Source organism: Methylobacterium mesophilicum (assembly GCF_036441335.1).
Classification (GTDB): Bacteria; Pseudomonadota; Alphaproteobacteria; order Rhizobiales; family Beijerinckiaceae; genus Methylobacterium; species Methylobacterium mesophilicum_B.
Map to the genome: position 1 here is coordinate 1 of NZ_MLBW01000021.1, position 53,204 is coordinate 53,204.

General features: G+C 70.8%; 58 protein-coding genes, 1 tRNA gene and 6 pseudogenes (1 of these 65 running past the window's edge). 34 read left to right on the forward strand and 31 right to left on the reverse strand.

Annotated features, from left to right (window positions below; all coding sequences use genetic code 11):
* The 4 genes and pseudogenes from MMR14E_RS13740 to MMR14E_RS13755 form a co-directional block, all read left to right on the forward strand.
* Positions 1–98: pseudogene (locus tag MMR14E_RS13740) on the forward strand (pilus assembly protein); the annotation flags it as partial.
* A 174-nt stretch (positions 99–272) separates the two neighbouring features.
* A complete protein-coding gene (locus MMR14E_RS13745; protein ID WP_331315053.1) occupies positions 273–1,511 on the forward strand; it encodes a DNA repair exonuclease in 1,239 nt (412 codons plus the stop codon).
* A 22-nt stretch (positions 1,512–1,533) separates the two neighbouring features.
* Positions 1,534–2,091, forward strand: a pseudogene (locus MMR14E_RS13750) (ATP-binding protein); the annotation flags it as partial.
* Between the two features lie 694 nt (positions 2,092–2,785).
* Complete coding sequence (locus tag MMR14E_RS13755) at positions 2,786–3,253, forward strand: hypothetical protein (protein ID WP_331315267.1); 468 nt, start codon at positions 2,786–2,788, stop codon at positions 3,251–3,253.
* 42 nt (positions 3,254–3,295) lie between these two features.
* Here the strand turns inward: MMR14E_RS13755 and MMR14E_RS13760 are convergent, their stop codons facing one another.
* From MMR14E_RS13760 to MMR14E_RS13780, 5 genes are all read right to left on the reverse strand, one after another.
* A complete protein-coding gene (locus tag MMR14E_RS13760; protein ID WP_331315055.1) occupies positions 3,296–4,795 on the reverse strand; it encodes a carboxypeptidase M32 in 1,500 nt (499 codons plus the stop codon).
* A gap of 44 nt (positions 4,796–4,839) precedes the next feature.
* Positions 4,840–6,642 (reverse strand): ATP-binding cassette domain-containing protein, encoded by a 1,803-nt coding sequence (locus tag MMR14E_RS13765; protein ID WP_331315057.1) that lies wholly within the window; start codon positions 6,640–6,642, stop codon positions 4,840–4,842.
* A gap of 66 nt (positions 6,643–6,708) precedes the next feature.
* Entirely contained in the window at positions 6,709–6,945 is a 237-nt protein-coding gene (locus MMR14E_RS13770; protein WP_331315058.1) for a hypothetical protein, read from the reverse strand.
* Positions 6,946–7,025: 80 nt separating this feature from the next.
* On the reverse strand, positions 7,026–7,340 hold the full coding sequence (locus tag MMR14E_RS13775; RefSeq protein ID WP_012317725.1) for a polyhydroxyalkanoic acid system family protein: 315 nt from the start codon (positions 7,338–7,340) through the stop codon (positions 7,026–7,028).
* Between the two features lie 124 nt (positions 7,341–7,464).
* Positions 7,465–7,815, reverse strand: coding sequence for a septal ring lytic transglycosylase RlpA family protein (locus tag MMR14E_RS13780; protein WP_012317724.1), 351 nt, complete (start codon positions 7,813–7,815; stop codon positions 7,465–7,467).
* 585 nt (positions 7,816–8,400) lie between these two features.
* On the opposite strand from MMR14E_RS13780, the gene MMR14E_RS13785 reads away from it, so the two are divergent.
* Entirely contained in the window at positions 8,401–9,591 is a 1,191-nt protein-coding gene (locus tag MMR14E_RS13785; protein WP_331315060.1) for a site-specific DNA-methyltransferase, read from the forward strand.
* 104 nt (positions 9,592–9,695) lie between these two features.
* Here the strand turns inward: MMR14E_RS13785 and mutY are convergent, their stop codons facing one another.
* Positions 9,696–11,039, reverse strand: a complete 1,344-nt coding sequence (mutY, locus tag MMR14E_RS13790; protein ID WP_331315061.1) for an A/G-specific adenine glycosylase — start codon at positions 11,037–11,039, stop codon at positions 9,696–9,698.
* A gap of 133 nt (positions 11,040–11,172) precedes the next feature.
* On the opposite strand from mutY, the gene MMR14E_RS13795 reads away from it, so the two are divergent.
* From MMR14E_RS13795 to MMR14E_RS13830, 8 genes are all read left to right on the forward strand, one after another.
* Positions 11,173–11,655 (forward strand): DUF721 domain-containing protein, encoded by a 483-nt coding sequence (locus tag MMR14E_RS13795; RefSeq protein ID WP_331315063.1) that lies wholly within the window; start codon positions 11,173–11,175, stop codon positions 11,653–11,655.
* Positions 11,656–11,744: 89 nt separating this feature from the next.
* Positions 11,745–12,389 carry a DsbA family protein gene (locus MMR14E_RS13800; protein ID WP_331315065.1) on the forward strand — a complete coding sequence of 215 codons (645 nt, stop codon included), beginning with the start codon at positions 11,745–11,747 and terminating at the stop codon, positions 12,387–12,389.
* A 191-nt stretch (positions 12,390–12,580) separates the two neighbouring features.
* Positions 12,581–12,955, forward strand: coding sequence for an AtpZ/AtpI family protein (locus tag MMR14E_RS13805; protein ID WP_331315066.1), 375 nt, complete (start codon positions 12,581–12,583; stop codon positions 12,953–12,955).
* A gap of 74 nt (positions 12,956–13,029) precedes the next feature.
* Positions 13,030–13,785, forward strand: coding sequence for a F0F1 ATP synthase subunit A (locus tag MMR14E_RS13810; protein ID WP_331315067.1), 756 nt, complete (start codon positions 13,030–13,032; stop codon positions 13,783–13,785).
* 66 nt (positions 13,786–13,851) lie between these two features.
* On the forward strand, positions 13,852–14,079 hold the full coding sequence (locus MMR14E_RS13815; protein WP_007566773.1) for a F0F1 ATP synthase subunit C: 228 nt from the start codon (positions 13,852–13,854) through the stop codon (positions 14,077–14,079).
* A gap of 144 nt (positions 14,080–14,223) precedes the next feature.
* The gene (locus MMR14E_RS13820) at positions 14,224–14,802 is read left to right on the forward strand and encodes a F0F1 ATP synthase subunit B' (RefSeq protein WP_331315069.1); all 579 of its coding nucleotides are present in this window, start codon (positions 14,224–14,226) and stop codon (positions 14,800–14,802) included.
* A 15-nt stretch (positions 14,803–14,817) separates the two neighbouring features.
* Entirely contained in the window at positions 14,818–15,303 is a 486-nt protein-coding gene (locus MMR14E_RS13825; RefSeq protein ID WP_331315249.1) for an ATP F0F1 synthase subunit B, read from the forward strand.
* Between the two features lie 222 nt (positions 15,304–15,525).
* Complete coding sequence (locus MMR14E_RS13830; protein ID WP_331315071.1) at positions 15,526–16,806, forward strand: NAD(P)/FAD-dependent oxidoreductase; 1,281 nt, start codon at positions 15,526–15,528, stop codon at positions 16,804–16,806.
* A 31-nt stretch (positions 16,807–16,837) separates the two neighbouring features.
* Here MMR14E_RS13830 and MMR14E_RS13835 read toward each other — a convergent pair whose 3' ends face one another.
* Together MMR14E_RS13835 and MMR14E_RS13840 are read right to left on the reverse strand one after the other, a co-directional pair.
* Positions 16,838–17,707 (reverse strand): formate/nitrite transporter family protein, encoded by an 870-nt coding sequence (locus MMR14E_RS13835; protein ID WP_331315072.1) that lies wholly within the window; start codon positions 17,705–17,707, stop codon positions 16,838–16,840.
* A gap of 43 nt (positions 17,708–17,750) precedes the next feature.
* Positions 17,751–18,491 carry a competence/damage-inducible protein A gene (locus tag MMR14E_RS13840; protein WP_331315073.1) on the reverse strand — a complete coding sequence of 247 codons (741 nt, stop codon included), beginning with the start codon at positions 18,489–18,491 and terminating at the stop codon, positions 17,751–17,753.
* A gap of 77 nt (positions 18,492–18,568) precedes the next feature.
* Here MMR14E_RS13840 and sfsA point away from each other — a divergent pair, with 77 nt between their 5' ends.
* Positions 18,569–19,282, forward strand: coding sequence for a DNA/RNA nuclease SfsA (gene sfsA / locus MMR14E_RS13845; RefSeq protein ID WP_331315075.1), 714 nt, complete (start codon positions 18,569–18,571; stop codon positions 19,280–19,282).
* Here the strand turns inward: sfsA and MMR14E_RS13850 are convergent.
* The gene (locus tag MMR14E_RS13850) at positions 19,269–20,111 is read right to left on the reverse strand and encodes an FkbM family methyltransferase (RefSeq protein WP_331315077.1); all 843 of its coding nucleotides are present in this window, start codon (positions 20,109–20,111) and stop codon (positions 19,269–19,271) included. The genes sfsA and MMR14E_RS13850 overlap by 14 nt on opposite strands.
* A 116-nt stretch (positions 20,112–20,227) precedes the next feature.
* Here MMR14E_RS13850 and MMR14E_RS13855 point away from each other — a divergent pair, with 116 nt between their 5' ends.
* On the forward strand, positions 20,228–20,992 hold the full coding sequence (locus MMR14E_RS13855) for an alpha/beta fold hydrolase (RefSeq protein ID WP_331315078.1): 765 nt from the start codon (positions 20,228–20,230) through the stop codon (positions 20,990–20,992).
* Between the two features lie 3 nt (positions 20,993–20,995).
* Here MMR14E_RS13855 and MMR14E_RS13860 read toward each other — a convergent pair whose 3' ends face one another.
* The 12 genes from MMR14E_RS13860 to MMR14E_RS13915 form a co-directional block, all read right to left on the reverse strand.
* Complete coding sequence (locus MMR14E_RS13860; RefSeq protein WP_331315251.1) at positions 20,996–21,757, reverse strand: ABC transporter permease; 762 nt, start codon at positions 21,755–21,757, stop codon at positions 20,996–20,998.
* A 14-nt stretch (positions 21,758–21,771) separates the two neighbouring features.
* Positions 21,772–22,707, reverse strand: coding sequence for an ABC transporter ATP-binding protein (locus MMR14E_RS13865; protein WP_331315253.1), 936 nt, complete (start codon positions 22,705–22,707; stop codon positions 21,772–21,774).
* Between the two features lie 170 nt (positions 22,708–22,877).
* A complete protein-coding gene (locus MMR14E_RS13870; RefSeq protein ID WP_331315079.1) occupies positions 22,878–23,129 on the reverse strand; it encodes a hypothetical protein in 252 nt (83 codons plus the stop codon).
* Between the two features lie 274 nt (positions 23,130–23,403).
* Positions 23,404–23,685 carry a hypothetical protein gene (locus MMR14E_RS13875; RefSeq protein ID WP_331315081.1) on the reverse strand — a complete coding sequence of 94 codons (282 nt, stop codon included), beginning with the start codon at positions 23,683–23,685 and terminating at the stop codon, positions 23,404–23,406.
* A 345-nt stretch (positions 23,686–24,030) separates the two neighbouring features.
* Entirely contained in the window at positions 24,031–24,363 is a 333-nt protein-coding gene (locus MMR14E_RS13880) for a hypothetical protein (RefSeq protein ID WP_331315083.1), read from the reverse strand.
* A gap of 239 nt (positions 24,364–24,602) precedes the next feature.
* The gene (locus MMR14E_RS13885; RefSeq protein ID WP_331290046.1) at positions 24,603–24,986 is read right to left on the reverse strand and encodes an SUF system Fe-S cluster assembly protein; all 384 of its coding nucleotides are present in this window, start codon (positions 24,984–24,986) and stop codon (positions 24,603–24,605) included.
* Between the two features lie 50 nt (positions 24,987–25,036).
* Positions 25,037–26,281, reverse strand: coding sequence for a cysteine desulfurase (locus MMR14E_RS13890; RefSeq protein WP_331315084.1), 1,245 nt, complete (start codon positions 26,279–26,281; stop codon positions 25,037–25,039).
* 163 nt (positions 26,282–26,444) lie between these two features.
* The gene (locus tag MMR14E_RS13895; RefSeq protein ID WP_331315086.1) at positions 26,445–27,767 is read right to left on the reverse strand and encodes a SufD family Fe-S cluster assembly protein; all 1,323 of its coding nucleotides are present in this window, start codon (positions 27,765–27,767) and stop codon (positions 26,445–26,447) included.
* 3 nt (positions 27,768–27,770) lie between these two features.
* On the reverse strand, positions 27,771–28,523 hold the full coding sequence (sufC, locus tag MMR14E_RS13900) for a Fe-S cluster assembly ATPase SufC (RefSeq protein ID WP_020093412.1): 753 nt from the start codon (positions 28,521–28,523) through the stop codon (positions 27,771–27,773).
* Positions 28,524–28,538: 15 nt separating this feature from the next.
* The gene (locus tag MMR14E_RS13905) at positions 28,539–28,778 is read right to left on the reverse strand and encodes a cytoplasmic protein (RefSeq protein WP_331315088.1); all 240 of its coding nucleotides are present in this window, start codon (positions 28,776–28,778) and stop codon (positions 28,539–28,541) included.
* 25 nt (positions 28,779–28,803) lie between these two features.
* On the reverse strand, positions 28,804–30,273 hold the full coding sequence (sufB, locus tag MMR14E_RS13910) for a Fe-S cluster assembly protein SufB (protein ID WP_331315090.1): 1,470 nt from the start codon (positions 30,271–30,273) through the stop codon (positions 28,804–28,806).
* Positions 30,274–30,341: 68 nt separating this feature from the next.
* On the reverse strand, positions 30,342–31,511 hold the full coding sequence (locus MMR14E_RS13915) for a cysteine desulfurase family protein (RefSeq protein ID WP_331315091.1): 1,170 nt from the start codon (positions 31,509–31,511) through the stop codon (positions 30,342–30,344).
* A gap of 273 nt (positions 31,512–31,784) precedes the next feature.
* Here MMR14E_RS13915 and MMR14E_RS13920 point away from each other — a divergent pair, with 273 nt between their 5' ends.
* The 3 genes from MMR14E_RS13920 (at position 31,785) to MMR14E_RS13930 (ending at position 34,261) form a co-directional block, all read left to right on the forward strand.
* On the forward strand, positions 31,785–32,441 hold the full coding sequence (locus MMR14E_RS13920; protein ID WP_243908665.1) for an alpha/beta hydrolase: 657 nt from the start codon (positions 31,785–31,787) through the stop codon (positions 32,439–32,441).
* An 85-nt stretch (positions 32,442–32,526) separates the two neighbouring features.
* Positions 32,527–32,913, forward strand: a complete 387-nt coding sequence (locus MMR14E_RS13925) for a response regulator (RefSeq protein WP_331315092.1) — start codon at positions 32,527–32,529, stop codon at positions 32,911–32,913.
* Between the two features lie 58 nt (positions 32,914–32,971).
* Complete coding sequence (locus MMR14E_RS13930; RefSeq protein ID WP_331315093.1) at positions 32,972–34,261, forward strand: O-acetylhomoserine aminocarboxypropyltransferase/cysteine synthase family protein; 1,290 nt, start codon at positions 32,972–32,974, stop codon at positions 34,259–34,261.
* 129 nt (positions 34,262–34,390) lie between these two features.
* On the opposite strand, the gene MMR14E_RS13935 is transcribed toward MMR14E_RS13930, so the two are convergent.
* The 3 genes and pseudogenes from MMR14E_RS13935 to MMR14E_RS13945 all read right to left on the reverse strand — a co-directional run.
* Positions 34,391–35,560, reverse strand: a complete 1,170-nt coding sequence (locus MMR14E_RS13935; RefSeq protein ID WP_331315094.1) for an acetyl-CoA acetyltransferase — start codon at positions 35,558–35,560, stop codon at positions 34,391–34,393.
* 199 nt (positions 35,561–35,759) lie between these two features.
* Positions 35,760–36,329, reverse strand: coding sequence for an NUDIX hydrolase (locus MMR14E_RS13940; protein ID WP_331315095.1), 570 nt, complete (start codon positions 36,327–36,329; stop codon positions 35,760–35,762).
* Between the two features lie 233 nt (positions 36,330–36,562).
* Positions 36,563–36,766: pseudogene (locus tag MMR14E_RS13945) on the reverse strand (squalene/phytoene synthase family protein); the annotation flags it as partial.
* A 20-nt stretch (positions 36,767–36,786) separates the two neighbouring features.
* Here MMR14E_RS13945 and MMR14E_RS13950 point away from each other — a divergent pair.
* The 8 genes and pseudogenes from MMR14E_RS13950 to MMR14E_RS13985 all read left to right on the forward strand — a co-directional run bounded on the left by MMR14E_RS13950 (position 36,787) and on the right by MMR14E_RS13985 (position 41,557).
* Positions 36,787–37,074 carry a hypothetical protein gene (locus MMR14E_RS13950; RefSeq protein ID WP_331315097.1) on the forward strand — a complete coding sequence of 96 codons (288 nt, stop codon included), beginning with the start codon at positions 36,787–36,789 and terminating at the stop codon, positions 37,072–37,074.
* Positions 37,071–37,355, forward strand: a complete 285-nt coding sequence (locus MMR14E_RS13955; protein WP_331315098.1) for a monovalent cation/H(+) antiporter subunit G — start codon at positions 37,071–37,073, stop codon at positions 37,353–37,355. Before MMR14E_RS13950 ends, MMR14E_RS13955 begins: the two co-directional genes overlap by 4 nt.
* Complete coding sequence (locus MMR14E_RS13960) at positions 37,352–37,603, forward strand: DUF4040 domain-containing protein (protein ID WP_331315099.1); 252 nt, start codon at positions 37,352–37,354, stop codon at positions 37,601–37,603. Before MMR14E_RS13955 ends, MMR14E_RS13960 begins: the two co-directional genes overlap by 4 nt.
* Entirely contained in the window at positions 37,600–38,376 is a 777-nt protein-coding gene (locus MMR14E_RS13965) for an MnhB domain-containing protein (protein WP_331315100.1), read from the forward strand. Before MMR14E_RS13960 ends, MMR14E_RS13965 begins: the two co-directional genes overlap by 4 nt.
* On the forward strand, positions 38,373–38,792 hold the full coding sequence (locus MMR14E_RS13970) for a cation:proton antiporter subunit C (protein ID WP_331315102.1): 420 nt from the start codon (positions 38,373–38,375) through the stop codon (positions 38,790–38,792). The genes MMR14E_RS13965 and MMR14E_RS13970 overlap by 4 nt, the downstream gene beginning before the upstream one ends.
* Before the next feature lie 431 nt (positions 38,793–39,223).
* A complete protein-coding gene (locus MMR14E_RS13975; RefSeq protein ID WP_331315255.1) occupies positions 39,224–40,114 on the forward strand; it encodes a complex I subunit 5 family protein in 891 nt (296 codons plus the stop codon).
* A pseudogene (locus MMR14E_RS13980) lies at positions 40,057–40,278 on the forward strand (tRNA-dihydrouridine synthase); the annotation flags it as partial. The gene MMR14E_RS13975 and the pseudogene MMR14E_RS13980, both read left to right, overlap by 58 nt.
* A gap of 1,003 nt (positions 40,279–41,281) precedes the next feature.
* Positions 41,282–41,557 carry a PilZ domain-containing protein gene (locus MMR14E_RS13985; RefSeq protein WP_331315257.1) on the forward strand — a complete coding sequence of 92 codons (276 nt, stop codon included), beginning with the start codon at positions 41,282–41,284 and terminating at the stop codon, positions 41,555–41,557.
* Here MMR14E_RS13985 and MMR14E_RS29265 read toward each other — a convergent pair.
* Both MMR14E_RS29265 and MMR14E_RS13995 read right to left on the reverse strand, forming a co-directional pair.
* Positions 41,531–41,871: pseudogene (locus tag MMR14E_RS29265) on the reverse strand (IS630 family transposase); the annotation flags it as partial. The gene MMR14E_RS13985 and the pseudogene MMR14E_RS29265 sit on opposite strands and share 27 nt — an antisense overlap.
* A gap of 548 nt (positions 41,872–42,419) precedes the next feature.
* Positions 42,420–43,883: a diguanylate cyclase domain-containing protein gene (locus MMR14E_RS13995; RefSeq protein ID WP_331315258.1), complete on the reverse strand. Its 1,464-nt coding sequence runs from the start codon at positions 43,881–43,883 to the stop codon at positions 42,420–42,422.
* Between the two features lie 516 nt (positions 43,884–44,399).
* Here MMR14E_RS13995 and MMR14E_RS14000 point away from each other — a divergent pair.
* On the forward strand, positions 44,400–45,941 hold the full coding sequence (locus tag MMR14E_RS14000; RefSeq protein WP_331315104.1) for a diguanylate cyclase: 1,542 nt from the start codon (positions 44,400–44,402) through the stop codon (positions 45,939–45,941).
* Between the two features lie 94 nt (positions 45,942–46,035).
* Positions 46,036–46,424, forward strand: a pseudogene (locus MMR14E_RS14005) (IS3 family transposase); the annotation flags it as partial.
* Between the two features lie 89 nt (positions 46,425–46,513).
* Here the strand turns inward: MMR14E_RS14005 and MMR14E_RS14010 are convergent.
* From MMR14E_RS14010 to MMR14E_RS14020, 3 genes are all read right to left on the reverse strand, one after another.
* Positions 46,514–46,589 (reverse strand) — tRNA-Thr (locus tag MMR14E_RS14010).
* A gap of 107 nt (positions 46,590–46,696) precedes the next feature.
* A complete protein-coding gene (gene aroB / locus MMR14E_RS14015) occupies positions 46,697–47,836 on the reverse strand; it encodes a 3-dehydroquinate synthase (protein ID WP_331315105.1) in 1,140 nt (379 codons plus the stop codon).
* 19 nt (positions 47,837–47,855) lie between these two features.
* Positions 47,856–48,479 (reverse strand): shikimate kinase, encoded by a 624-nt coding sequence (locus MMR14E_RS14020; protein WP_020093428.1) that lies wholly within the window; start codon positions 48,477–48,479, stop codon positions 47,856–47,858.
* A 244-nt stretch (positions 48,480–48,723) separates the two neighbouring features.
* Here MMR14E_RS14020 and MMR14E_RS14025 point away from each other — a divergent pair, with 244 nt between their 5' ends.
* The 3 genes from MMR14E_RS14025 to MMR14E_RS14035 all read left to right on the forward strand — a co-directional run bounded on the left by MMR14E_RS14025 (position 48,724) and on the right by MMR14E_RS14035 (position 50,464).
* Positions 48,724–48,876 carry a histidine kinase gene (locus tag MMR14E_RS14025; RefSeq protein ID WP_331290066.1) on the forward strand — a complete coding sequence of 51 codons (153 nt, stop codon included), beginning with the start codon at positions 48,724–48,726 and terminating at the stop codon, positions 48,874–48,876.
* Positions 48,873–49,817: a tyrosine recombinase gene (locus MMR14E_RS14030; protein WP_331315106.1), complete on the forward strand. Its 945-nt coding sequence runs from the start codon at positions 48,873–48,875 to the stop codon at positions 49,815–49,817. Before MMR14E_RS14025 ends, MMR14E_RS14030 begins: the two co-directional genes overlap by 4 nt.
* Before the next feature lie 128 nt (positions 49,818–49,945).
* A complete protein-coding gene (locus MMR14E_RS14035) occupies positions 49,946–50,464 on the forward strand; it encodes a MarR family winged helix-turn-helix transcriptional regulator (protein WP_331315107.1) in 519 nt (172 codons plus the stop codon).
* A 65-nt stretch (positions 50,465–50,529) separates the two neighbouring features.
* On the opposite strand, the gene MMR14E_RS14040 is transcribed toward MMR14E_RS14035, so the two are convergent.
* Positions 50,530–50,895: a c-type cytochrome gene (locus MMR14E_RS14040; protein ID WP_024831013.1), complete on the reverse strand. Its 366-nt coding sequence runs from the start codon at positions 50,893–50,895 to the stop codon at positions 50,530–50,532.
* Positions 50,896–51,105: 210 nt separating this feature from the next.
* A complete protein-coding gene (locus tag MMR14E_RS14045) occupies positions 51,106–52,122 on the reverse strand; it encodes an NAD-dependent epimerase (RefSeq protein ID WP_331315109.1) in 1,017 nt (338 codons plus the stop codon).
* A 163-nt stretch (positions 52,123–52,285) separates the two neighbouring features.
* On the opposite strand from MMR14E_RS14045, the gene MMR14E_RS14050 reads away from it, so the two are divergent.
* The 3 genes from MMR14E_RS14050 to MMR14E_RS14060 all read left to right on the forward strand — a co-directional run.
* Positions 52,286–52,522 (forward strand): hypothetical protein, encoded by a 237-nt coding sequence (locus MMR14E_RS14050; protein ID WP_331315111.1) that lies wholly within the window; start codon positions 52,286–52,288, stop codon positions 52,520–52,522.
* 137 nt (positions 52,523–52,659) lie between these two features.
* Entirely contained in the window at positions 52,660–52,923 is a 264-nt protein-coding gene (locus tag MMR14E_RS14055; RefSeq protein ID WP_331315112.1) for a hypothetical protein, read from the forward strand.
* Between the two features lie 111 nt (positions 52,924–53,034).
* Positions 53,035–53,204, forward strand: the 5' portion of a protein-coding gene (locus MMR14E_RS14060; RefSeq protein WP_331315113.1) for a DUF6894 family protein. Its footprint extends 88 nt past the window's final position; the window shows 170 of its 258 coding nt (coding positions 1–170); it begins with the start codon at positions 53,035–53,037; its stop codon lies beyond the right edge, outside the window.

Below are 53,204 nucleotides of genomic sequence, written 5' to 3' on the forward strand. Positions count from 1 at the left end.
CCTGCACGCCGGGTTGCCAACCTTCGGTGCAGCTGGGCGACTCGGCCAGCTATTTCGGCGCGACGAGCGGTCAGGCCGATGCCCGTCGCAAGCTCGCGCCGGACCCGGGCGTGCCGCGGCCGGCCGGGTCGCGGTCCGACCCGCCCGCCCCACAGCCCATCGCCGGGCGCCGCTTGAGGCCGACCCGGTCGGCGGCCTAAGAGCCCGCAAGGCGATGCCGGCCGCTCCGCGGATGGCGCCCACCGCGATCCCACCGATCCCGTCCGGAGGCCATGACGGCGTTCAGCTTCATCCATGCCGCCGACCTGCACCTCGGCAGCCCGCTTTCGGGGCTCGCCGCGCGCGACGCGGATCTGGCCCGGCGCCTCGCCGCGGCGAGCCGGCAGGCCTTCGAGGATCTGGTGAGCCACGCGATCGAGCGGTCGGTCGCGTTCGTGGTGGTGGCGGGCGACGTCTACGACGGCGACTGGGCCGACACCACGATCGGCCTGTTCTTCGCCCGGCAGGTGGCGCGCCTCGACCGCGCCGGCATCCCGACGATCCTCGTGCGCGGCAACCACGACGCCGAGAGCGTCATCACGCGCTCGATCACGCTGCCGGCCTCCGTGCACGTCTTCCCGACCGCCCGCGCCGGCACCCTGCGCCTCGACGCGCTCCGCGTCGCGGTCCACGGGCGCAGCTTCCAGGGCCGGGCGGTGGAGGAGAACCTCTCGCTGACCTATCCGGCCGCCGTGCCGGGCTGGTTCAACCTCGGCGTCCTGCACACCTCCTGCACCGGCCACGCCGCCCACGAGACCTACGCCCCCTGCTCGGTCGCCGACCTCGCGGCCCGGGGCTACGAGTACTGGGCGCTCGGCCACATCCACGAGTACGCGGAGCTGTCCCGGGATCCCTGGATCGTGTTCCCGGGGAATCTCCAGGGCCGGAGCGTGCGCGAGTGCGGCGAGAAGGGCGCCGTCGTGGTCGATGTCGCCGACGGGCGGGTGACCGGCGTCAGCCGCCTGCCCCTTGACCGGGCGCGGTTCGAGCAGGTCACGGTCGACCTCGCGGCGGTGACCGACGCGCGCGGCGCCGTCGAGGCCGTCGAGGCGGCGCTGAGGCCCCTGGCCGCGACCGCGGCGCGCCGGCTGCTCCTGGTTCGCGTCCACCTATCCGGGACCACCCGGGCCCACGACGCCCTCGCGGCCGATCGCGAGACCCTGACGGCCGAGATCCAGGCGGCCGCGCACCGGCTGCACGAGGACATCTGGCTGGAGCGCCTGAAGATCGAGACCCGCCGCCCGCGCGCCGCGGCGGAGCCGACCGGCGCCGCCATCGACCCCGCGGCCCTGCTCGCCGACCTCGACCGCGACCCGGAGTTCCGCGCCCGGGCGAAGGCGGCGCTGGCCGAGATCGGCGGCCGGATGCCGGGGACGGCGGCCGCCGAGGCCGACCTCGACGCCGAGTTCGACGCGCTCTGCGCCGAGGCCGAGGCCCTCGTCCTCGGGCGCCTCGGCGGCCGGCACTGCTGAGTCGCGCGCTAATGGACCCCCGATGCGCCTGATCCGCCTCGCCCTGGAGCGCTACGGCGCCTTCACGGACCGCACCGTCGCGTTCCGGCCGGACGCGCGCCTCCACGTGGTGCTGGGCGCCAACGAGGCCGGCAAGAGCACCGCACTGGCGGCGGTCACCGACCTGCTGTTCGGCTTCGGGAAGACCACGCCCTACGCCTTCCTGCACGACATGCCGCAGCTGCGCCTCGGCGCGGAGATCGCCGCCGCCGACGGCCGCCGGCTGACGTTCCGCCGCCGGAAGGGCAACAGCCGCACCCTCATCGACGCCGCCGACGCGCCGATCGCCGACGACGCGCTCGCCCCGTTCCTCGGCGGCCTGTCCCGGACGGTGTTCTGCCGAGCCTTCGGCCTCGACGCGTCGAGCCTCCGGGCCGGGGGCCGCGAGATGGTCGACGTGGAGGGCGAGGTCGGCGCGAGCCTGTTCGCGGCGGGTTCGGGCCTGCGCGGGCTCACGGAGCTGCAGGCGACGCTCGACGCGGAGGCCGACGCCATCTTCGCCCCGCGCCAGGCGAAGCACCGGACCTTCTACCAGGCGCTGGAGCGCCACGAGACGGCCCGGCGGGCGATCCGCGAGCGCGGCCTGCGCGCCGGCGACTGGCGCGCCCTGAACGACGAGATCGCCGCGGCGGCCGCCCAGCTCGAGGCGCTCCGGGCCGAGCAGAAGGCCGGCGCGGTCGCGCGCGCCCGGCTGGAGCGGTTCAAGCGCGTCCGCCCGATCATCGCCGAGATCGACGCGCTGGAGCGGCGCATCGCCGGCGCGACCGACCTCGTCGACGCGGATCCCGCCTCGATCGCCCGCCTCGGGGCCGCCCTGGACGCGTGCCGCGCCGCGGATTCCGAGGCCGAGCGGGCGGCGGCCGCGCTCGAGCGGGCCCGCGGCGAGGCCGAAGCCGTCGCGGTCGAGCCGGGCCTGACCCAACGGGCCGACGAGATCCTGGCGGCGTTCAGCGGGACCCGGGAATTCGAGAAGGGCGGCACCGACCTGCCCCGCATCGAGGGCGACGCCCACAAGGTCGGGCTGGAGCTGGAGCGGCTGCGCGCGCGCATCGGCGTGCCCGATCTCGCCGCGCTGGAGGACCGCCAGCCCCCGGACGCCGCGCGGGCGCGGACCGAGCGGCTGATCCGCGNGCCTTGCGCTCCGCGAGGGCCAGCTCGGCACCGGCGCCGAGCTGGCCCTCGCGGAGCGCAAGGCCGCGGAGGCGGATCTGCAGGCGGCGGCGCGCTCCTGGGCCGTGCTGCGGCTCGCCGGGCTGATGCTCGGGCAGGCCGTCGCCCGCCACCGCGCCGGGCAGCAGGACCCGCTCGTCGCCCGGGCGGGCGCGCTGTTCTCGGCCCTGACCGGCGGCGCGTTCTCCGGCCTGACGCAGGTCTACGACGAGGCCGACACGCCGAAGCTCGCCGGGCAGCGTGCCGGCGGCGGCACGGTCGCGATCGAGGGCATGAGCGAGGGCACCCGCGACCAGCTCTATCTCGCCCTGCGGCTGGCCTATCTGGAGGATTACGCCGGCCGCGCCGAGCCGGCCCCCTTCATCGGCGACGACCTGTTCTCGACCTTCGACGAGACCCGGACGGGCTACGGCCTGGATGCGCTGGCGGCGATCGGCACCCGGGTCCAGCCGATCCTGTTCACGCACCACCGCCACGTCGCGGACATCGCCCGCGACCGGCTCGGCGAGTCCGTCGACGTGGTGACGCTGTAGGCGACGGAGGGGGCCGGTCCGTCCCCTCCCCGCCGCCGCGCATCAGGCGCCCGCGCCCCCGAGGTAGCGCGCCTCCAAATGGGCCCGGAACGCCGCGGTGCCGAGCCTCGACCCGGTGGCGCGGGTGAGGAGGTCGTCGGTGTCGAGCAGGCTCCCCACCGCGTGGACATGCGTGCGGAGCCAGTCCCGCAGGGGTCCGAAATCGCCCTGCGCGAGGCAGCCCGGCAGCGCCGGCTCGGCCGCGCGGGCCGCCCGGAACAGCTGCGCGGCCGCCAGGGCACCGAGCGTGTAGGTCGGGAAATAGCCGAAGGCGCCGCTCGGCCAGTGGATGTCCTGGAGGCAGCCGACCCGGTCGTCGGGCACCGTGAGCCCGAGGAGGTCGCGCAGGCCGTCGTTGAAGGCCCCCGGCAGGTCGCGCACGGCGAGGTCGCCCGCGATCATCGCGGTCTCCAGCCGGTAGCGCAGGAGGATGTGGGCCGGGTAGGTCGCCTCGTCGGCATCCACGCGGATGAAGCCCGGCGCGACCCGGGTGTTGAGCGCGTGCAGGTTCTCCGGCGACCATTCCGGCCCGGAGCGCCCGAACGCCGCCTGCAGGAGCGGCGCCAGGAAGGTGAAGAACTCGCGGCTCCGGCAGGCCTGCATCTCGACGATGAGCGACTGGCTCTCGTGCAGGCTCATCCCCCGCGCCGCACCGACCGGCTGGTTCCGCCACGCCGCCGGCCGGCCCTGCTCGTAGAGGGCGTGCCCGGTCTCGTGGAGAACGCCCATCAGCGCCCGGCCGAAATCGGCCGCGTCGTAGCGGGTGGTGATCCGCACGTCGTCGGTGGCGCCGCCGCAGAACGGGTGCAGGCTGATGTCGAGCCGGCCGCGGGTGAAGTCGAAGCCCACCGCCTCCATCAGCGTCAGGCCGAGGTCGCGCTGCACCGCCACGTCGAACGGCCCGGCGAGCGGGAGCGGCGCCGGCCGGGACGCCTGGATCTCCCGGGCGCGGGCGATCAGGGCCGGCAGCCAGCCGGTCAGGTCCGCGAAGAGCGGGTCGATCGTTGCCCGGCGCATGCCGGGATCGTAGCTGTCGAGCAGCGCGTCGTAGGGATCGAGGCCGAGGGCCGCGCCCTTCGCCTGGCCGATCTCCCGCTGGAGCCGCAGCACCTCGGCGAGGTGGGGTTCGAGGCGGGCGAAATCGGCGTCGCGCCGCGCCTCGCGCCAGACCATCTCCGAGCGGGACACCGCGCGGGAGCTGGCCTCGACGAGGTCGCGGGGCACCGCGGTGGCGTGGGCCTGGGCGCGGCGCATCTCGCGCAGGTTGGCGGCGGCCCAGGGTTCGAGATCCCCGCCCCGCTCGGCCGCCGCCAGCTCCTCGGCGGCCTCGGGGGCGGTGAGCATCCCGTGGGCGAGCCCGCGCAGGATCGCGAGCTGGTCGCCGCGGGCCTCGGCGGCGCCGTCCGGCATCAGCGTCTGCGCGTCCCATCCGAGGATCCCGGCCGCGCCCTCCAGGGCGGCGAGCCGGGCGAAGCGCTGCTCGAGGGTCTGATAGGCGGTCATGCGGTCTCCGATGCGGTACGTCTCGCGGCGCGGTGCTGCGGCTCTCACCCCGCCTGAAGCATCTCCAGTTCCAGCCAGCGGTCCTCCGCCTGCGACAGCTCCGTCTCGGCCTGGGCCAGCATGGTCGAGGCCTTGTCGAACCGGGCCGGGTCGCGGGCGTAGAGCTCGGGGTCGGCGAGGATCGTCCGGAGCTGGGCGATCGCCGCCTCCAGCTTCTCGATGCGGGCCGGCAGCGTCTTCAATTCGTGCTGGTCCTTGAAGCCGAGCTTGGGCTTGCCCGCCGGCTGGGCGGCCGGGGCGGCGGCGCGCTCGCGCGGCTCCTTCGCCTTCGGCGCGACGGTCCGCGCCTCGACGCCCTGCCCGCGCTGGACCAGCATGTCGCTGTAGCCGCCGGCATACTCGACCCACCGGCCCGCCCCCTCGGAGACCAGCACGCTGCCGACCACGCGGTCGAGGAAGTCGCGGTCGTGGCTGACCAGGATCAGCGTGCCCTGGTAGTCGCCCAGCATCTCCTGGAGCAGGTCGAGGGTCTCGAGGTCGAGGTCGTTGGTCGGCTCGTCGAGGACGAGGAGGTTGGCCGGCTGGGCCAGGGCCCGGGCGATCAGCAGCCGGTTGCGCTCGCCGCCGGACAGCACCGAGACCGGCGTGCGCGCCTGCTCGGGCGTGAACAGGAAGTCCTTGAGGTAGCCGATCACGTGGCGGCTCTGGCCGTTCACCGTGACGCTGTCGCCGCGGCCGCCGGTCAGCACGTCGGTGACGGTCATCCCGGGCTCCAGCACGGCGCGGGCCTGATCGAGCACGACCGGCAGAAGGTTGGTGCCGAGCACCACCTGCCCGGAATCCGGCGCGAGCCGGCCCATCAGCAGGTTGATCAGCGTGCTCTTGCCCGCGCCGTTCGCCCCGACGATGCCGAGCCGGTCGCCCCGCATCACCCGCAGGGACAGGCCGTCGACGATCTTGCGCTCGCCGTAGCTCTTCGCGATGTCGCGGGCCTCGACGACGAGGCTCCCGGAGGATTCGGCGTCCGAGGCCTGCATGCTGACGCTGCCCACCGGACGGCGCACCTCGCGGCGGTTCTGCCGGAGTTCGTGCAGGTTGCCGAGGCGGCGGACGTTGCGCTTGCGCCGCGCGGTGACGCCGTAGCGCAGCCAGTGCTCCTCGGCGGCGATCTTGCGGTCGAGCTTGTGCTGGTCCCGCTCCTCCTCGTCGAAGAAGGCGTCGCGCCACGCCTCGAAGCTGGAGAAGCCCTGGTCGATCCGGCGGGTCTCGCCGCGGTCGAGCCAGATCGTGGCCCGCGACAGGGCCGAGAGGAACCGCCGGTCGTGGCTGATGAGAACGAGGGCCGCGCGGGTGCCCTTCAGCTCGGTCTCGAGCCACTCGATCGCCGGCAGGTCGAGATGGTTGGTCGGCTCGTCGAGGAGCAGCACGTCGGGCTCCGGCGCGAGCGCCTGGGCGAGCGCGGTGCGGCGCCCCTCGCCGCCGGAGAGCTTGCTCGGATCCTCCGCGCCGGTCAGGCCGAGGCTCTCCAGCAGGTAGCGGGCGCGGTGGGTCGATTCGCCCGGCGGCAGGCCGGCCTCGACGAAATCCAGGGTGGTGGCGAAGCCGGTGAAATCGGGCTCCTGCGCGAGGTAGCGGATCGTCGTCCCGGGCTGGACGAATCGCCGGCCCCGGTCGGGCTCCGCGAGGCCCGCGGCGATCTTCATGAGCGTCGACTTGCCCGACCCGTTCCGGCCGACGAGGCAGGTGCGCTCGCCCGGAGCGATGGCGAGGCTCGCGCTCGTGATCAGCGGCGTGCCGCCGAAGGTGAGCGCGACGTCCTGGAGGGTGAGGAGCGGGGGAGCGGCCATGGGCCGGCTTATGGCAGCGTGGGGCGGCCTGTTCAAACGGAGCCGCCCCCGTCGGTCGGCGCGCTGTCAGGCGATCGGGTTGGCCGGTCCCGTCGGCGGGCTGATCTCCGGCACGCCCGGATCGTTGACGGGGATCTCGGGCGGCTGGATGCCCGGCGCCTCCGCCGGGGTGTTCCCGGGGATCTCCGGTCCGGGCGGCTGCGTCGGGGCCTGCGGCGGATCGTAGGGGCGGTCCGGCACCGGCGTCGGCTGCGGCGGCACCTCGGGGACCTGCCCCGGGTCGGCGAGGGTGTAGTCGGGCACCGTTATCCTCCGCGAGACCGACGGTGCTCAGCGGCACCGGTCCGGCGGAAACAGAGTGCGGCCGATCCGGTTCCGGAGCGCTACTTCTTCGTCAGCAGGAGGTTCCCCTCCTTGCTCGCCACCTTCTGGATCTTCTCGGCGAACAGGGCGAGGAGGAACGGCAGCTTCACCTCGAGGCGGACGCTCTCCGCGCCCACGTCGATCGTGCCGGCGATCTTCTGTGCCACCGCCGAGACGCCGAAATCGAGGCGGTCCCCCGTCCAGGCCAGCTGGTCCACCGTGATGCCGCTCTTGGCCAGGAAGGCGCGCGCCTGATCCGTGCCGTGCTCCAGGCGCCGCTTGGCCTCGTCGCGGCCGAGGTCGTGCGGGATGTCGACGATGAGGGGCTTGGGCATGGGCGGGTGATCCGAGCTGAACCCGGCAGCAGATGGTGCGTCCGGGCCCGGCAGACAACGCCCCGGAGGCCGCTCCGCCCGCGCGGGGCGGGAGCGGACCGGGACGTGCGAGGCCCGGGTGGGCTCAGTGAACGACCTGCAGCGACACGTAGGTCGTGCCGCCCATGCCGAGGGCGCGGGCGGAGCCGCGCGACAGATCGATGATCCGGCCGCGCACGAAGGGGCCGCGGTCGTTGATGCGAACGACGACCGAGCGGCCGGTCCGCTTGTTCTCGACGCGGACCCGGGTCCCGAACGGCAGGCTGCGATGGGCGGCGGTCAGTCCGTTGGGGTTGAAACGCTCGCCGTTGGCGGTGCGATGGCCGCTCCCGTACCAGGAGGCCGCTCCGCTCTGCGCGGCGGCCGGGAGGCTTGTTCCGACGACGGTGGACAGCATTCCGAGTGAGACAACGAGCTTACCGAAACCAAACGACATTCTCGACGCATTCCCTTTGTTGTTGTCGGGGCGGCGCCAGTCGTGTCGGAAATCGGCCGGAATATGGCAGGCATTTTCCGGATGTTCGCGTCACATTTTAGCCGATTTCGTGCTGGTCATTCCGATTACATAAGGGCTTATTTCAGTTTGTTTCCGCTCTTGTTGCGGGTGATGCATTGGTGTGTTGTTCCGCGTATTCGCGAAGAACTGTCCATGTCGGCCGGCATCCGCCAGAATTAGGATTACTTTCTCAAGTCCTGCGCCGGGTGTGACCCTGCGTCCCGCTGAGGGGGAAGCGGGCCCGGTCGGACCCCCGCTCGCCGCGATGATTGTCGTGTGCGGCCGGTTCCGAAGGACAGGCCGACGCGGCCGCGCCGGAACCGCGCAGTTAGAGTATTGTCGCACCGTTCCGGGGACGCGGCGATGCCGCGTAACGGTCGCTTAATCTGTCGGTGAATTGTCCGAGAGCCCGGTCGGAAAAATCTGCAGCCCCAGAACGGGACGCGCCGGACGCGAAAACGACAACGTGACCTTTACCGTACCCGGCGCATGGTCTGCCGGTCAGTCGCGTAACCGGTGTTTGCCATGGCTTCCCCGCGTACCGTGGCTGCCGACGCCGTCGCCCGGAAACAGGTCTCGCGTGCCGGGCGGCCCGCGTCGGCGCCACGGATGGGTCTCGTACCCGCCCAGCGTTCCCTACCCCTCGACCAGGTTCTCGTCGGGGACTGCATCGCGGCCATGAACGCCCTGCCGGCGTCGAGCGTCGACTGCGTGTTCGCCGATCCGCCCTACAATCTTCAGCTCGGCGACGCCGGCCTCCTGCGCCCGGACCAGAGTCGCGTCGACGCGGTCGACGACGACTGGGATAAGTTCGCGACCTTCGAGGCCTACGACACCTTCACCCGGGACTGGCTCGCCGCCTGCCGCCGCGTGATGAAGCCGAACGCGACCCTCTGGGTGATCGGTTCGTACCACAACATCTTCCGGGTCGGGAGCGCGTTGCAGGATCTCGGTTACTGGATCCTCAACGACATCGTCTGGCGCAAGGCCAACCCGATGCCGAACTTCCGCGGCAAGCGCTTCACCAACGCCCACGAGACCCTGATCTGGGCCTCGCGCTCGGCCGATGCGAAGGGCTACACCTTCCATTACGAGGCGCTGAAGGGGGGCAACGAGGACCTCCAGATGCGCTCGGACTGGTTCATCCCCCTCTGCACCGGCGAGGAGAGGCTGAAGGACGCGGAGGGCCGCAAGGTCCACCCGACCCAGAAGCCCGAGGCCCTGCTCGCCCGGACGCTGCTCGCCGCGACCAATCCCGGCGACGTCGTGCTCGACCCGTTCTTCGGCACCGGCACGACGGGCGCCGTCGCCAAGCGCCTCGGCCGCCGCTTCATCGGCATCGAGCGCGAGGCGACCTACGCCGAGGCGGCCCGGGACCGAATCGCCGCCGTGGAGCCGCTGTCGAAGGCCGCCCTGATGGTGGCGCCGACCAAGCGCGCCGAGCCGCGGGTGCCGTTCCTGTTGGTGATCGAGGCGGGCCACATCCGCCCCGGCGAGACCGTGACCGACGAGCGCCGCCGGTTCCGCGCCACGGTGCGCCCGGACGGCCAGCTCGACAACGGCCTCGTGATCGGCTCGATCCACAAGATCGGCGCGCTGGTGCAGGGCCTCCCGGCCTGCAACGGCTGGACCTTCTGGCACGTCGAGCGCGGCGGCAAACCGGTGGTGATCGACACATACCGGGCGGGCCTGCGGCAGGCGATGGCCAACGGCTGACACGCCGCAGTCCTCGCGAGTGCAGCGAAGCGATTCAGTCGGCGCGACGATCTCGGATGTCGCGCTGCCCTGGGTCGCCTCGCTGCGCTCGCGATGACGGTCGGCTACCGCTTCCGGGCCGGCCCCGACCGCCGGGCCGACGATCGGGCACGCACCGAAGCCACGGGTTGCTCGACCTCGCCTTCGAACAGTTCGTCCGTCTCCTGCGGCGGCGCCGGCGGCGCCTTCGGCTGGGGCTTCGGGACGGCGCGCACGCGCGGGCGCGGCTCGGGATCCGGCATCGAGACCGGCGCCTCCATCGCCGCCAGCAGCGGCATCGGCGGGGGTTCCTTCCTGGGGCGCCCGCGCGGCTTCTTCTCCGGCTCCGGCTTCGGGTCGAAGGCGTGGGCCAGGACCTTGCGCATGAGGCCGGGCAGCGGCTCGTCGTCGAGGGCGCTGCGCGGCGTGAAGCGCGTGCCGGCGGGGGCCGGCGTCGCCAGCGCGACGCGGGCCACGAAGACCGTCAGCTCCAGGGGGAAATGCGTGAAGCCGTGGCGGACGAGCCCCGGGAGGCGCTTCCACCGCGCGTCGAGGGGCGCGTCCAGCAGGGCGGCGGCGACGTCGTAATCCGGCTCCCAGGCGCTCCCCGGCGGCTCGGCCATGTTGCCGAGCAGACCCTCGGGCGGGCGCGTCCGCAGCAGAACCGCCTCGTCGCCGCTGCGGATCGCCACGAAGGCGGCGCCGCGGCGGAGGGCCCCCTTGGCGACCCTGACCTTGCGCGGGAAGGTCTCCTGCGTGCCGAGCGACCGGGCACGGCAGGGCGCCATCCACGGGCAGAGCGCGCAGGCGGGGCGCTTCGGCGTGCAGATCGTCGCGCCGAGATCCATGAGCGCCTGGGCGAAGTCGCCCGGCCTGTCCTGCGGCACGAGCGCCTGCGTGAGGCGCCGGATCTCCGGCCGGCTGCCCGGGAGCGGGGCCTCCACCGCGTAGGCCCGGCTCAGGACCCGCTCGACATTGCCGTCGACGGCGGCCTCTGGCCGGTCGAACGCGATCGCGGCGATCGCGCCGGCCGTGTAGGCGCCGATTCCCGGGAGCTTGCGCAGGCCCTCGGCGGTGTCGGGGAACCGGCCGCCGGCCGCCGCCACCGCCTTCGCGCAGGCGTGGAGATTGCGGGCGCGGGAGTAGTAGCCGAGGCCGGCCCAGGCCGCCATCACCGCCTCCTCGGGGGCGTCGGCCAGGGCGAAGATGTCGGGGAAGCGCGTCAGGAAGCGCTCGAAATACGGCCGCACCGCCGCGATGGTGGTCTGCTGCAGCATCACCTCGGACAGCCAGACCCGGTAGGGATCTGGCACCGCGCCGGCGAGCGCGCGCCAGGGCAGCACCCGCCGATGCCGGTCGTACCAGGCGAGCAGGTCGTCGGCGCGCGGTCCGGGACCGGCTTCGGGATCCGTGGATGTGCGAGGCGGCATGGGCAGGTCGGGAGGGGTCGCGCTGCATAGCCGGAGCGCCGCGGCGATCATAGGGCGGCGAAAGCGCCGGCGCGTGCTCCCTTCGTCAACCATCCTGCGCTAACCTCCGCGGATCCACGGGGCCGGAACCACCATGGCGCGCGTCAAACCGCTGGCCGAACTGATCGAGAGTTGCATCGGGCCGGCCTTCGCGGCGCAGGGGTTCGCCTCGACCGACATCCTGGCCGCCTGGCCGGAGATCGTCGGCGAGCGGCTGGCCCGCTACTGCCGCCCGTCAAAGCTGGAATGGCCGAAGCGCCGCCGGAGCGAGTCCGCTACGCCCGAATCCGGCACGCTGGTCGTGCGCGTCGAGGGCGTCTTCGCGCTCGAGTTGCAGCATCTCGCGCCGGTGGTGATCCAGCGGATCAACGCCCATTACGGTTGGGCCTGCGTCTCCCGGATCGTCCTCCAGCAGGACCGGGTCGGGCGCGGCGGCCGGGCGCCCGCGCGTGCCCGCGTCGATCCCGCGGCCGCCGTCGAGGTGCAGCGCGCCGTGGCGGGGATCGCCGATGACGGCCTGCGCGCCGCCCTCGACCGCCTCGGCACCGCCGCGGTGGCGACCCGCCCGGAGCGGTGAACGGTCGATTCGGTCACCTTGCCAGGACGGTCGCGCCCGAGTACCGGCATCCGGACGCCACGACTGATCAATCCGGCGGAGCCTGCCCGATGACGACGCGACGCGACGCTCTCAAGTTCTCCGGCCTCGCCCTCGGCGCCGGCCTCGCCCTGCCGTATCTCGGGCGGCCCGCCCGGGCGCAGAATGCCGAGATGGCGGCCCTGCTGCAGCCGGGCCCCCTCGGCGACGTCTGGCTCGGCCCGGCGGACGCCAAGTGCACGATCATCGAGTACGCCTCGATGACCTGCTCGCACTGCGCGGCCTTCCACCGGACCACGTGGCCGACCCTCAAGGAGCGCTACATCGACACCGGCAAGGTGCGGTTCACGCTGCGCGAATTCCCCCTCGACCCGCTGGCCACCGCGGCCTTCATGCTCGCGCGCTGCCAGGGCGACTCCAAGTACTACCCGATCACCGATCTGCTGTTCGACCAGCAGCCGGCCTGGGCCTTCACGCCGAAGCCCGTGGACGCCCTGGAGCAGATGCTCCGGCAGGCGGGCTACAACAAACAGACCTTCGAGGCCTGCCTGAAGGACCAGAAGATCTACAGCGCGGTCAACGCCGTGAAGCAGCGCGGCCTCGACGTCTTCAAAGTGGATTCGACCCCGACCTTCTTCATCAACGGCGAGCGCTACACCGGCGAGATGACGGTCGAGGGCATGGAGAAGGTGATCAAGCCGATCATCGGCGCCTGATCGAGCGGCCGGAGCCTCGCGCGCGGTGCGGCTCCGGCACCGCGCTCCAAGTTGGAATACCAAATCAAAATCAATTACTTACGGCGTATGGGGTTCGCCTTGACACTCAAGATAGGCGAAACTATGGTGCGCCCCGCTTGCTGGGGGTGTCCAGCCGGTTCCACAGCCTCCCGCCCGATGAGTTTTGAGCCGTGAACGGCGACGATCCGAGGGACGGGAAAGGGGCCGAGCAGACGCCGACGGACAGCGAACTCTCCGCGAGGCTCAGACGTCTCGAGACGCAGATCGAACGGAAGCGGCCGCAGGCTGCTCCCGGTCATTCCACGCGCCCTCGGGACGGCGGGCCATCCTCGCTGGGCCAGGCCATGACGCTCTCCACGGAGTTCGTCGCGGGCGTGATCGCGGGGGGCATACTCGGCTGGATCGTCGATCATGTCTTCGGGACGAAGCCCTGGGGCCTGATCGTCCTCCTGATGCTGGGGTTCGTCGCGGGGGTCTACAACGTGATGCGGGTGTCGGGTTTCGCCGGCGCGCGTCCGGGACGGCGCGATCGGCAGGAGCCATAAGGCGCGCCGGTCAGTGGGGAATGTGGGGCGGCCGACACCCGTCGGCGCGCCGGACAAGAAGGGCGGAAGCGGGAATGGCGGTCACGATCGACCCGATCCATCAGTTCGAGCTGAAGCCGCTCGTTTCGCTGGGCCATATCGGCCACCAGCAGCTCGCGTTCACGCAGTCGGCCCTCTACATGTTCGCCGCCGTCGGTGTGATCGCGCTCATCACGATCGTGGCGACCGCGTCCCGCTCGGTCGTCCCGGGCCGCATGCAGTCGCTGGCCGAGATCTTCTACGAATTCATCGCCGACACCGTGCACCAGGCTACGGGCGACGGCGGCAAGCGGTTCATGCCGCTCGTGTTCTCGCTGTTCATGTTCGTGCTCATCCTGAACCTGTTCGGGATGATCCCCTACGCCTTCGCGGTGACCAGCCACCTGATCATCACCTTCGGCCTCGCTGCGCTCGTGATCTCCACCGTGGTGATCTTCGGCGTGATGAAGCACGGCACCCACTTCTTCGGCCTGTTCGTGCCGTCGGGCGTGCCGAAGCCGCTCCTCGCGATCCTGGTGCCGATCGAGGTGATCTCGTTCATCTCGCGCCCGATCAGCCTGTCGGTCCGTCTGTTCGCCAACATGCTGGCCGGCCACATCGCGATGAAGATCTTCGCGTTCTTCGTGGTCCAGCTTCTTCTCGCGGGCGCCTGGAGCGTGCTATCGCCGCTCCCGCTGTTCCTGACGATCGCGCTGACCGCTCTCGAGTTCCTCGTTGCGGCGCTTCAGGCCTACGTCTTCGCGACGCTGACGGCGATCTACCTCAACGACGCCCTTCACCCCGGCCACTGATCGGCCGGCTCCACCCGCCGCAAACGTCACTGCACGTTTCGATCTGTAGAGACCTCAGGAGTTACCATGGATCCCGTCGCTGCGAAGTACATCGGCGCCGGCCTCGCCTGCCTCGGCATGGCGGGTGCGGGCATCGGCCTCGGCAACCTGTTCGGTCAGTTCCTCGCCGGCGCCCTTCGCAACCCGTCCGCGGCCGACGGCCAGCGCGCCACCCTGCTCCTGGGCTTCGCCCTCACCGAGGCGCTCGGCATCTTCTCGCTGCTGATCGCGCTGCTGCTGCTCTTCGCCGTCTGATCGGCGCCGGAGCCCGCGGTCCCCGCGGTCTCCTCCCGGGCTCCGGCCCGATGAACGGGTGGACGCTCCCGCGACGGGGCGTCCGCCTTCGTCCGTCACCGCGCCGGCGGTGGCCTCAGCGAACGGTGTCAGTGTAGCGGTCTCATGGCGCAGCCCAATCCCCTCACCACGCCGCCCCCGGGCGCCGACACGCAGGTCGTGCCGGGCCATGTCGAGCATACGGAAGCGCATTCCGGCGCCTTCCCGCCCTTCGAGACCTCGGGCTTCCTGGCGCAGCTGATCTGGCTCGCCCTGGCCTTCGGGCTCCTCTACTACCTGATGGACAAGATCGCGCTGCCGCGGATCCAGTCGATCCTGCACGCCCGCGCCGAGCGCCTGCGTGCCGACTTGGATCAGGCGCAGGCGATGAAGGCCGAGGCGGACGCCGCCGGCGTGGCCTTCGAGACCGCCCTCCGGGACGCCCAGGGCAAGGCGCGCGACATCGCGCAGACCACCCGGAACGAGCTGGCCGCCGAGGCTGAGACCAAGCGCAAGGCGCTGGAGGACGAGCTGAACGCCAAGCTCGCAGCCTCCGAGGCCACGATCCGCACGCGGACCGAGGCCGCCATGGGCAACGTCCGCTCGATCGCGGGCGAGGCCGCGTCGGCCATCGTCGAGCGTCTGACCGGGCAGGCCCCGGACCGGACGAGCCTCGACCGCGCCCTCGACGCCACCGCACACTGACGGGATCCCACGATGCTGCTCGAAGCCGAATTCTGGGTCGCCGTCGCGTTCGTCATCTTCATGGGCATCGCCTGGAAGGCCGGCGCCTTCTCGACGATGCTCAAGGGCCTGGACGGCCGCGCCAACCGCGTCCGCCACGAGCTCGACGAGGCCAAGCGCCTGCGCGAGGAGGCCGCCGCCGTCCTGGCCGACTACAAGCGCCGCCGCGCCGAGGCCGAGAAGGAGGCCGAGTCGATCGTCGCCGGTGCCCGCGAGGAGGCTAAGCGCGCCGCCGAGGAGGGTCACCGCAAGCTGGACGACTTCCTGGCCCGCCGGACCAAGGCCGCCGAGACCAAGATCGCCCAGGCCGAGGCCCAGGCCGAGGCTCAGGTCCGCGCCGCCGCCGCGGAGGCCGCCGTGAAGGTCTCGGAGACGATCCTGCGCGAGCGGATGCAGGGCGACGCCGCCCAGAACCTGATCCGCGCAAGCCTCGGCGAGGTCCGGACCCGCATGCGCTCCTGATCCGGACGCAGCGGCGCGCCGTTCGAGAAAGCCGCCCCCGGGCGGCTTTTTTCATGGTCGACGGCCCCCTGTCGGCGCGCGCGCGGCGACGCGATCCCGGCGGGCGCTGGATCGGGGACGGGCCGCGCACGGAGCGCGTCCGACGCCGGGCGGAATCGGCGCTCCGCCGCGAACATCGAGGCCGCGACCGGCGTTCCCGACCCGTGCGGATGCGGAGACGTCATGGCGGGAAGACCACGGATCGTGATCGTCGGCGGTGGCGTCGCCGGGATCGAGGTGGCGACCAGCCTCGGACGCGGCGGTCGGGCCGACGTGACCCTCGCCGATCGCAGCCTCTCGCACGTCTGGAAGCCGATGCTGCACACCTTCGCGGCCGGCACCGCGCGGGCCGACCGGCAGAAGCTGGACTTCTTCGCCCAGGCGCGCCGCAACGGCTTCCGCTTCCAGCCCGGCGCCCTCGTGGGCATCGACCGGCGGGCCGGGCGCGTGCGGCTCGCGGTCGAGGCCGCCGCGGGTCTCCCTGAGGTGGAGCGCGCCTACGACCTGCTGGTGCTCGCCATCGGCAGCCGCGCCAACGATTTCGGCACGCCCGGCGTGGCCGAGCATTGCCTGACCATCGACGACCTCACCGAGGCCGAGCACTTCCACGAGCAACTGCGGTGCCATCTCCTGGCCCGGCTCGACGGTGGCGGCCCGCTGCAGATCGCGATCGTGGGCGGTGGCGCGACCGGCGTCGAGCTGGCCGCCGAGCTCAAGCACGCCATCAACCTCCTCGCGGCCTACGGCTCGCCCGACCTGCCGGGTCGCCTGCGCCTGACGCTGATCGAGAGCGGGCCGCGCCTGCTGCCGGCCTTTCCGGACAGGGTGTCCCGTGCCGCCGCCCGCACGCTGTCGGACCTCGCCGTGGAGGTCCGGACCGGCGCGACGGTGACGGCGGCGGACGCGGACGGCTTCGCTTTGAAGGACGGCAGCCGCGTCCCGGCCGCGCTGAAGGTCTGGGCGGCCGGCGTGAAGGCGCCGGACGTGCTCGCCGGCCTCGACGGCCTGGAGCGCTCGCGGACCGGGCAGCTCGTGGTCCGCCCGGACCTGCGCACCACCGGGGATCCGGCCATCATCGCCCTCGGCGACTGCGCCAGCCTCACCGATCCCCGGACCGGCCGACCCGTTCCCGCGACCGCGCAGGCCGCCCGCCAGGAGGCGCAGCACCTCGCGCGCCATCTCGGCCGGGCGCTGGCCCGCGGGGATGCGCGGGCCGCGGACCTGCCGCCGTTCCACTATGTCGAGAAGGGCGCGATCGTCTCGCTGGCCGACTTCAACGGCTGGGGCACCCTCGGCCGCTACACGTTCGGCGGCGGGCGCCTGAACGGGCTCTCGGCGCGGCTGACGCACGACCTGCTGTACCGGCAGCACCAGATCGGGCTCTACGGCCCGCTGCGCGGGACCCTGACCTGGGTGCTCGACGATCTCGACCACCTGATCAGCCCGCCGGTGCGGCTCGACTGAGGCGGCAAGCGCGGATCCCACGTCCGCGCCGTCAGTCCGGGCGCTCGCCCTCCACCGCCTTGGTCTCCTCGACCTCGGGCGCGACCTGCCCGTAGTTCAGCACCGCCACCAGCGTCACGCCGCCGAAGGTGTTGCCGAGGAGGGTCGGCAGGAAGAACCTCACCGCGTAGTCGTGCAGCGACGCCGCGCCCGTGACCACGAGGTAGAAGGCCTCGACGGAGCCGGCCACGATGTGGGCGAGGCTGCAGAGCGCCACCAGCCACGTCATCAGGAGAATCACGAACGGCGCCGCGCTGGCGGTCGCCGGCAGGAACCAGACCATCAGGGCGATCATCCACCCGGCGAAGACGGCCTTGACGAACGTCGCCCAGAAGCCGTGCGCGACGGCGTCGTGGCTGATCTCCGCGAAGGCCTTGAGGACCGGCGGCTCGAAGGCACCCGAATAGGCCAGCAGCGCCGCGATCGCGAGCGTGCCCAGGATGTTGCCCGACAGCACGATCATCCAGAGCCTGACGACGCGGAGCGCCGTCTTCACGGAGCGGTCGTGCAGGAGCGGCAGGATCGGCGTGATGGTGTTCTCGGTGAAGAGCTGCTGGCGCCCGAGGACGACGACCAGGAACCCGACCGCGTAACCCATCGAGCTGACGATCTTGGCCCAGTCGGTTTCCGGCAGGTGGCTCCGCAGGACGCCCGGCACGATCAGCGACAGGGCGATGCTGAGCCCGGCCGCGAAGGCCGAGAGGAACAGCGCGAGGCCGTGGCGGCGCAGCTCCTCGTCGCCCTCCAGCCGGATGACCTCGTGGAGGACGTAGGCGTCGGGCCGGCCGATCTCGGACACTTCCTTCAGCAGCTCGTCGCGGCGCGCCTCGGGATCCGCCCGCTTGTCCTTGTCCCGCACCATCCGACAGCTCCGCTACGCAACACGATCGATCGGATAGGGCCGGTCAGGCCGAGAGCCGCGCCAGCAGGGCCTCGACGGCGCCGCGCGCCTCGGCGAGGGCGTCGGCGTCCCGACTTCGCACGACGATCCGGTTGCGGAAGCCCTCCGGCGTGATCGCCGGGTACGAGCCGATCGAGACGGCGGGCCGCGCCTTCGCGATCTCGCCGAGGCCGCCCGCGTAGGTGCCTTCCGGCAGGCCGGCCGCCTCGATCGTCTCGGACAGCATCGCGGCGCCGCCCGTCAGCGTGGGGGCGACCGAGTCCAGCATGGCCTGCATGATGCTGGGCACGCCGGCCATCACGTGGACGTTGCCGATGCGGAAGCCCGGTGCCTTCGAGACGGGATTGGCGATCAGGTCGGCGCCGAACGGGATCCGCGCCATGCGCAGGCGGGCCTCGTTGAGATCCTCGGGCTTGTGCCGCTCCAGCAGCATCGCCCGGGCGCGCTCGTCGACGTCGATGCCGACCCCGAAGGCCTCGGCCACGCAATCGGCGGTGATGTCGTCGTGGGTCGGGCCGATCCCGCCCGTGGTGAACAGGTAGGTGTAGCGGGTGCGCAGGGCGTTGACCGCCTCGACGATCATGGCGGCCTCGTCGGGCACGATCCGCACCTCGCGCAGGTCGATCCCGGCGGCGGTGAGGAAGTCGGCGATGGTGCCGATGTTCTTGTCCTTGGTGCGACCCGAGAGGATCTCATCGCCGATGACGAGGATCGCGGCGGTGACGGATTCGGAAGGCTGGCTCATGGAACTCTGGCGTCGGGCGGGTCCTGCAGGCAGATAGCGCGACCGCGGCTCCCGACTACGTGAACCCCGAGGACCCCATGCAGTTCGCCGCGCCGCTGGTGCCGGGACGGCTCGTGCAGCGCTACAAGCGCTTCCTCGCCGATATCGACACCGACGACGGCCGCGTCACCGTCCACTGCCCCAACCCCGGAGCCATGCTCGGGCTGAGCACGCCGGGCGCCCGCGTGCTGCTGTCGCGCTCGTCCAACCCGGCGCGCAAGCTGCCGCTCACCTGGGAGCTGGTGGAGGCCGACCTCCCCGGCGGGGCGCAGTGGGTCGGCATCAACACGATGCGGCCGAACGCGCTCGTCGCCGAGGCCTTCCGGGCCGGCGCGATCGCCGCGCTCCGCGGCCACGACGCGCTGAGGCCCGAGGTGCGCTACGCCGCGGCCAGCCGGGTCGATTTCCTCGCGAGCGGCGCGGGGGCCGGGCCGTGCCACGTCGAGGTCAAGAACTGCCACCTGATGCGGCGGCCGGGTCTGGCCGAGTTCCCGGACTGCACGGCGGCCCGCAGCGCCCGGCACATGCGGGACCTCGCCCAGGTCGTGGCCGAGGGTGGAAGCGCGCTGGTGGTCATCGTCGTGCAGATGCGGGCCGAGCCCTTCGACGTCGCCCGGGACATCGATCCCGCCTTCGACCGGGCGTTCCGGGAGGCGCGCGCGGCGGGCGTGGCGGTCCGCGCCTATCGCTGTGCCGTGGGGCCGGAGGGCGTCGCCATCGCCGCGGAGATCCCGGTGATCACGCCGCCCTGACGGCGTCGCGCTCGAACATCAGGTTCAGCCGCGAGCGCGCGATCTCGCGGTAACCGTGGCCGGCCAGGTGCTGGAGCAGGTCGAGCTGCCACTGGCCGGTGCCGTTCTCGAGAAGCAGGATCCGCGGCAGCAGGGCGTCGGGCGCCTCGCGGAGGAACGGCTCCAGGATCAGGTCCTCGGCGCCCTCGACGTCGAGCTTGATGGCATCGACCCGGGTCAGGCCCTCGCTGCGCAGCAGGTCGAGCAGCGTCACCGCCGGCACGGTGATCCGCGCGCCCTCGTTGGTGCCGACGATCCGCAGGCTCGACTCGCCGCGGTTGCGCGGGTCGATGAACAGGGTCAGCTCGCCGGCCTTGTCGGCCACCGCGCAGGCGACCGCCTTGACGGTGTGGAAGGGGTTCTGGGCGATGTTGTAGGTCAGGCGGTCGAACACGTCGGGCTGCGGCTCGACCGCGACGATCCGCGCGCCCGGGCCCGAGAAGGCGGCCACGCAGAGCGCGTAGGCGCCGACATTGGCGCCGATGTCGAGGAACACGCAGTCCCGCGGCAGGCGCGCCTGCAGCAGCGCCCGCTCCTCCGGGTCGAAGAACTGCGGGGTGAACAGCACCTTCTTCTCGCAGTTGTTGTTGTACGGGTGCAGCCGCATCCGCGCGCCGTAGCGGGTCACGTCGAGGGGCTTGCCCCCGAGGCGCGCGATGGCGATCCGGCGCAGGAACAGCGCGAGGCGCCGCCCGTACCACGACTCGGCCGGGATCCGGTTCGTGCGGCGGGTGATCGCCGCCACGAGACCGGACGGTGCATAGGTGCCGTAGGGCTGCGTGTCCGTCATGACCGGGGCGGTTTGCCAGCCGGCGTCGCCGCCCGCAAGCGGATCGATCCGCGTTGCTCCGGCGCGCCCGGGTGTTCTAAGCCGTGGCCGAGCTTGATGAACACAGGTTGCGCGGCATGGAGACCTTCAATTCCGACGGCGTGCGGATCGCCTATATCGACGTCCCGCCGGCGGACGGTTCGGGCAAGCCGATCCTGCTGATCCACGGTTTCGCGTCGAACCACGCGGTCAACTGGGTCAACACCCAGTGGGTGAAGGCCCTGACCCAGGCCGGCTACCGGGCGATCGCGCTGGACAATCGCGGCCACGGCGAGAGCGAGAAGCTCTACGACCCGGCCGCCTACAGCTCCGAGGCGATGGCCGGCGACGCGATCCGGCTCCTCGACCATCTCGGCATCGCGCGGGCCCATATCATGGGCTACTCGATGGGCGGGCGGATCACCGCCCACATCGCGCTGGACCACGCGGACCGGGTGCGCTCGGCCCTGATCGGCGGTCTCGGGATGCACCTGATCGAGGGCAAGGGCCTGCCGTCCGGCATCGCCGAGGCGCTGGAGGCGCCGGCCGGGACGCCCGCGCCCAACCCCACGGCGGCGGCCTTCCGGATGTTCGCCGAGCAGACCCGGAGCGACCTGCGGGCGCTGGCCGCCTGCATGCGCGGCTCCCGTCAGACGCTCAGCCGGGGCGAGCTCGCGCAGATCGAGGTGCCGGTCCTGGTCTCGGTCGGGACCCTCGACACGGTCGCGGGCTCGGGCCCCGGTCTCGCCGCCCTGATCCCGGACGCCCGGGCCCTCGAGATCGAGGGCAAGGACCACTCCACCGCGGTCGGCGCCAAGCCGCACCGGGACGGCGTGCTGGCCTTCCTGGCCGCGCAGCCCTAGCCCTCAGCTCTTCAGCCGGTAGCCCGTGCGGAAGATGTAGGTCACGAGGCCGAGGCAGATCACCAGGAACAGCGCGGTCATGCCCAGGCTGATCGCGATGTTCACGTCGGCCTTGCCGAAGAACGCCCAGCGGAAGCCGCTGATCAGGTACACGACCGGGTTCAGCAGGCTCACGGCGTGCCAGAACGGCGGCAGCATGCCGATCGCGTAGAAGCTGCCGCCCAGGAAGGTGAGCGGGGTCACCACGAGGAGCGGGACCAGCTGCAGCTTCTCAAACCCGTCCGCCCACAGCCCGATGACGAAGCCGAACAGGCTGAACGTCACCGCGGTGAGCAGCAGGAAGGCGATCATCCAGAGCGGATGGTCGATCCGCAGCGGCACGAACAGGGCCGAGGTCGCCAGGATGATCAGCCCGATCAGGATCGACTTGGAGGCCGCCGCGCCGACGAAGCCCAGCACCACCTCCAGCGGCGAGATCGGCGCCGACAGGATCTCGTAGATCGTGCCGGCGAAGCGCGGGAAGTAGATGCCGAACGAGGCGTTCGAGATGCTCTGCGTCAGCAGCGAGAGCATGATCAGGCCGGGCACGATGAACAGCCCGTAGGGCACGTCGTCGACCGCCGAGACCCGGGAGCCGATCGCCGCGCCGAAGACCACGAAGTACAGGGTCGTCGAGATGACCGGGGCCAGGATGCTCTGCCCGGCGGTGCGCCAGAAGCGGCCCATCTCGAACAGGTAGATGGCCCGGACCGCAGGCCAGTTCATGCTGAACGCCGCGCTCATGCCTGTGCCCTCTCCTCGCGCACGAGGCCCACGAAGATGTCCTCCAGGGAGCTCTGCTCGGTGTGGAGGTCCTTGAAGCGGATGCCCGCCGCCGCCAGACCGGTCAGGAGCCCGGTGATCCCGGTGCGCTCGGCGCGGGTGTCGTAGGTGTAGACCAGCTCGGTCCCCTCCCCGCCGAGCGCGAGGCCGTAATCGGCGAGTTCCGGCGGCACCGCGGCGATCGGCTGCTGGAGGTGCAGCGTCAGCTGCTTCCGGCCGAGCTTGCGCATCAGCGCGGCCTTCTCCTCCACCAGGATGATCTCGCCCCGGCGGATCACGCCGATGCGGTCGGCCATCTCCTCGGCCTCCTCGATGTAGTGGGTGGTGAGGATGACGGTGACGCCCTGCTGGCGCAGGTCGCGCACGAGACGCCACATGTCCTGCCGCAGCTCGACGTCGACGCCCGCGGTGGGCTCGTCGAGGAACAGCACCCGGGGCTCGTGCGACAGCGCCTTGGCGATGAGCACCCGCCGCTTCATGCCGCCCGACAGGGTCATCAGCCGGCTGTCGCGCTTGTCCCAGAGGGACAGCGCCCGGAGGATCCGCTCGATATGCCCGGGATCCGGCCGCAGCCCGAACAGGCCGCGGGAGAAGCTCACGGTGTTCAGCACCGTCTCGAACGCGTCGGTGGTGAGTTCCTGCGGGACCAGACCGATCGCGCGGCGCGCGGCGCGGTAATCCGCCGCGATATCGTAGCCGTCGACCAGAACGGTCCCCGAACTCGCGGTGACGATGCCGCAGACGATGTTGATGAGTGTCGACTTCCCCGCCCCGTTCGGTCCGAGCAGGGCGAAGATCTCGCCGCGCTCGATGGCGAGGTCGATGTCGCGCAGGGCGGTGAAGCCGGACGTGTAGGTCTTCGAGAGTTTCGAGATGGAGATGATCGGCATCAGGGCCTAGCGCGAGCGGGGCATGCACGGGGCCGGCAGCCAGGGTTCCGGCACCGGACACGCGGTGGGCCGGCCGAGCGAGACGCCTCCGGCGGCGGCCGCCCTATAGCACGGTGCCCGTGCGGCGCTGACCGAACCCGTGTGCGCCACCGCACCGCGAGGACGCCCGCGGCTCAGGTCCGGCTGTAGCGCTCCGCCAGAGCCAGGCATTCCCTTCGCAGATCCGGATCGTCGATGCGCGAGAAGGCGGTCAGCAGGGCAGCGCATTCCGCGGCGCTCGGGCCGCGGGCCGCCGAAGTCCCCGTCGGTCTGCGGAAGATCGAGACCGGGATGCTCAGCGCGTCGGCGATCTGGCGAAGCAGCACGTCCCGCTCGTGAGCAGATTTCGCCCTGCCGTCGAGATCGAAGCCGCCCGCGTCCGTCATGATCTCTTCGAAACCAGTTCTTCAGCCGAGCTCGGATGCACGGGATGCCCAACAGACGCCGTTCGTGCGGCGCGCGGCACGACCATCCACACTTTCCCGGCGGGTGCAACCTACCGTTATGGTTTCATCGCGGTGACGCCGTCCCACGCTGAACCCTCGGGCCGCCCCCTTGAAGTGAGATGTTGTGCCGATCGACTGCAATCGGCGACGTCGGTACGGCCTCCGTGCCGGTTTTCCTCGTAGGAATACAATTGCCGGTGGCAGGGTTCCGGCTCTAGCCCGCTCGCCGAAGCGTGATCAGCGCGGCGAGCCCGACGAGGGTCGCGGCGCCGAGGATTCGGCGCCAGGGATTCACGCCGCGCAGGAGTTCGTCGGCCGCCCACCAAGCCAGCGCGAGGTCGGCTCCGACGGACAGCCAGGCGGCCGGCAACCAGGGGGAGAGCGGCCCGCTGTCCTGGGCCAGCCACGCCGCGAGGCTGAGGCCCGCGAACAGCCAGAGCGGCAGGTTCGGCCACTGCGCGACGGTGATCGCGCCAGTGGTCCGGTCGCGAAACATCCAGTCGACGGCTCGATGGACGGTTGTGCGCGGACGTGGAGACATGCCTCGAACCTTCGTGCGCTCCGGCCGGCCCCTGACGTGCCGCCTCGCCGGGTCGGAATGGGCCGACGGCCCCGGACGGGGCCTTAACACATCGGTAACGTTAGCAAAGGGAAACCGTCGGTAAATCCCTAACGGATCCTGAAAGGACTCGCGAAAGATTCGTTAATCTGGTGATCATCGATCATCGGAACGGCGGCTAACCCGCCGAACATCGAGGATCGATCATGAGCGCCCGTCTCGAAGACCTGAAGTTCATGCTGACGCTCAGCGCCGTGGTCCTGTTCGGCAGCGGCCTCGACATCATCCTGCGCTGATCGCGTCGGCCAGCCCGGCCCGCGGGGCCGCGCCGCCGGGCATGAAGGCGCGTCCGAGCGCCGCGCGGGCGGCCGACGGCTTGGCCGCCGAAGCGTCGCCGCGGGTGGCCGTGTACGGAACGGCGATCGCCCGCGCGGCGGCGTCCGCGGGTCGGCGCGTCCCGGCGAGGTCGAATGTCGGGATCTGTCCGGAGCGAAGGAAGCTCCGCAACTCCGCGACCCGCGCCCGGCGCTCCGTCCGCATCCTGAGCAGGGCGATCGCGAGGCCGACCAGCCCGGCTGCCTCCAGAAACGCCGCGACCACGTAGCCCGCCGCCATCCGCGTCCACCAACCGTATCGAGGGATCGGCCGCTCTCGCGGCGGCCGCCCCCGCTCTGCGGTGTCATGGTTAGCGGGATCTTAACAGCTACGTAGATCGCCGCAGATCGCACGGCGCTCGACCGCCGCATTGCGCATGCGGCGCGAGTCTTTCCCACGCAACGACGATCGGGCGCCGCACCGAGAGGTGCGCCGCGCCCGGGACAGGCTTCGGGAGATCGTGAGGCTGCGCCGGGTCGCTACCACATGTCGAGGGCGACGCGGGCCTCGTCCGACATGCGGCTCTGATCCCACGGCGGATCGAACACCATCGTCACCGCGCAGGACTGCACCCCCGGCACCGCCGACACGGCGTTCTCGACCCAGCCCGGCATCTCGCCCGCCACCGGGCAGCCGGGCGCGGTGAGAGTCATGTCGATCGCGACGTTCCGATCGTCGCCGATGTCGACCTTGTAGATCAGGCCGAGCTCGTAGATGTCGGCCGGGATCTCGGGATCGTAGACCGTCTTCAGCGCCGCGACGATGTCGTCGGTCAGGCGATCGAGCTCCGCCTGCGGGATCGTCGAGTCGCCGGCGACGTCGGGGGCGTTCTTGCCGCCCGTGATGGTGGCGTCGGTGCTCATCGCTTCACTCTCCCCGGGCCCGCGCGGGCGGGACCAGCCTCATCCCAGTATCAGGTGAACAGCATTTCTGCTCTGCCGAGCGCCTCGGCAAGGGCATCGATCTCGGTGGTCGTGTTGTAAAGCCCGAACGAGGCGCGGCAGGTCGAGGTGACGCCGAAGCGGTTGAGCAGCGGCATCGCGCAGTGGGTCCCGGCCCGCACCGCGACGCCCTGCCGGTCGATCACCGTGGCGATGTCGTGGGCATGCGCGCCCTTCATCTCGAAGGCGATCACGCCGCCCTTGCCCGGCGCGGTGCCGATCAGGCGCAGGGCATTCATCGCGCCGAGGCGCTCCTGTGCGTAGGCCGTGAGCTTCGCCTCGTGGGCTGCGATCGCGTCGCGCCCGAGATTCATCATGTACTCAAGCGCGGCGCCGAGACCGACCGCCTCGACGATGGCCGGGGTGCCGGCCTCGAACCGGTGGGGCGGATCGTTGTAGGTGATCGCGTCCTCGCTCACCGTCCGGATCATCTCGCCGCCGCCCTGGTAGGGCGGCAGGCGCTCCAGCCATTCCTTCTTGCCGTAGAGCACGCCGATCCCGGTGGGCCCGTAGACCTTGTGGCCGGTGAAGACGAAGAAGTCGCAATCGAGCGCCCGGACGTCGACGGGCTGGTGCACCGCGCTCTGCGCACCGTCGAGCAGGACCGGCACGCCGTGGGCGTGGGCGATCCGGACGATCTCGGCGGCGGGCGTCACCGTGCCGAGCACGTTCGACATGTGGGTGATCGCCACCATCTTGGTCCGCGGCGAGAACAGCTTCTCGTAGTCCTCGACCAGGAAATTGCCCTGGTCGTCCACCGGCGCCCACTTGATCACGGCGCCGCGGCGCTCGCGCAGGAAGTGCCACGGCACGATGTTGGAGTGGTGCTCCATGATCGAGAGGATGATCTCGTCCCCCTCCCCGATCAGCCCGCCCCAGCCCATCGACGAGGCCACGAGGTTGTAGGCCTCGGTGGCGTTGCGGGTGAAGATGATCTCGTCCGTCGAGGCGGCGTTGAGGAACTGGCGCGTGGTCTCGCGGGCGCCCTCGAAGCCTTCAGTCGCGGCGTTCGCCATGTAGTGCAGGCCGCGGTGGACGTTCGCGTAGCCGGTCTCCATGCACGAGACCATCGCGTCGATCACCTGCCGGGGCTTCTGCGCCGAGGCGGCGTTGTCGAGGTAGACGAGCGGCTTGCCGTAGACCTGCTGGCCGAGGATCGGGAAATCCTTGCGGATCGCCGCGACGTCGTAGGTGGGGGTGAGGACGGGTGCGTTCATCGCTTCTCACTCACGGGACGCCCTCCTTGCGGAAGGACGGAGTCCCCTCCCCCTGGCGGGGAGGGGCTAGGGGTGGGGGTGGTGCAGGATCGAGCGTTCCGGTGCCGACTGCACCACCCCCACCTCTGGCTCCTCCCCGCAAGGGGGAGGAGGGTGCGTCGCGCTAGCCGCGCGCCTTCAGCCACGCCTCGATCTCGCAAATCAACGCATCGCGGGCGCCCTCGTGCGTGACCGTTTCCACGGCTTCGCCCACGAAGGCCTGGACGAGCAGGCTCTCGGCGGTCGCGCGCGGCAGGCCGCGGGCCATCAGGTAGAACAGCAGGTCCTCGTCCGGCGCGCCGCAGGTGGCCCCGTGGCCGCAGGCGACGTCGTCGGCGAAGATCTCCAACTCCGGCTTGTTCATCATCTGCCCCTCGTCGGTGAGGAGGAGGCAGTCGGACTTCATCTTGCCGTCCGTCTGCTGGGCGGCCTGACGGACGATGATCTTGCCCTGGAACACGCCGGTGGCGTCGCCGTCGATGATCCACTTGAACTGCTCGCGGCCGACGCCGCCGACAGCGGCGTGATCGGCGAGCAGCGTCGAGTCGGCGAGCTGGCCTTTGCGCAGCATGGCGGCGCCGTTGACGACGACGTTGGTGTCCTCGCCCGCGACGTGGACGAAGATCTGGTGACGCGACAGCACCGCTCCGGTCACGAGGTTGACGGTCTCGACCTGACCCTCGGCCTCGACCTTCAGCGACAGCGTCGAGAGCGCGATGGCGGCGTCGCCCTGCTTGTTCAGGCGGGTGTGCCGGAAGGCGGCCTTGGGGCCGACCACCACGTCGAGGGCGTCGTTCGGCTGGCAGGTGAGCCCGTCCGGACCCTCGTGGCTCTCCAGCAGGCCGAATTCCGCGCCCTCGCCGATCTGGACGAGCACGCGGGTGGCCGTCGAGAACGGCGTGGCGCCGGCGCCGACGAAGCGCAGGTGCAGCGGCCGCGCCGGCTTCGCGCCGGGCGCCACCGTGATCAGCGCGCCGTCCGCCAGGAAGGCGGTGTTGAGCTGGTAGACCGGGTTCTCCCGGGCCTGCGCCACGGGGGCGAGCTGCTTCAGGTCGACATGCGCCTTCGTCAGCGCCTCGGACATCGGGACGACCGTGACGCCCTCGGGGATCCGGTCGAGATCCGACAGCTCGCGGACGAGATGGCCGTTCACGAAGGTCAGGCGCGCGGCCTCGATACCGGAGAAGCCCTTGGCCCCGGCGACGGCCGCCCGGGCGGCGTCGAGGCTCGGCGCCTCGGCCGGGGGCGCGGCCTCGGTGATGGCGGCGCGCAGGTCCGTGTACTTGAAGGCCTCGACCCGCCGGCTCGGCAGGCCGGTCGCCTCGAAGAAGCGGAAGGCCTCCTCGCGAGCGATCGCCTTCTCGCTGGCGAAGCTCTGGCGGGCCGACTCGAACAGCTTCGACAGGCCGGCCTCGGCGGGGGAGCGGAGGTTCGTGACGTCGGCCATGGCTCAGGCCGCCTCCCCGGTACGGTACTCGGCGTAGCCCGAGGCCTCGAGCTCCAGGGCGAGCTCCTTCCCGCCGGTCTTCACGATCTGACCCTTCGACATGACGTGCACGGTGTCCGGCACGATGTGGTTGAGCAGGCGCTGGTAATGGGTGATCACCAGGAACGAGCGGCCCTGGTCCCGCAGCGCGTTCACGCCCTCGGAGACGATGCGCAGCGCGTCGATGTCGAGGCCGGAATCGGTCTCGTCAAGCACGCAGAACTTCGGCTGCAGCAGCGCCATCTGGAGGATCTCCATGCGCTTCTTCTCGCCGCCGGAGAAGCCGACATTGAGCGCGCGCTTGAGCATCTCCTTGTTGATCTCGAGCTTGTCGGCGGCGCCGTTCACCGCGCGGATGAAGTCCGGGGTCGAGAGCTCGGCCTCGCCGCGCGCCTTGCGCTGCGCGTTCAGGCAGGCCTTGAGGAAGGTCATGGTGCCGACGCCGGGGATCTCCAGCGGGTACTGGAAGGCCAGGAAGATGCCGGCCGCGGCGCGCTCGTCGGCGGCCATCTCCAGCACGTTCTGCCCGTCGAGCAGGATCTCGCCGTCGAGGACCTCGTAGTCCTCCTTGCCGGCGATGACGTAGGAGAGGGTCGACTTGCCCGAGCCGTTCGGGCCCATGATCGCCGCGACCTCGCCGTCGTTCACGGTCAGGTTGAGGCCGTTCAGGATGCGGTTGTCCTCGATCTGCACGACGAGGTTCTTGATTTCCAGCATGTCAGTCCAAGTCCTTCAAAACCATTCGTCCCGCATCGCCCGCAGGAAGGCGGCGCTCCCGGCCGGGTAGCCGGAGAGGTCGCCGATCACCGCGTCGATGCCGCACCGGGGACAGAGGGCGGTGCCGTCATCGGCGATCCAGCCCGCGATCTCGTCCGACGCGAAAACCGCGAGGCAGAAGAAGCATCCGCACAGGACGCTGCTCCTGACCTCGTCGGCGTGCCGCGCGCTGTGCCGATGGGCCGCGCGCAGCACGCCGTCGTCGTAGCCGCCCAGGCGGTCAGCCCACCGAGCCTTCCAGGCTGATCGAGATCAGCTTCTGGGCCTCGACGGCGAACTCCATGGGCAGCTGCTGCAGCACGTCCCGGACGAAGCCGTTGACGATGAGCGCGGTCGCCTCCTCCTCGGAGAGGCCGCGCTGCTGGCAGTAGAACTTCTGCTCCTCGGAGATCTTCGAGGTGGTCGCCTCGTGCTCGAAGACGGCCGAGGCGTTCTTCGACTCGATGTACGGCACGGTGTGCGCGCCGCACTGGTCGCCGATCAGCAGGGAGTCGCAGTTCGTGAAGTTGCGCGCGCCCTTCGCCTTCCGGTGCGCCGAGACGAGGCCCCGATAGGTGTTCTGCGACCGGCCGGCCGAGATGCCCTTCGAAATGATCCGGCTCGTCGTGTTCTTGCCGAGATGGATCATCTTGGTGCCGGAATCGACCTGCTGCATGCCGTTCGACACCGCGATCGAGTAGAACTCGCCGCGGGAATCGTCGCCGCGCAGGATGCAGGACGGGTACTTCCAGGTGATCGCCGAGCCGGTCTCGACCTGCGTCCACGAGATCTTCGAGCGGGCGCCGCGGCAATCGCCGCGCTTCGTCACGAAGTTGTAGATGCCGCCCTTGCCCTCGTTGTCGCCCGGGTACCAGTTCTGAACGGTCGAGTACTTGATCTCGGCGTCATCCAGGGCGACCAGCTCGACCACGGCGGCGTGCAGCTGGTTGTCGTCGCGCTTCGGGGCGGTGCAGCCCTCCAGATACGAGACGTAGGACCCCTTGTCGGCGATGATCAGCGTGCGCTCGAACTGGCCGGTGTCGCGCTCGTTGATGCGGAAATAGGTCGACAGCTCCATCGGGCAGCGGACGCCCGGCGGGATGTAGACGAACGACCCGTCGGAGAAGACGGCCGAGTTCAGCGTCGCGAAGAAGTTGTCGGTCGCCGGCACGACCGAGCCGAGGTACTTCTGCACCAGCTCGGGATATTCCTGCACGGCTTCGGAGATCGGCATGAAGATCACGCCGGCCTTCGACAGTTCCTTCTTGAAGGTGGTGGCCACCGAGACGGAGTCGAACACGGCATCGACCGCGACACGGCGCTCGGGGGCGATACCCTCCAGCACCTCGACCTCGCGCAGCGGGATGCCGAGCTTCTCGTAGGTCTTCAGGATCTCGGGATCGATCTCGTCGAGCGACATCGCCGCCGGGCGCTTGGGCGCCGCGTAGTAATAGATGTCGTTGTAATCGACCTTGTCGTAGGCGACGCGGGCCCACTCCGGCTCCTTCATGGTCAGCCAGCGCCGATAGGCGTCGAGGCGCCACTCCAGCAGCCACGCGGGCTCGTTCTTCTTGGCCGAGATGAAGCGGACGACGTCCTCGGAGATGCCCTTCTCGGACTTCTCCATCTCGATCGTGGTCTCGAACCCGTACTTGTACTGGTCGAGGTCGATCGAGCGGACCCGGTCGATGGTTTCCTGCACAGCAGGCATCAGCGTCTCCTAGGCATCTCCGGCGTCAAGGGCCGGGAAGCGTCTGTCGGAAAGCGGGGGTGCGGCGCTCAGGCCGCCTGGCCTCGCCGTCTATATAGGGTCTCCACGACCCGTTCGAAGGCGTCGAGGAAGCATGCCACCTCCTCGTCCACCGTGTTCCAGCCGAGGCTGACCCGCAGCGCCCCCCCGGCGAGCGCGGGAGCGACACCCATCGCGGCGAGGGTCGCCGAGCGCGCGACCTTGCCCGAGGAGCAGGCCGAGCCCGACGACACCGCCACGCCGGCGAGGTCGAGGGCGATCAGGGCCGAGGGCGCGTCAAGGCCCGGGACCGAGAAGCTCAGGGTGTTGGGAAGGCGCGGCGCCCCGGCGGCGAACACCACCGCGTCGGGCGCCATGGCCCGCACGCCGGCCTCGATCCGGTCGCGCAGCCCGGCCAGACGCGCGGCCTCGCCGTCGAGTGCCTCGCGGGCGATCCGGGCGGCCTCGCCCATGCCGACGATCGCCGGCAGGCACTCGGTGCCGCAGCGCTGCCGCCGCTCCTGGCCGCCGCCGCGGAGGAAGGCGGTCTCCAGGGTGACGCCCTCGGCCAGCACGAGCGCGCCGACGCCCTTGGCCGCGGCGAACTTGTGGCCCGACAGCGTCAGCGCGTCGAGGCCGAGCGCCGCCATGTCGAGGGGGATCTTGCCGGCGGCCTGGACCGCGTCGCTGTGGACCAGGGTCCGGCCATGTGCCCGCGCCAGGCCGACGATCTCGGCCAGGGGCTGCACCGCGCCCGTCTCGTTGTTGGCGGCATGGACCGAGAGGAGCAGGGTCTCACCGTGGAGGGCGGCGAGGCGCGCCTCCAGGGCGGCGAGATCGACCACGCCGTCGGCCGTCACTGGCACTTCCTCGACGGACGCGTCCGGGAACCGGTGACCGGCCGCGACGCAGGGATGCTCCGTGGCGGAGTGGAGGAGCCGCGTCGGTGCCGCCGCGCCGCGGCGGCGGAGGGATCCCGACAGGACGGCGTTGGCCGCCTCGGTCCCGCCGCTGGTGAAGACAACCTGCGCGGGCCGGGCGTTCACGAGAGCCGCCACCTGGGTGCGGGCCGCTTCCAGGGCAGCCCGGGCCGCCCTGCCCTCCGCGTGGATCGAGGACGGGTTCCCCTGGAGCGTCAGCGCGCGCGCGACAGCGTCCGCGACGGCCGGGCGGACCGGGGCGGTGGCGTTGTAGTCGAGATAGGCGCGTGCCCGGCTCATCCGCGTTCCGTTAAGCCCTCTGCTGCGACGCGTCACAATTCCTTGCCCGCGCGCCGGCTCGCCGTGCTAAGGCGCGCCGAGAAAATGAGATCCCGCCGACCCGGCACGGTCGGCGTGGCAGCCAACGCGGTGCTTCGAACGGCTTGTTTAGAATAGTTCTAATCGCCTAGAACTGTTCTAAGACTGCTTTTATGGGGCGCGCGCGACGAGTCAAGGCTGCTGCGCCGCCGCGCCGATCGCCCGGCGGGCGATCTCCGGAGCGAGAGACGAGCGATGCCCGAAGTGATCTTCACCGGCCCGGCCGGCCGCCTGGAAGGCCGTTACCAAGCCCCCAAGAAGCGCGGCGCGCCGATCGCCATCATCCTGCACCCGCACCCCCAGTTCGGGGGCACGATGAACAATCAGATTGTGTACAACCTTTTCTACACCTTCGCCAACCGCGGCTTCGCGGCCCTGCGCTTCAACTTCCGCGGGGTCGGGCGCAGCCAGGGGGCGTTCGACCACGGGTCGGGCGAGCTGTCGGACGCCGCGGCCGCACTCGACTGGGTGCAGTCGGTCAACCCCGAGGCGAAGTCCTGCTGGATCGCGGGCGTGTCCTTCGGCTCGTGGATCGGCATGCAACTCCTGATGCGCCGCCCCGAGATCGAGGGTTTCATCTCGATCGCCGCGATGGCGAACCGCTACGACTTCACCTTCCTGGCCCCCTGCCCGTCTTCCGGCCTGTTCGTGCACGGCTCCGAGGATCGGGTAGCGCCCGCCCGCGAGGTCATGCCGGTGATCGAGAAGGTGAAGACCCAGAAGGGCGTCATCATCGAGCACCAGATGGTCGACGGCGCGAACCATTTCTTCGACGGCAAGGTCGAGGAACTGACCCAGACGGTCGACACCTACCTCGACAAGCGCCTCGGCAAGCGCGAGGAGGCCGCCTGACGGATCCGGCCCCGCGCCTTGACGGGGGGAGCCCCGGAGGAATAGGGCGCGGGTTTCGGAATTGAGACGCACCTTCGCAGGTCTGATGTCAGATAGCCCGTCCGACCAACCCGTCGTTCTCCTGGTGGAAGATGATGGCCTCCTGCTGATGGAGGCCTCGGATACCCTTGCGGATGCGGGCTTCACCGTCGTCGAGGCGTCGCACGCCGACAAGGCGCTGAAGGTCCTGGAGAACCGCGACGACGTCGGCGTCCTGATGACCGACGTCGACATGCCGCAGGGGTCGATGGACGGCTTCGCCCTGGCCCGCCTCGTCGCGCATCGCTGGCCGTCGATACCCGTGCTGGTGGTGTCGGGCATGGGCACGCCCGGCCCCAACGACATGCCGGAGGGCGCCCGGTTCATCCCGAAGCCCTACGAGCCGACCACCCTGGTCCGGACCCTGCAGGCCTTCATCCGCCGCGCGGCTTGACGCACGGATCCGCTCGGGCTGACTCCCGGTCCGGGCCCCGAACACCCGACCGAGAGCCATGACGGACCAGAACCGACCGCACCGCTTCGCGACCCGGGCCATCCACGCCGGCGCGGCGCCGGATCCCGCCACGGGCGCGCGGGTCCAGCCGATCTACTTCACCAACGGCTTCGTCTTCGACTCGACCGAGCAGGCCGCCGACATCTTCGCCGGTCGCCGGACCGGCTTCTCGTACTCGCGCGGATCCAACCCGACGGTCGCCGCGCTGGAGCGCCGGATCGCCGACCTGGAGGGCGCGAGGGCCGGGGTGGCGGTGTCCTCCGGACAGTCGGCCATGCAGCTGATTCTCATGACGCTGCTGAAGAGCGGCGACGCCTACGTCGCGTCCCCGCGCCTGTTCGGCGGGTCGCTGGGCCTGATGCGCCGGCTCGACGGGCGCTACGACCTGAAGCCGCGCTTCGCGCGCGGCTTGGCCCCGGAGGATTTTGAGGCGGCGATCACGCCGGACTGCCGGGCCATCTTCTGCGAATCGATCGTGAACCCCTGCGCGTCGGTGGTGGACCTCGACGGGATCGCCGCGGTGGCCCGCCGCCACAACCTGCCGCTCGTCGTCGACAACACCCTGGCCTCGCCGGCCCTGATCCGGCCGATCGAGCACGGCGCCGACATCGTCTGGCACTCCACCTCGAAGTTCCTGAGCGGCTCCGGCCAGACCATCGGCGGCGTGATCTGCGACGCCGGCCGCTTCGAGTGGGCGAAGGCCGGCGGCTACAACCTGATCACCGAGCCCTGGCCGGACTACGACGGGCTGGTGCTCACCGAGGCCTTCCCGGAGACTCCGTTCGCGGCGGCCTGCCGGTTCTTCGGCCTGCGCGACCTCGGGCCCGGCCTGTCGCCGATGAACGCGTTCCTGACGCTCACGGGGATCGAGACCCTGCCGCTGCGCATGGAGCGGCACTGCGCCAATGCCCGGGCGGTGGCGGCTTTCCTGAAGGATCACCCGGCGGTGGCGTGGGTGAGCTACCCGATGCTGCCGGGCCAGCCCGGCGAGGACCTCGCCCGCCGCTACGCCCCGGACGGGCCGGGCTCGATCTTCACCTTCGCGCTGAAGGGCGGCGAGCCGGCGGCGCTGCAGTTCATCGCCGGGCTGGAGCTGATCTCGCATCTGGTCAACATCGGCGAGATCAAATCGCTGGCGATCCACCCGTCCTCGACCACGCACCGGCAGCTGCCGGAGCACGAGAAGGCCGCCGCTCAGGTGGGGCCGGAGACCGTGCGGCTGTCGATCGGGCTGGAGAACGAGGCCGACCTGATCGCCGATCTCCGGCAGGCGCTGGATCGCCTCTAGGCGTCATCGCGAGCGCAGCGAAGCGACCCAGAGCCGCGCGATCTCGACTATCCTGGCGCCGCTGGATCGCTGCGCGCCGCTCGCGAGGACGGCCGCGACGGGCAGAGAGGGGTCGCGACCGGGATGGCCTCAGCGCCGCCGCTCCAGGATCGAGACGTAGTTGGCCACCGCCGCGCCGCCCATGTTGAAGATCCCGGCGAGCTCCGCCCCGGGCACCTGCATCTCGCCGGCCTCGCCCATGAGCTGGAGGCAGGCCATGACGTGCATGGATACGCCGGTAGCGCCGACGGGATGGCCCTTGGCCTTCAGCCCGCCGGACGGGTTGATCGGCAGCCGGCCGCCCTTCTCGGCGAGCCCCTCGCGCACCACGCGAAACCCCTCGCCCGGCGCGGCGAGGCCCATCGCCTCGTACTCGATCAGCTCGGCGATGGTGAAGCAGTCGTGGGTCTCCACGAAGGAGAGGTCCTCGTTGGCGATCCCGGCCTGGGCCCGCGCCTTCTCCCAGGCCAACCGCGCGCCCTTGAACTCCGCCGGGTCGCGGCGGGACAGGGGCAGGATGTCGTTGACGTGCGCCCGGGCGCGGAAGCCGATCGCCCGCTCCAGGCCCTCGGCAGTCTCGGCATCGGCCACCACCAGGGCCGCCGCCCCGTCCGAGATCAGCGAGCAATCCGTGCGCCGCAGGGGGGCGGCCACGTAGGGGTTCTTCTCCGAGACCCGGTTGCAGAAGTCGAAGCCGAGATCCTTGCGCAGCTGCGCGTAGGGGTTGCCGACGCCGTTGCGGTGGTTCTTGGCGGCGATGCGGGCCAGATCCTCGCTGCGGTCGCCGTAGCGCTGGAAGTAGCCCGCCGCGATCCGCCCGAACACGCCCGCGAAACCGCCCTCGATGTCGGCCTCCTCCTTGCGGTAGGAGGCGCCCAGCAGGATGTCGCCGGTCTCGGCGACGGTCTTGGCCGTCATCTTCTCGGCGCCGATCACCAGGGCCACGCGCCCGCGGCCGCTGTCGACGAAGTCGAGAGCCGCGTAGAGCGCCGCCGACCCGGTGGCGCAGGCGTTCTCCAGGTGGGTCGCCGGCGCGTGGGCGAGGCCCGGCCGGTTCACCGCCACCAGCGAGCCCTCGAAGCCCTGCTTCGAGAAGCCGGTGTTCATCGAGCCCACGTAGATGCCGTCGACCTGCGATTCCTCGACGCCGGCATGGGCCAGCGCCTCCCCCGAGACCCGGGCGATCAACCCCTCGACATCGGGCTCCTCGAGCTTGCCGAAGGGGGTGTGGGCCCAGCCCACGATGCAGGCGCGCGTCATCCGGTGACCTCCCGTGTGTGGCCCGGACGATGGGCCCGCCGCGGCCGGCGATCAAGACAGGGCGCGAGTTCTTCGACGCGGCGGACTCTTCCGGACGGGGGCCGCCCGGGCCCCGCTCAGCGCAGGTGGAAGGCGACCCACGCGACGCCGACGAGCACCAGCGCGGTCAGCAGCCCGCGGGCGAGCGCGCGGCGGCGTCTCACGGCGCGAACAGCTCCGGATGGCGCGCGCGGAGCGCCAGGACCAGGGTGAGCGTCTTCAGGTCGGTGAGCGCGGCGCTGTCGGCGCGGTCGGCGAGCTCGGCCAGCGGCATCTCGACCACCCGGATGTTCTCGTGCTCGCCCTCGACCCCGCCGCCCGCCTCGACGCGATCCGTCGGGCCGTACGGCGCGAGGTAGAGGTGGATCTTCTCGGTGGACAGACTGGCGCAGGAATAGGTCGCACCGACGAATTCGAGCGCCCGCAGGCGCAGGCCCACCTCCTCCAGCGCCTCCCGGCGGACATTCTCCTCCGGACTGCCGGCGTCGATCAGGCCGGCCGGGGCCTCCAGCTGGACCTGCTCGCCCGTCGCGAACAGCGGCGGCACGCGCAACTCGCGCACGAGCGTCGCGACCTTCCGCTCCGGATCGTAGGGCAGGATTCCGACCGAGTCGCCGTGATCCTCGATCGCGCGCTCGACGATTGTGCCGTCGGCGAGGCGCACCCGCGCGATCCCGAAGCGGCTCCAGCCCTCGTGGACGAAGCGGATAGTGAGGATCTCAGCTCTCATGCGCGCGCCCACCCTTCATCGCCCTACACGGAAGCGTGTCCCCGGGTTCCGGGAACGCCGACACATGCGGCCACGTTTGGTCGGACATGCGCATGGTCACGCTTCCGCGGGGCGCGCCGGTCAGGATCGATGCGGGCAGGATCGACGCAGGCAGGACCGATCGGCGGGATCCGGAAGCGTTCGCGGCGGGACGGTGCCGCGATCTGGGTCGTGCTCGCCGTCACCTACATGGTCTTCGCCGGCTCCCTGAGTGTGAACGAGGGGATGGCCTTCGGCTCGCCGAGCATCGCCACGGTGGCGCCGTGACGGTCGAGGCAATCCTGCGGGAGGTAGACGCGGTCGAGCGCGGCGAAATCCTTGCCGCAATCCTGAAGGTGGTTGATCACCTGGAGCGCCGCGCAGATGGCGTCGGAGGCGCGGTAGACCCGGGCCGGGTCCCTCCTCGGAGACCGCCACGGTGCCGCCGCCGGAGCGGCGGAGCGCCGCCAGCACCTCCCGGCCGCGGACCGGCTGGGCGATCGAGGCGCCTTCCGCGAGGGTCGGGCGGGGCGTCACCGGCAGGAAATCCTCCGCGCCGGCCTCGAAACCCGCGTGCCAGCTCGCCGGCAGCGTCACGGTCCTGATCCTGACGCTCATGGCCTTCGCCACCGACCAGGCGTCGATCACCGATCTCGCCCTCACCCTGGTCCTGCTGAACCTGCCCGGCACCATGCTGCTCGCGGTCTTCCTGGAGCGTTGGATATGAGCGTCGCGATCGGCTCGGTCCTTGCCCTCGCCGTGGCCTGCGCGTGGCTCGCGGCCCTCGCCCTCTGGCGTCTCCCCCGGGCGCTCGACCGGATGCACGCTCTCGCGTTCCTGAACGTCGCGGCCGCGATCCTCGTCACGGTGGCGGCCTTCCTGGCCGACGGCGTCTCCGGGCGCTCGCTCAAGATCCTGGTGATGATGGTGGTGTTCCTCGCCTGGGCGGCGGTGCTGTCGCACGTCTCGGGCCGGGCCGTGCTGATGCGCGAGGGCCGCTCGGCATGACGGTCATCCTGCCGCTGCTCTTCCTCTTCACCGCGATCTCCGGCTCCGCCGTCGTCCTGGTCCGCGACCCCGCCCGGCAGGTCTTCGCCATCGCGGTCAACGGGCTCGTCCTGGCGATCCTGTTCGACGCCCTCCAGGCCCCCGACGTCGCGCTCTCGGAGCTGGCGGTGGGTTCGGCGGCGGTGCCGCTCCTCTTCCTCGTGGCCCTGATGGCCGTGCGGACCCAGCCGCCCGAGGAGAAATCGTGAGTCCGCGCGCCCGAGTCGCGCTCCTGGCCCTCGCGGGCCTCGTCCTCCTCCCCTGCGCGGCCGCGGTGATCGCCGGCCTGCCGCCCTTCGGATCGACGATCGCCCAGTACGGCGCGCGCATCAACGCGATCGTCCCGGAGGCCCGGCACGTCGCCAACATGGTGAGTGCCATCAACTTCGACCTGCGCGGCCTCGACACCCTCGGCGAGGAGTTCATGCTGCTCGCCGCGATCACCGGGACGGTGGTGCTCCTGCGCGGGCGGCGTGGCGAGGGCAACTCCGAGCGCGCCATGCGCAGGCCCGGCCGCGCCGTGATCCCGCGCTCCGAGGCCGTCGTGCTCGCCTGCCGGGTCGCCGGCCCGCTCACCGCGCTGTTCGGCCTCTACGTCGTGCTGCACGCGACCGTCACGCCGGGCGGCGGCTTCCAGGGCGGCGTCATCCTCGCCTCCGGGACCCTGCTGATCTACCTCGGCGAGGGCTATGCCGGCTGGCGCGACGCCATCCGCAGCCACTGGCTCGACGCCCTGGAGGGCGGCGGCGCGCTGCTCTTCGCCCTGTGCGGGCTCGCCCCGATGCTGACCGGCGCCGCCTTCATGCAGAACATCCTGCCGCTCGGCACCTTTCGCGACCTCTTCTCGGGCGGCCTGATGCTCATCGAGAATCTCGGCGTCGCCCTGGCGGTGACGGGCGGCTTCACGCAGCTCTTCCTGGAATTCATGGAGGAGACCCGCGAGGCCGACGCGCCCGACGAGCCGGGGGAGGAATCCGCGTGAGTGCGGTCACCAGTGTTCTGCCCTACGCGGTCGCCGCGTGGCTGTTCGGGATCGGCCTCTACGGCATCGCCACGAGCCGCAACTTCATCCACCTCGTGGGCTGCCTCGGCGTGTGCCAGTCGGCGACCTACGTGCTCCTGCTCGGCCTCGGCTATCGCTGGGGCAGCATCGCGCCGATCTTCTACGACCATCCGCCGGGAACACCCGCCGTGGACCCGGTCATGCAGGCGCTGGTGCTCACCGACATCGTGGTCGGCGCGACGCTCACCGCCCTCCTCCTCGTCCTGACCATCCAGGCCTACAAGCGCGGCGGCAGCCTGGACCCGGAGAAGCTCCGGCCGATGCGCGCGGGAGGCCGGTCCGGGCGCGACGCCGGAACCAGCCGCGCGCGCGACGCGGGGCGGAGCGCCCCGTGACCGTCATCCCGGCCGCCCTCCTGCCCCTGCCCGTCGCCATCCCGCTCGTGGTCTGCGCCGCGATGCTGGCGACCGCGCACGTCCTGCCCGGCCGCCTCCCCGACATCCTGGCGACGCTGGCGGCGCTCACCGTCGCGGTGCTGTGCGGCATCATCGCCAGCCACGCCGCCGACGGGCCGCTGGTCTACTGGTTCGGCGGCTGGGAGCCGCGCGACGGCGTCCATCTCGGCATCGGCTTCTCGGTGGACGAGGCCAGCGGCTGGGTCGCGGCCTTCATCGGTCTGCTCTACGCCCTGACCTTCGTGTTCGCCTGGGGCTTCTTCGACCGCACCCATGGCCACTTCCACATCCTGATGCTGCTGTTCCTGGCCGCCATGGTCGGGTTCTGCTTCACCCGCGACATGTTCAACCTGTTCGTGTGGTTCGAGGTGATGAGCGTCGCGGCCTTCGCGCTGACGGCCTACCACTTGGCGGAATCGTCGCTGGCGGGCGCCATCAACTTCACGGTTGTGAACAGCCTCGCGGGCTTCCTGATGCTCGGCGGCATCGGCCTGATCTACGCCCAGACCGGCACGCTCGACTTCGAGGGCATCGCGGCCGCGGTGGCGCGGGGCGGCCGGGATCCGGTCGTGGCCGGGGCGTTCTGCCTCGTGGCGGCCGCCCTGATGATCAAGGGCGCGATCGTGCCGTTCCAGTTCTGGCTCGCCGACGCCCACGCGGTGGCGCCGAGCCCGGTCTCGGTGATCTTCTCCGGGTCGATGGTCTCGCTCGGCCTGTTCGGCCTGGCCAAGGTCAGCGCCGTCGTCTTCGGCGGCTCCGATCAGGTTCAGCACGCTCTGCCGGGGCTGCTCATCGGCCTGGGCAGCTTCACCGCCCTCCTGGGCGGCTGGATGGCGCTGCTGCAGCGGCACCTCAAGCGGATGCTCGCCTTCTCGACCATCTCGCATGCCGGGATCATGCTCACCGGCCTCGGCGCCCTCTCGGTCGACGGGACCGGCGGGATGCTCGTCTACGTGGTGGGCCACGGGCTGGTGAAGGGCGCCCTGTTCATGATCGCCGGCATCCTGCTCGCCACCCAGGCCAGCATCGACGAGATCGCCCTGCGCGGCCTCGGGCGGGCGATCTGGCCGGCCGGAATCGCCATGGCCCTCGCCGGGCTGCTGCTCTGCGGCCTGCCCCTCGGCGTGCTCGACCAGGGCACGCGCCTCGTCCAGGGCGCGCTGGCGCAGCGGGGGCACGGGATCGCGCTGGCGGCCGGCGCCGTCNCAACGTCGGCTGCCCCTCGGACCGGGTGCAGGAGGGCCGCTTCGGCGCCTGCCTGATGCGCGAGCCGGCCCTGGTCGGCGACTGCGTCGCCGCCATGAAGGCCGCGGTCCCCGTGCCGGTGACGGTGAAGTGCCGGATCGGCGTCGACGACCAGGACCCCGAGGCGGCGCTCGACAGCCTGGCCGACGCCGTGGTGGCGGCGGGCCTGATCGAGCACGCCCTCCCGCGGGCGGCGGCGGCCTTCATGCACCGGCCGGCCGCGCACGCGCTGGCGGAGGGACCGGGCTGGCTCCCCTGGGGCTCGGTCGCGGCCGCCCTGGCCGGTGCGGGCTACGGCCTGTTCCGGAGGCACCTGCCGGCGCTGGTGGTCCGGCCGGTCAGCGCCTCGCAATCGGCGCCGACCCGCGCGCTGGAGGTGCTCCACAGTGGTCTGATCGGCGATTACGGCGCTTGGCTCGCGGTCGGCGTGGCGGCGATCGCGGCCGTGCTGGCCATGGCATGAGGGTGCCGCGCGACCTCGAAATGGGGCTCCGCGACCTCGTACCGGCACGGTCCGTCGGACGGAGGTCCGGCCGCGCCGAGGCTCTCCGCAGGAGGATCGCGTCGTCGAGGGCAGCGGTGCCGCAGAGAGATGCGCATCCCCGACCCCCTCATTGCGGACACGGGGGTATGAACGTCGCTGTTTGACGGCGCCGCTCGCCGGTCTGGAAAGAGCCGCGCTGCGAGGGGGGAAACCGGCATCTGCCGACCAAGTGGACCGGATCGCGACGCAGCGCCGTCTATCCGCTGACTCCGTGCTGGCCGGATCGGCCATGCGCCTCACGGATCGGGCGCTGCCGCCGTACAGCGCTCCGCCGGAAGCGACAGGATCGTGGCGGCCGATGACGATCGATCCGGGTTCGGGTTGCGCGTGATCGAGGACGCCTCGCGCGTGTGGGGCGTCCAGATCCGGAACGCGCTCGGGCGATCGAAGCGGGAACCGCTGGGCAAGGTCGGGCTGCGGCCGCTGACCGGCCGGCGCCGCGACGACGTCGCCGACGTGACTCGGTCGGCACTGAACCGCGCCGGCGCGGTGCTTCCGCGACCGGACGCGCGGTGCCTGTCCTGTGCCTCATCTCGAACAGGGGATCGGCGGGATGATCTCGGGCGACGTGCGCTATCAGACTGTCTGCGGCGACAGGCGCGATAGTCTCGGCGCGAGACAGAGAGTTGAGCGCCCTGACATGCCCCATGAGAGACGTGCCCGCCCGCGTATCGAGACGGATCTGACCGGACGCATCGTGCCGAATTTCGGCCGTGCGGTGGGCTGCAGGGTCCTGGATCGATCGCCGGGCGGAGCGCAGCTTCGCGTGAACAGCGTCTTCGGTCTTCCCGAGACGTTCATGCTGGAGATCCCGCAGACCGCGGAGCGCATCAACGCGCGCGTCGTCTGGCGCTCGGCAGGCAATCTCGGCGTGGTGCTCAGCGCGAACGGGGGCGGCGATCCTGGACAGGCGTAAGGCCGCCACGAAGGTCGCGGTCTTCCAATGGCCGCGCATCGCGGGCGACCGCAGCCGCTCGCCGCGCGGTGAACGCCCGGGCCATGTTGAACCACGCCTCGCTGAGCCCTCACGTCCGATCGCTTCTGCTCGGCGACGCGCGCTGTCCTATTTGAACGTGCGGTCGGGCGCGTCGAGTAAGCTCCTCAGCTGCCCAGCCCGACCGTCCGATCGTGCTCGGCCCGCAGCCGGACGCCGATCTCGTCCCAGGTTCTGTCGCCCCTCGCGTCGACCGGGCCCCGCAGGAACGCCTCGTGCGGATCGATCTCCGCGGACGGAGAGGCTGGAGATAGTCCGGGCGCCGTACCGGTTCGCCGCGGTCAACGCGGTGTTGGTCGGTGCCATCTGGAGCCGCGCGGGCCCAGGCCTTCGCGAATACCCTCGACGGTCGAGCGGCCGGCTCATCCACAAGCCTCAGGCAGCGGGCCGTATGGAACCGCTGACAATGGGTTAATTTAACCTGAATGGGAAATGCGTAGGGCCGTCAGTATGAGCTTTACTGTTGTGAAGGGCAGCGACGACCACACGCTCGAGGATGCGGTCCGTCGGGGGGTCGCCGACGGGTTGGCCCGGTTGCTGGGCGTACCCAGGCATCCTGACCGCGTCCAAGCACTGCTCGACGCGGGCGCACGGACCCAGAGCGACGGCTCTGTGCCACCTGCCCGAGACCCGGCGGGATCGAATCAGAACGCCTGATGGGCCGACGCCTGCGCTCGAAGACAGCGGCGTCAGAGAGCGCAACGCCTCTCGGTCGCGCCCTGCAGCCAGCCCGATCGCGGCCGATCTGCATCACAGGCGTGGTCCTGGGCGCCATGGCGAGAGCCTACGCACCGCGAGCCCGCACCGTCGGCCGCTCCGCATCGGCCGAGTAGGTTCGAGCCGTGCCCTTCTGCGCACGCTTCGCGGCATAGAGTGCCGCATCAGCGTGGCGCAGAAGCAGGTCCCGATCTTGTCTGGCTTCTCGGGACCACGCGAGGCCAACCGTGCCTGTCACGCGCGTGATCTGCTCCTGCGCGGATACGACGATCTCGAGGTCGTGCAAGAGGCACTTCACCATCGCCTTCAGGCGCTCACCATCGCACGCGGCCGGTGCCAGGATCGCGAACTCGTCGCCGCCCAGCCGCGCCGGAAGGCACCCGGCGTAGCGGGGTGCGCGCAACCGCTCGGCCACGCGACGCAGAACGTCGTCGCCGGCCGCGTGTCCGAGGCGATCGTTCACGCCCTTGAAGCCGTCGAGGTCGATCACGAGGACGGCCACGTCGATGTCCGAAGCCCGCGCTTCCCGCAGCCGCGCGTCGAGAACCCGGTGAAACTCGGCTCGGTTGGCCAGTTGCGTCAGGTCATCGGTGCGGGCCTGCCGGCGAAGGCGCTCCTCCAAGCCGTGCCGTTCGGTGATATCCTGGATCAGACCGATGAGGGCGACGGGCTTACCCCTGGCCAACTCGATCTCGCAGGAGCAGCGAACGCGTCGGGCGTTGCCCTTGGCTGTCACGAAGGCGGCATCCATCTCGAAGGGCTCGCCGGTATCCAGCACGCGCATGACCGCGACGCGAAAGAGGGCGCGATCGGGCTCGGGGAAGAAATTCATGATCTCGCCAGTCGGTACACCGCCGCTGACGGGCAGCTCATGGATGGCGAACACCCCGTCCGACCAGGAGGTGGACTGGCGCTCGATGTCGTAGCGGTACGATCCCATGTCGGCCATGCGCTCCGCCTGCTTGAACTGGCGTCGCTCACGCTCCAGGCCTTCGACGGCGACCCGGCGCTCTTCGGCAGTCTCGGCCGCCCGCAGGGCTCCGGCGCGAGCCTCGATCAGGGCTTCCGCGAGGCAGGCCAGCTCCGCGAGCACCTCCAGGTCGGTCGCCGTCGGCTCGCGGGGCTGTTCATCGAGGACGCACAGCGTACCGATCGTGATCTTGTCGCCGTCTGCCTGCCGGACGCGTACCGGCACGCCCGCGTAGTAGCGGATGTGCGGCGCACTCGTGACGAAGGGGCTGTCCGCGAAGCGATGGTCGCGCTTGGCATCCGCCACAATCAGCGGAGCCTCAGTCTCGAACACGACGGGGCAGAACGCCTGGGCACGCGGTGTCTCGGCCGCCAGCGGGCCGCATCGCGCCTTGAACCACTGGCGCTCTGGGTCGATCAGAGTGATCGAGGACATGCCAGTGCCGAGCATGCGTTGTGCGAGCTTGGCGAGGGCGTCGAACTCGCGCTCGGGCGGCGTGTCGAGGAGAGCGATCTCGCTCAGCGCCTGTTGGCGACGTGCCTCGCGCTGCGAGCTCGATATCTTCCCCTGCAGCACGACGTGTCCCCGCTGAAGCCATCAGGCTGCCTCGGTGGTACGACGAGAGAGTTTAATCGAGCGTGTGATGGCCGGATGTCTGTTCGTGCCTGAGCGTGCCGGTGGCTTCCCGGGATCGACTGCGGAAGGAGCCGCGGTCACCGTCTCGCGCCCTCGAACGATCCGACAGCCTCCCGGCGAGGTCCATCCCCCGCTGCTGGCGCTGCCGGATCCGGGCAGCAGCTTCACGGCCTACCCGGCGCTACAACCATGCCCGGGACACAGGCAGGTCCAAAGTCGCCATCGCGACCAGCCTCCGCGGTTTCCCATTCCCGCCCACACCCGAGGCTGCGCTCTGAGGGGTTGCGCCCGGTGCTCGATCTCGACGCCTCGATACAACCGCGAAGGTACTTGTAGTCCGTGCAGCTCGACGCGCCGGAATGTAACTCCGACGACACGGTAGGGGCGCTTTAAGATCCGACAACCTATGTTGTTGCCTCGGTTCCGAGAGTATGAGGCGCGATGCCGTTTGCCCGCCAGAAGATCGTTCGCGCCCCCTCGCCGCGCCTCCTGATCGCGGCCGGCGTGGCCGTGACCGTCGTGCTGTGCGGATGCGCGGGCCTGGCCGTCGCGGGACTGCGCAAGACGGCTTGGCAGCAGGCCAATATCGGCGCCGAGACATTGCTGGACAGTCTGACGCGTACGTTGACGCGCGATTTCGAACTCTACGACCTGTCGCTGCAAGCCGTGGCGGATCGTCTGCGCGACCCGATCCTCGAGGGCGTTTCGCCACAAGTTCGGCACCTCGCCCTGTTCGACCGAGCGGCGACGGCCTCAGGGTACGGGGCAATCTTCGTCCTCGACGCGCAGGGCGACGCGTTCATCGACTCCGGCTCCCTGGTACCGCGTCGGCTGAACGGTGCCGATCGCGTCTATTTTCAGGTCCAGCGCGGCCGAGACGCCGGCCTGTATGTCGGTCGACCATGGCGCACGCGCGTCAGCGGTCGTGAGATGATCCCATTGAGTCGGCGTTTCGCCTACGCGGACGGAACGTTTGCCGGCGTCGTCGTCGGAGCGATCGAGCTCGCGTATTTCGAGGCGGTGTTCGCTCGTCTCAATCGCAATCTCAACCTCAAGATCACCGTATTGTTCGATGATAGCCAATCGAACGGAGACGGACAGATACCCGTCCAATACCCCGCCGCCGATGCTCTCGATAGGCGGACGCTCGCGGCGATCGCGAAGGCCGAACATATCAGCCTCATCGCGCCCCTCGCGGGTGCGGAAGCCCTGCACCTGGCTCATCGGGTGGGGACGCTCCCGATGCACGTCGTCGTCTCGGTCCCACTCAGCACGATCGCTTCGGCGTGGCACGCCCGAGCAACAGCGATCGTCTTGATTGTCGGCACACTCGCTTTGGCCCTGCTGTGCCTTCTCCAACTGCTGCGCAGCGAGTTGCGGCGGAGGGCGGCCGCGGAGGCAGAACTCGCGGCCCTCGCGCTGACGGACGCGTTGACGGGTATCCCCAATCGCCGCCACTTCGATCAGAGGCTCGCTGAGCTGGAGCGTGCCACATCACGTGCGCGGTTCGCGCTCGCGCTGATCGATGTGGATCGCTTCAAGGCTTTCAACGACCATTCCGGCCATCCGGCCGGGGACCGCGTGTTGAAAGCCGTCGGCGCGGAGCTGGAGCTGTGTGCAGCGGCCGCCGGCGGGATCGCCTTCCGGGTAGGGGGAGAAGAATTCGCGATCGTCTTGGTCGGGGTCGACAAGGCCCGCGCGCTGGAGGTCGCTCGCTGTTGCCGGCGCTCGATCGCAGCTCTGGCGCTGCCTCATGAGCTGAGTCCCCTCGGCATCGTGACAGTGAGTGTGGGGCTTCTGTATGCCGACCGCCAGTTCGTCGCGACGCAGGCGGAGTGGCTGAGCCTCGCGGACGCTGCGCTCTACGAGGCGAAGCGCGGCGGGCGCGATCAGGTCCGCATGATCGAGATCATCGATGGCAGAGCAGACCATTCCGGCCCCTCAACCAAAGTGATGGAACCCGAAGAACTCAGCGCTGCCTGACCGACCATCATCAGGCTCCGCGCCCCTCGGCAGTTGGGCTGCTTCCGATTTCACGGATAACCGATCCGGCCGCGATGGTGACGCCGGAGGTGATTCATACCGCGTCGTAGGCTCGGCGATGCAGGCCAGCATGACGGCGCAACGCGTCACGGATGCGCTCGTCATGGCGATCTGGCGCCGAGGCGAGCCGGATGCTTTGCTGCATCACGCGGATCACGGTTCGCGAGATACGAGTGAGGCATGCCAGCGCCTGATGGCCATGCACGGTCTGACCTGTCCGTTGAGCCGGTCGCGCAACGTGTGGGACTACGCGGCGATCGAGAGAGGCTTCTCGTCACTGAAGACCGAGCGCACAACCCGGTGGACGTACCGCTTCCGGGACGAAGCCCGCCGGACGTTTTCGATCACATCGAGCGCTTCCTCGACCCGGTGCGGCGGCACTCAACACTGGGCTATCTCAGCCCTGTCGAGTTCGAAAACTGAGCCCCATGAGTTCAGAATGGTACCCGCCGAACAGGCAGCAGGCCAGCCGAACAATGCTGACGCGCTTCCTGAGAAAGGAGGGAATTGTATGGTGCCGCAAGAGGGATTCGAACCCCCGACCCCCTCATTACGAATGAGGTGCTCTACCAGCTGAGCTATTGCGGCCCTGGCCCCGACAGGACCGTCAGCGACGCGCGGTGACCGGCGCCGGACGTGCAGGCTCATAGCGGCCCGGCCTGCGTTAGGCAAGGCCACAGCCGCCGTCGCGGGCGTCAGGCGGCCCGGTCCGACGCCAATTCATCCCGCAGGAACGCCGCCACCTCGACCCGGTCCACGCCTGGAGCGATGAAGCTCTGGCCGATCCCCCGGGCGAGGATGAAGGTCAGCGCGCCGTCGCGGACCTTCTTGTCCTGGGTCATCGCGTCGAGGAGCGCCTCGACGTCGCCGCATCCGCCCGGGACGGCCTGCAGACGGGTCGGCAGGCCGGCGAGCGCGAGGTGGTTGGCGACGCGGCCGGCATCCTGCCCGGCACAGAGCCCGAGGCGGGCCGAGAAGCGGAAGGCCAGGGCCATCCCGATCGCCACGCCCTCGCCGTGGACCAATCGGGCGGAATCGTACCCGGTCAGGCGTTCCAGGGCGTGGCCGAAGGTGTGGCCGAGATTGAGCAGCGCCCGCTCGCCGTCTTCCCGCTCGTCGCGAGTGACCACCGCGGCCTTGGCCCGGCAACAGGACGCGACCGCCTGCTCGCGCTCCGGACCGCCGGCGAAGATCCCGCGCCAGTTTGCCTCGCACCAGTCGAAGAAGCCCGGATCGGCGATCAGCCCGTACTTGGCGACCTCGGCGTAGCCGGCGCGCATCTCGCGCTCGGACAGGGTGTCGAGGGCGGCCGTGTCGGCTAGGACGAGGCGCGGCTGGTGGAACGCGCCGATCAGGTTCTTGCCCAGCGGCGCGTTGATGCCGGTCTTGCCGCCGACCGAGGAATCGACCTGCGCGAGAAGGCTCGTGGGCACCTGCACGAAGCGCACACCGCGCCGCAAAGTGGCGGCCGCGAAGCCGGCGAGGTCGCCGACCACGCCGCCGCCCAGCGCCACGACGAGGTCGCCGCGCTCGACCTTCAGGGCCAGCAGCCCGTCGCAGACCTCCGCGTAGCCCGCGTACGATTTGGAGGCCTCGCCCGGCGCCACGGTGACCACGCCAGCCTGAAGGCCGGCGCGCTCCAGGCTGGTCCGCAGCCGCGCGGCGTAGAGCGCGCCCACCGTCGCGTCCGTCACGATCGCCGCCCGGCGGCCCCCGAGCGCGGCGACGGCGGCGCCGGCCGTGTCGATCAGCCCGCGCCCGATCTGGATGTCGTAGGCGCGGCCGGCGTCGAGGGGCACGTGGACGGTCAGCAGGTCCGGACGGGGCTGAGTCATGACTGGGTTTGCTCGAGTCTCACTGGGCGGCCACCGGGATAGAGCCTTCGCCGCTGAGATGGGCGTCCAGCGCCTCCAGCACGTCCTGGACGACCCGGTCGTGCGACACCTCCCGGGAAATGACCATCACGTCGGCCGCGGCGTAGACCGGGTGGCGCACGGCCATCAGGTCGCGCATCGTCGCCTCCGGATCCTCGGTCTGAAGCAGCGGGCGGTTGCCGCGCTTGCGCACGCGTCGCATCAGCACGTCCAGATCGGCCTTCAGCCAGACCGAGACCGCCGATTCCGCGATGCGCGCGCGGGTCGCCTCGCGCAGGTAGGCGCCGCCGCCCGTCGCCAGGACCAGCGGGCCGGCCCGCAGCAGGCGCGAGATCACCCGCTCCTCGCCGTCGCGGAAGCTCGGCTCTCCGTAGATCGCGAAGATGTCGGGGATCGTCAGGCCGGCCGCGGCCTCGATCTCGATATCGGCATCCTTGAAGATCAGCCCGAGGCGGCTCGCCAGACGCCGGCCGACGGTGCTCTTGCCCGCTCCCATGAGGCCGACGAGCACGATCGAGCGCAGGCCGAGCGCGCGGCGAAGACGCGCCTCGATCGGTTCCCCCGCCTCCTCCCCGCTCATGGCCTCCTGCATCGACTCCTGCATCGCATCCGTGTGGCGTCCCCGCCCCCTCACCGGCCCCCCGGGCGCTTGTCGCCGGGCAGCCTCGCATCCTCAGGCAGGCTCTTAGCGCGATTCAAGCGGCCTGCGAAACGCATCGCTGTGTCGTCGCGGGCCTTGTCAGCGCCTCGTTCACGTGGTCGAACCCGGGCACTGGCGGCGGCTCGGAGAAGGCTTTCGCCCGCCCCCTTCCTGCCGCCAGCGCCCGTCTGCCCGAGGTTCGACCGACGTGCCGACCCTGTTCCGTTTCTTTGCCACCATCGCGATCCTGGCAGGTCTGGTCTACGCCGCCATGTTCGCGCTCGCGAATTTCGTGCAGCCGACGCCGCGGGAGATGAGCGTGACCATCCCCGCCTCGAAGCTGCAGCCGGGCAACCGTTGAGCGGGGCGGAGAGCGGCGGCGACGCCGCCCGGGCCCCCCGCCCCGAGGTCGCCGAGTATCTCGACATGCTGGCCGCCGAGCGCGGTGCCGGCCTCAACACCGTGAGCGCCTACCGGCGGGACCTGGACGATTACCTCGCCTATCTGGCGCGCACGGGCACGGCGCTCGGCGACGTGGATGCCGGCACGCTCCGGGCATTCCTGATCGACATGGAGATGCGGGGCCTGAAGGCGTCGTCGGCGGCGCGGCGCCTGTCCTGCGTGCGCGGTTTCCACAAATTCCTCTACGCCGAGGGCGGCGCGGAGAGTGATCCGAGCGTCGCGGTGTCCGGTCCGCGCCGCGGGCGCGCGCTCCCCAAGGTGCTGTCCATCGCGGAGGTCGACCGGCTGCTCTCCGCGGCGCAGGCGGCCGCCGGCGCCGACCAGCCCCCGGGACCGGCCCGGCGGGCGCGCCGGATGGTGTGCCTGCTCGAGCTGCTCTACGCCACGGGCCTGCGCGTCTCGGAGCTGGTCGCGCTGCCCCGCGCGGCGGGGTCGAGCCGGGAGCGCTACCTCATCGTCAAGGGCAAGGGCGGACGCGAGCGCCTGGTGCCCCTGACGGACGCGGCGCGCACCGCGATGGCGGCGCATCTTCCGGCCGTGCCCGCGGACTCCCCGTGGCTGTTTCCGGCCGACAGCGACAGCGGCTATCTCACCCGGCAGGCCTTCGCCCGCGATCTGAAGGCGCTCGCCGCGGCGGCGGGCCTCCATCCGGACCGCGTGAGCCCCCACGTGCTCCGCCACGCCTTCGCCAGTCATCTCCTGCAGAACGGCGCCGACCTGCGCATCGTCCAAGAGCTGCTCGGCCATGCCGATATCTCGACCACGCAGATCTACACGCACGTGCTCGACGAGCGCCTGAAGGCGATGGTCCGCGATCTGCATCCGTTGATGGATCGCTAGCGATTCCGCGCGGAACGCGTGGCAACTCCTGGTGGATCGCCCCAATTGTATAGGTTTAGCGAACTGCCTAAGAGTAGCCCCTCGCCATACCGGTACGCGAGCCAGCCTTTACCAGAGAGAGTTTTCCTATGTCAGGCCCCACGGCCTCGCAGATCGGCACCAAGTCGGATCGGGCGGGTCAAACGCGTGCCGACCAGCTTTCCCAGCAGGAGCGGCAGCGACTCGACAACCAGCTCTGCTTCGCGGTCTACGCCGCCGCGCACGCCTTCGGCCGCGCCTACCGCAACCTCCTGGGGCGCCACGAACTGACCTATCCCCAGTACCTCGTCCTGCTGGTTTTGTGGGAGCAGGACGGATTGTCGGTGAAGGAGATCGGGAACCGCCTGTTCCTGGACTCGGGGACGCTGACGCCGCTCCTGAAGCGACTCGAAGCGTCCGGGCGGGTGCGCCGCGCCCGCGACCGGGTCGACGAGCGCCAGGTCAGCATCTTCCTCACCGCCGCGGGCGAGGCCCTGCGCGACGAACTCGCCTGCCTGCCCGACGAGGCGGGCGGCATGACCGGGCTCGACGTCCAGGGGCGCAAGGACCTGCTCCACGATCTCGTCACGCTCAGGTTGAGCCTGCAGGCCGGCCTCATGCCCGACTAGGGTGCGCGGCCGGTGGCCCGGGAGCGGCCGGGTGGCCGCTCCCGGTTCGTGCTGATCGGTGCGTCTCAGGACTGCGTCTTGAGATAGGCGATCACGTCGTTGATCTTCTTGTCGTCCGGGTAACCCTGGAAGATCATCTTGGTGCCGGGCACCTTCGCCTTCGGGTTCTTCAGCCACTCGTGCAGGTTGGCCTCGTCCCAGGTGATGCCGGAGTTCTTCAGGGCGGCGGAGTAGTTGTAGCCCTCGTAGGTGCCCGCCTTGCGGCCGACGACGCCCTTCAGGTCGGGGCCCACGCCGTTCTTCTGGAAATTGTGGCACGCCTTGCAGGGGGCGAACGCCTTCTCGCCGGCGGCGGCGTCGCCGGCCTCCTGGGCCTGCGCCGCGAGAGGCATGACAACGGCAAGGACGGCGCCGAAAACGAGTGAACGCATGGATTTCCTCCTGTTGGCCGCCGCTGCGGCAGCGATGCGGGCAGAGCTTGCCTGCCTGGAACAGCTCTAAATGAATCCGCCCGGCGCGCGCAACGGCCTAGTCTGGGCTTGCCGCCACGCGCGGGCCGATCTGCGGCCGTTCCAGGTCGCCGCCTCCCTCAACACCGCGTGATCGGATTGGCTCCGTGGACCGCCCGCGGCGCCGCTCTCTCAGACGCCGTGATAGGTCCGATACCAGTCGACGAAGTGCCCGATCCCCGCCTTCAGCGGTGTCGCGGGCCGGAAGCCGGCGTCCCGCGCGAGGTCGTCGATGTCGGCGTAGGTCGCCGGAACGTCGCCCGGCTGCATCGGCAGAAGGATCTTCTCCGCCTTGCGGCCGAGAGCGTCCTCCAGGAGCGCGATCATCTCCAGGAGCGCCACCGGCTCGCTGTTGCCGATGTTGTAGATCCGGTAGGGCGCGGAACTGGTGCCGGGATCCGGCGCCGCGCCGGACCACGCGGGGTCTGGCGCGGCCGGCCGCTCGGCCAGCGCGCGGATCCCCGCGACGATGTCGTCGATGTAGGTGAAGTCCCGGAGCATCCGTCCCTCGTTGAACACGCGGATCGGCTCGCCCGCCAGGATGGCGCGGGTGAACAGGTACAGCGCCATGTCGGGCCGGCCCCAGGGACCGTAGACGGTGAAGAATCGCAGGCCCGTGGTCGGCAGGCCGTAGAGGTGGCTGTAGCTGTGCGCCATCAGCTCGTTCGCCTTCTTGGTCGCGGCGTAGAGGCTGAGCGGGTGGTCGACGTTCTGGTGCACCGAGAACGGCATCGCGGTGACGCCGCCGTAGACGGAACTGGAGGAGGCGTAGAGCAGGTGCCCAACGCCGCCGTGGCGGCAGGCCTCGAGGATGTTCAGGAAGCCGACGAGGTTGCTCGCCGCGTAGGCGTGCGGATCGGTGAGCGAGTAGCGAACGCCGGCCTGGGCCGCGAGGTGGATCACCGTCCGGAAGGCGTGGCGGCGGAACAGCGCGTCGAGCGCGTCCCGGTCGGCGAGGTCGAGGCGCGCGAAGCTGTAGCCCGGAAAGCCCGCGAGGCGCTGCAGCCGGGCTTCCTTCAGCCGCACGTCGTAGTAGGCGTTGACGCTGTCCAGGCCGACGACCGGTTGGCCGGCCTCGAGGAGGCGGAGGGCGAGCTGGTTCCCGATGAAGCCGGCGACGCCGGTGATCAGCACAGGTGGCAGGGACATGGGCGCGGACCGACGGGCTGACTGGCTTCCCCGGCTGCGAGCTGTACCATGGGGCCTGTGCGCGACAAATCGGTGCGCCGTGGCTGCCCGACTCGGTGATCGACCCGCAGCACCGCGCGCGGCTTGTCGCGCGGGCCCGTGACCCGCTAGGCTCTGCGCTGCCGTGCAGCCCGATCCGAGACCGCTTCCCGACAGCCTCACGCGCCTGCTCGCCGTGCCCGAGCAGCGCCCGGTCCGGGCGCGCCCGTCGCCCCTGCGGAAGGACGGCGTGCGGCCGCCGGAGCCGCGCTCCGCGCACGCCGCGCTCGAGACGGCGATCCTCCGCGGCTTCGTGCTCGGTCTCTCGGCTCTCGTCTGGCTCGTCGTCCTGGCGCTGTCGGTCCGCCACATGGTGCGCTGAGTTCCGCGAGATCGTCGGGCTGGGCTGTGGATATCGGTGGCGCGCCGGTTCCTCCACGTCTTCAATCAGTACGCGAACAGCCAAGTTCGCTATTGAGGCGGCCAGACCGGGGGCGGCTCGACGGCGAGGATGGGACGATGTCTCTGACGGGGCGTTTCTGGTTCCGGAAGACCTGGACGGGGCGGCTGGTGCTCCTGGTCGAGGAGGAGCGCCCCCGCTGGTTCGGCCGGGGGGCCGGCAAGCCGCGCTGGCGCAACGCCAAGCTCCTGGATTTCGCCGAGCCCGAGCTGCGGCCGCTCATGGCGATGGAGAAGCAGCACCGCGCGGGTGCCGCCAGCGGCCAGGTGCGGGCGTTGCGCCCGGTCCCATCCGCGCCGGATGCCCGGGTCGCGAACGGCTGAGAGCCGCCGCGGTGGCGTGAAACGCGCCGCGGTCTGGTCCGGCACGCGCCCGTCACCACCTGTAGCGGATCGCTCCGCCCCGGAGCGGCACCCCTGCAACCGGTGATGGCCATGCCGCGCTACTTCTTCCACACGCAGATCGGCGCGGACGTCATCTCCGACCCGACCGGGATCGAGCTGCGGGATCCTGACGCGGCCTGGGCGGCGGCGCGGGAAACGATCCGCGCCGCGCTCCGCCAACCGCGGGACCAGGCCCGGTTGATGGCCGCGTGCCTCGTGGT

Bases quoted from the DNA above. Each gene is read 5' to 3' on its own strand.
- MMR14E_RS14000 (WP_331315104.1), top strand. From the start codon at position 44,400: ATGCCGTTTGCCCGCCAGAAGATCGTTCGCGCCCCCTCGCCGCGCCTC.
- MMR14E_RS13745 (WP_331315053.1), top strand. From the start codon at position 273: ATGACGGCGTTCAGCTTCATCCATGCCGCCGACCTGCACCTCGGCAGC.
- MMR14E_RS13815 (WP_007566773.1), top strand. From the start codon at position 13,852: ATGGATCCCGTCGCTGCGAAGTACATCGGCGCCGGCCTCGCCTGCCTC.
- MMR14E_RS13890 (WP_331315084.1), bottom strand. From the start codon at position 26,281: ATGAACGCACCCGTCCTCACCCCCACCTACGACGTCGCGGCGATCCGC.
- MMR14E_RS13925 (WP_331315092.1), top strand. From the start codon at position 32,527: ATGTCAGATAGCCCGTCCGACCAACCCGTCGTTCTCCTGGTGGAAGAT.
- sufC (WP_020093412.1), bottom strand. From the start codon at position 28,523: ATGCTGGAAATCAAGAACCTCGTCGTGCAGATCGAGGACAACCGCATC.
- MMR14E_RS13850 (WP_331315077.1), bottom strand. From the start codon at position 20,111: ATGACGGACACGCAGCCCTACGGCACCTATGCACCGTCCGGTCTCGTG.
- mutY (WP_331315061.1), bottom strand. From the start codon at position 11,039: ATGCCGCCTCGCACATCCACGGATCCCGAAGCCGGTCCCGGACCGCGC.
- MMR14E_RS13875 (WP_331315081.1), bottom strand. From the start codon at position 23,685: ATGTTTCGCGACCGGACCACTGGCGCGATCACCGTCGCGCAGTGGCCG.
- MMR14E_RS13840 (WP_331315073.1), bottom strand. From the start codon at position 18,491: ATGAGCCAGCCTTCCGAATCCGTCACCGCCGCGATCCTCGTCATCGGC.
- MMR14E_RS13880 (WP_331315083.1), bottom strand. From the start codon at position 24,363: ATGGCGGCGGGCTACGTGGTCGCGGCGTTTCTGGAGGCAGCCGGGCTG.
- MMR14E_RS13870 (WP_331315079.1), bottom strand. From the start codon at position 23,129: ATGACGGACGCGGGCGGCTTCGATCTCGACGGCAGGGCGAAATCTGCT.
- sufB (WP_331315090.1), bottom strand. From the start codon at position 30,273: ATGCCTGCTGTGCAGGAAACCATCGACCGGGTCCGCTCGATCGACCTC.
- MMR14E_RS13795 (WP_331315063.1), top strand. From the start codon at position 11,173: ATGGCGCGCGTCAAACCGCTGGCCGAACTGATCGAGAGTTGCATCGGG.
- MMR14E_RS13955 (WP_331315098.1), top strand. From the start codon at position 37,071: ATGAGCGTCGCGATCGGCTCGGTCCTTGCCCTCGCCGTGGCCTGCGCG.
- MMR14E_RS13885 (WP_331290046.1), bottom strand. From the start codon at position 24,986: ATGAGCACCGACGCCACCATCACGGGCGGCAAGAACGCCCCCGACGTC.
- sfsA (WP_331315075.1), top strand. From the start codon at position 18,569: ATGCAGTTCGCCGCGCCGCTGGTGCCGGGACGGCTCGTGCAGCGCTAC.
- MMR14E_RS13835 (WP_331315072.1), bottom strand. From the start codon at position 17,707: ATGGTGCGGGACAAGGACAAGCGGGCGGATCCCGAGGCGCGCCGCGAC.
- MMR14E_RS13780 (WP_012317724.1), bottom strand. From the start codon at position 7,815: ATGTCGTTTGGTTTCGGTAAGCTCGTTGTCTCACTCGGAATGCTGTCC.
- MMR14E_RS14035 (WP_331315107.1), top strand. From the start codon at position 49,946: ATGTCAGGCCCCACGGCCTCGCAGATCGGCACCAAGTCGGATCGGGCG.
- MMR14E_RS13855 (WP_331315078.1), top strand. From the start codon at position 20,228: ATGGAGACCTTCAATTCCGACGGCGTGCGGATCGCCTATATCGACGTC.
- aroB (WP_331315105.1), bottom strand. From the start codon at position 47,836: ATGACTCAGCCCCGTCCGGACCTGCTGACCGTCCACGTGCCCCTCGAC.
- MMR14E_RS13920 (WP_243908665.1), top strand. From the start codon at position 31,785: ATGCCCGAAGTGATCTTCACCGGCCCGGCCGGCCGCCTGGAAGGCCGT.
- MMR14E_RS13760 (WP_331315055.1), bottom strand. From the start codon at position 4,795: ATGACCGCCTATCAGACCCTCGAGCAGCGCTTCGCCCGGCTCGCCGCC.
- MMR14E_RS13830 (WP_331315071.1), top strand. From the start codon at position 15,526: ATGGCGGGAAGACCACGGATCGTGATCGTCGGCGGTGGCGTCGCCGGG.
- MMR14E_RS14020 (WP_020093428.1), bottom strand. From the start codon at position 48,479: ATGCAGGAGTCGATGCAGGAGGCCATGAGCGGGGAGGAGGCGGGGGAA.
- MMR14E_RS13895 (WP_331315086.1), bottom strand. From the start codon at position 27,767: ATGGCCGACGTCACGAACCTCCGCTCCCCCGCCGAGGCCGGCCTGTCG.
- MMR14E_RS13775 (WP_012317725.1), bottom strand. From the start codon at position 7,340: ATGCCCAAGCCCCTCATCGTCGACATCCCGCACGACCTCGGCCGCGAC.
- MMR14E_RS13820 (WP_331315069.1), top strand. From the start codon at position 14,224: ATGGCGCAGCCCAATCCCCTCACCACGCCGCCCCCGGGCGCCGACACG.
- MMR14E_RS13960 (WP_331315099.1), top strand. From the start codon at position 37,352: ATGACGGTCATCCTGCCGCTGCTCTTCCTCTTCACCGCGATCTCCGGC.
- MMR14E_RS13985 (WP_331315257.1), top strand. From the start codon at position 41,282: ATGCCCCATGAGAGACGTGCCCGCCCGCGTATCGAGACGGATCTGACC.
- MMR14E_RS14055 (WP_331315112.1), top strand. From the start codon at position 52,660: ATGTCTCTGACGGGGCGTTTCTGGTTCCGGAAGACCTGGACGGGGCGG.
- MMR14E_RS13785 (WP_331315060.1), top strand. From the start codon at position 8,401: ATGGCTTCCCCGCGTACCGTGGCTGCCGACGCCGTCGCCCGGAAACAG.
- MMR14E_RS14040 (WP_024831013.1), bottom strand. From the start codon at position 50,895: ATGCGTTCACTCGTTTTCGGCGCCGTCCTTGCCGTTGTCATGCCTCTC.
- MMR14E_RS13860 (WP_331315251.1), bottom strand. From the start codon at position 21,757: ATGAACTGGCCTGCGGTCCGGGCCATCTACCTGTTCGAGATGGGCCGC.
- MMR14E_RS13935 (WP_331315094.1), bottom strand. From the start codon at position 35,560: ATGACGCGCGCCTGCATCGTGGGCTGGGCCCACACCCCCTTCGGCAAG.
- MMR14E_RS13800 (WP_331315065.1), top strand. From the start codon at position 11,745: ATGACGACGCGACGCGACGCTCTCAAGTTCTCCGGCCTCGCCCTCGGC.
- MMR14E_RS13810 (WP_331315067.1), top strand. From the start codon at position 13,030: ATGGCGGTCACGATCGACCCGATCCATCAGTTCGAGCTGAAGCCGCTC.
- MMR14E_RS13930 (WP_331315093.1), top strand. From the start codon at position 32,972: ATGACGGACCAGAACCGACCGCACCGCTTCGCGACCCGGGCCATCCAC.
- MMR14E_RS13940 (WP_331315095.1), bottom strand. From the start codon at position 36,329: ATGAGAGCTGAGATCCTCACTATCCGCTTCGTCCACGAGGGCTGGAGC.
- MMR14E_RS14045 (WP_331315109.1), bottom strand. From the start codon at position 52,122: ATGTCCCTGCCACCTGTGCTGATCACCGGCGTCGCCGGCTTCATCGGG.
- MMR14E_RS13915 (WP_331315091.1), bottom strand. From the start codon at position 31,511: ATGAGCCGGGCACGCGCCTATCTCGACTACAACGCCACCGCCCCGGTC.
- MMR14E_RS13765 (WP_331315057.1), bottom strand. From the start codon at position 6,642: ATGGCCGCTCCCCCGCTCCTCACCCTCCAGGACGTCGCGCTCACCTTC.